This is a genomic window from Citrobacter sp. Cpo147 (genome assembly GCF_030332405.1).
Taxonomy (GTDB): Bacteria; Pseudomonadota; Gammaproteobacteria; order Enterobacterales; family Enterobacteriaceae; genus Citrobacter; species Citrobacter portucalensis.
In genome coordinates, this window is the sequence record NZ_JAOWHX010000030.1 from 978310 (window position 1) to 1035980 (window position 57671).

The following is a 57671-nucleotide window of genomic DNA, read 5'->3' on the forward strand; positions in this document are numbered from 1 at the left end:
TTCACTTATTGACCATCAGCCCTACAGAGGATTACCCATGAAGAAATCTACACTTGTTATTGGCGTCATCGGTGCTGACTGCCATGCAGTAGGTAATAAAGTTCTGGATCGCGTTTTTACTGCTCATGATTTTCACGTAATCAACCTCGGGGTGATGGTGAGCCAGGATGAATATATTGATGCTGCGATTGAAACAGGCGCCGATGCCATCGTGGTGTCCTCTATCTACGGTCATGGCGACATTGACTGCCTCGGGTTACGTGAGCGCTGCATCGAACGCGGCCTTGGCGACATTCTGCTGTACGTCGGCGGCAACCTGGTCGTCGGTAAACATGACTTCGCCGACGTGGAAGTGAAGTTTAAAGAGATGGGCTTTAACCGGGTCTTCGCCCCCAGCCACGATCTGGAAGATGTTTGCGCGCTTATCACTAATGATATTCACCAACACAATGGCCTCGAACAGCGTTGCCTGGAAGAGGCCATCTGATGCAAACAGTTTCTGTCGATATCGGCTCGACATGGACCAAGGCAGCCCTCTTCGCACATGAAGGCGAGGAATTAACCCTGGTAAACCATGTCCTGACCCCAACCACCACACATCATCTGGCAGACGGTTTTTTTGCCAGCCTGAATCAGGTGCTGAATGTTGCCGATGCTCGCCCGTTACTGAAAAGTGGTGAAGTGCAGTTGAAATACTCCTCCTCAGCGAAAGGTGGGCTCGCCGTTGCAGCAATGGGGCTGGTGCCTTCCATTACGCTGGAGTCGGCAAAAGTTACCGCCCATTCGGCAGGAGCGAAAATCGCGCAATATTATTCGTACAAGCTGAACCGTCATGACATCCAGGAGCTGGAATCATCACCACCAGACATTCTGTTGTTTACCGGCGGGACAGACGGTGGCGAAGAAAGTTACGGCCTGGCGAATGCACACGCGCTGGCAGGCTCAAAGCTTGATTGCGCCATTATCTACGCCGGAAACCGGGACATTCAGGACGAAATACAAACGATTCTGGGACATAAGGATCTGACCACGGTAGACAACATTCTGCCGGACCTCGATCACCCGAATCCGTTTGCCGCGCGCCAGGCGATTTGCGATGTGTTCTTGTCACGCATCGTCAAAGGCAAAGGTCTGGACGTTATCGTCGGCGAAACAGGCGAAGAGCCTATGCCGACGCCATGGACGGTATATGAGTTAGTCAAAGCCATTAGCGATTACGACAGCGCATGGAAGGAATTCATGCTGATTGATATGGGCGGAGCCACCACGGATGTCTATTCGGCCAGCGCGAATACCCTCTCCCCCGATACCGTCCTGCATGGTGTTCCTGAACCGTTCGTCAAACGTACCGTTGAAGGCGACCTTGGCATGCGCGTTTCCGCCGTTGTGGTGGGAGAAAGCACGCAGGATATGGTGAAAGTCATCTTCGCCCAGCAGCCACAGCGCGAGGAAGCGTTTTACCGCTATCTACGCCACTTGGTTGGGCAACCGGATTACCTGCCACTCAGCGAGGAAGAGAAATATTTCGACACCCTGCTGGCAGGTTTATGCGTGGGCTATGCCGCTGAGCGCCACGCGGGCACTAAAAAGCAGGTTTGCACCTGCGTGGGTAATGTGGATTTACAGATGGGTCGCGATCTCACCACCGTACGCAAAGTCGTCGGTTCAGGGGGATGGCTCTCTCGCGCCAGCCAGTTCGATATCCATAACTGGCTCAAATACAGGGAGCTGGACGACCAGGGCAAAAGAATTCTGTTACCGAATCAGTTTGAGTATTACCGCGATTCAAATGGCCTGCTCCCGCTACTGGCAAACGTCGCCAGGCTGTACCCGCAAGCCGCTGCTCGCACCAGCATTCAGTGTTTAACCCTATAAAACTTAAGGCAGCTACGAATGGAACTTCGAAATAAAAAATTGACCCATGACGAATTCATGACCGAAAGGCATCAGGTGTTACAAACCTGGGAAACCGGTAAAGACGTTGAGAACTTCGAAGATGGCGTGAAGTACCAGCAATCAATTCCAGAGAAAAAGCGTTTCTCCCTCGCCCTGCTGAAGGCCGATCAGGAGGGTAAAACTCTGAGCCAGCCGCGCGCAGGTGTGGCATTAATGGATGAGCATATTGCGCTGCTCAAAACATTGCAGGAAGAGTGCGACCTCCTGCCAAGTACTATCGATGCCTATACCCGTCTGAACCGCTATGAAGAAGCCGCTGTCGGGATCCAAAAATCCATCGAAGCAGGTACTTCCAAGCTGAATGGTTTACCGGTCGTCAATCACGGGGTTGCTGCCTGCCGTCGTATGACTGAATCGCTGGATAAACCGATCCAGGTTCGCCACGGTACACCGGATGCGCGTCTGCTGGCAGAAATCGCCATGGCCAGTGGCTTTACCAGCTACGAAGGCGGCGGTATCTCCTACAACATCCCTTACGCCAAACGCGTCACCCTGGAAAAATCTATCCGCGACTGGCAGTACTGCGACCGTCTGATGGGTCTGTACGAAGAGAACGGCATTCGCATTAACCGTGAGCCGTTTGGTCCGCTGACCGGCACGCTGATCCCGCCGTTCATGTCCCACTCAGTCGCGATTATCGAAGGTCTGCTGGCGCTGGAGCAGGGCGTGAAGTCTATTACCGTCGGTTACGGCCAGGTCGGTAGCCTGACACAGGATATCGCTGCTATTCAGGCACTGCGTGAACTGTCCCACGAATACTTCCATAACCATGGCTTCGACGATTACGAGCTGAGCACCGTTTTCCACCAGTGGATGGGCGGATTCCCGGAAGATGAAGCAAAAGCCTTCTCCGTTATCGCCTGGGGCGCAGCGGTTGCCGGTATGTCTGGTGCCACAAAAGTCATTACCAAAAGTCCGCACGAAGCATTCGGTATCCCAACCGCGGCAGCTAACGCCCAGGGTCTGAAAGCGTCACGCCAGATGCTCAACATGGTCAGCGATCAGAAATTCCCGCAGTGCGCTGCCGTGGAGCAGGAAGTTGACCTGATTAAGAGCGAAGTCCGCGCGGTATTGAAGAAAGTCTTCGAACTGGGCAATGGCGACATTGCGCGCGGTACGGTGCTGGCCTTTGAAGCTGGCGTGCTGGATGTGCCTTTCGCTCCTGCCGCCTGTAACGCCGGTAAGATCCTGCCTGTTCGCGATAACACAGGCGCAATCCGTATTCTTGAAGCTGGTGCAGTGCCGCTGCCGAAAGATATTCTCGCCCTGCACCACGACTACGTTGCAGAGCGCGCACATTTCGAAGGTCGCAAGCCTTCTTTCCAGATGGTCATTGATGACATCAACGCCGTATCCCACAGTAAATTAATAGGAAGACCATAATGAAAATTAAACAGGCCCTTTTCACAGCTGGCTACTCCTCATTTTATTTTGACGATCAGCAGGCCATCAAAAACGGCGCCGGTCATGACGGGTTTATCTATACCGGCGATCCGGTAACGCCTGGATTTACGTCTGTTCGTCAGGCGGGTGAATGTGTTTCCGTACAGCTGATTCTGGAAAACGGCGCGGTAGCTGTGGGCGATTGCGCAGCGGTGCAATATTCAGGTGCAGGCGGTCGTGACCCATTGTTCCTGGCTGAAAACTTCATTCCGTTCCTCAACGACCACATCAAGCCGTTACTGGAAGGTCGTGACGTTGATTCGTTCCTGCCGAACGCGCGTTTCTTTGACCAACTGCGTATTGACGGTCATCTGCTGCATACCGCCGTCCGCTATGGTTTGTCTCAGGCGCTGCTCGACGCTGCGGCGCTGGCTACCGGTCGTCTGAAAACTGAAGTGGTTTGCGATGAATGGCAACTGCCGTGCGTCCCGGAAGCCATTCCATTATTTGGTCAGAGCGGTGACGACCGTTATATCGCCGTTGATAAGATGATCCTCAAAGGTGTGGACGTCCTGCCGCATGCGCTGATCAACAACGTGGAAGAGAAGCTGGGCTTTAAAGGCGAAAAACTGCGTGAGTATGTACGTTGGTTATCCGACCGCATCTTAAGCCTGCGCACCAGCGAACGTTATCACCCGACGCTGCACATTGATGTGTACGGCACGATCGGTCTGATCTTCGATATGGATCCAGTGCGTTGCGCCGAATACATCGCCAGCCTGGAAGCCGAAGCCCAGGGTCTGCCGCTGTATATCGAAGGTCCGGTTGATGCCGGTAACAAGCCGGATCAGATCCGCATGTTGACCGCCATCACCAAAGAGCTGACTCGTCTGGGTTCCGGCGTGAAAATCGTTGCGGATGAATGGTGTAACACCTATCAGGATATCGTGGACTTTACCGATGCGGGCAGCTGCCACATGGTACAGATCAAGACTCCGGATCTGGGCGGTATTCACAACATCGTTGATGCGGTGCTGTATTGCAACAAACACGCGATGGAAGCCTATCAGGGCGGTACCTGTAACGAAACTGAGATCAGTGCCCGCACCTGCGTACACGTGGCACTTGCCGCGCGTCCAATGCGCATGCTGGTTAAACCGGGTATGGGTTTCGATGAAGGTCTCAACATCGTGTTTAACGAAATGAACCGCACCATCGCGTTGTTGCAAACTAAGGATTAAGAGATGGCACGCACATTTAAGATCTTATCGCCTACGGCTATCCTGGGTTATGGCTTCCCGGAAGAAAGTTTTCGTAAAGCCATGGAAGAGTCACCGGATCTTATTGCTGTTGACGCAGGTTCCTCCGATCCTGGCCCCCACTACCTGGGGGCAGGTAAACCCTTTACTGACAGGGCCGGTGTGAAACGCGATCTGCGCTATATGATTGTGGCAGGCGTTAAGAACAACATCCCGGTAGTAATCGGCACAGCTGGTGGTTCTGGCGCAGCTCCGCATCTGGAGTGGTGTCGCCAGATAATCCATGAGATCGCGCAGGAAGAAAAACTGTCTTTCTCAATGGCGCTAATTCCGTCTGATGTCGACAAAGAAATCGTTCATCAGGCGCTGGATAACGGCAAAATCACTGCGCTCGATTTTGTGCCGGAACTGACTCACGAGGCCATTGAAGAGAGCACCTACATTGTCGCACAAATGGGCATCGAGCCTTTCCAGCGTGCGCTGAAAGCCGGTGCGCAGGTGGTCCTGGGCGGACGTGCCTACGATCCGGCCTGCTTCGCCGCGCTGCCGATTATGCAGGGCTTTGATGAAGGTCTGGCGCTTCATTGCGGTAAGATCCTTGAGTGTGCAGCCATTGCCGCCACCCCTGGTTCCGGCTCAGATTGTGCGATGGGAATCATTGACGATAACGGCTTTACGCTGAAGGCGTTCAATCCCAAGCGTAAGTTCACCGAGACTTCCGCAGCAGCACACACCCTGTACGAAAAGTCAGATCCGTACTTCCTGCCAGGGCCAGGCGGTGTGCTGAACCTGAAGGCATGCACTTTCACCCAGGTTAACGAGGGCGAAGTGTATGTCAGCGGTTCACGCCATGAAGAAACACCGTATGCGTTGAAACTGGAAGGTGCACGCCAGGTTGGCTTCCGTTGCCTGACCATCGCCGGAACACGCGACCCGATTATGATTGCCGGGATTGACACGATTCTTGAAGAGGTACAGGCAAGCGTTGCACGTAACCTCTCACTGAATGACGACAGTATCCGCATGACGTTCCACCTGTACGGTAAGAACGGTGTGATGGGCAACCATGAGCCGATGAAAACTGCGGGCCATGAACTGGGAATTTTACTGGATGTCGTCGCGCCAACGCAGGATATCGCCAACAGCGTTTGCTCGCTTGTGCGCTCTACCCTGCTGCACTACGGCTATGAAAATCGCATTGCGACTGCGGGCAACCTCGCCTTCCCGTTCTCGCCATCTGATATTCAAAGTGGACCGGTGTATGAGTTCTCGATCTATCACCTGATTGAAGCGAGCGATGCGCTGCGTTTTGATTTCCACATTGAACAGGTGACGCCAGAAGGAGTTCAGGCATGAAACACTCAATTTGTTCACTGGCGCAAGTAATTCGTTCCAAAAACGCCGGACCGTACGAACTAGTTTTAGATATTTTATTTAAAACAAGGGAAGACTATCAGCGGGTAAAAGCCTGCGAGCAATTAACGCCGCAGCTTATTGCCGGTTTATATAATGTTGAGCCTGAGTTTATTCACAATATCGTCTGGTTCGATCCAGCGAATGCCGTAAAAATCGTCATGCCACGGGATATTATTTCCGGCAATGTCGGTGACAATGATGTTTATGGTGCGCAGCAACACGCTCCATTATTAAGTATTGAGTTTGACTTGTAACAAAAAAACACAATAACAACCATTGGAGCACAGAATTCAGCTGTATCACAGTGCTTCGAATTATTCATGCGGTTGGTCACAACAGGCGTGCGTCTGAGCTGCTGTCCAGGTTCAGGCGCACGCCACCCTACACAATTCCAATTACCAGCCTTTATCCGATGGAGTACACATGAAGAAAATTAGTTTAACGAAGATGATCATATTAGGCCTGATACTCGGCATGATTGCCGGGGTGGCCATAAATAATATGGCCGCGGCTGAAACAGCAAAATCTTATGCAGCAGATATTTCCATTTTTACCACTATATTCTTACGTATGGTGAAAATGATTATCGCTCCATTGGTTATTTCAACTCTGGTTGTGGGTATTGCCAAAATGGGCGATGCCAAAACGCTGGGACGTATATTTTCGAAAACCTTCTTCCTGTTTATTTGCGCCTCTCTGGTGTCAATTGCACTGGGTCTGGTTATCGTTAATATCTTCCAGCCAGGCGCAGGTATCAACTTTGTGCCACATGACGTCGGAGCCGTTGCCGCCGTTAAGTCAGAGCCATTCACGCTGAAAGTATTCATCTCACACGCGGTACCGACCAGTATTGTCGATGCGATGGCGCGTAACGAAATTCTGCAGATCGTCGTGTTCTCAATCTTCCTCGGTTGCAGCCTCGCTGCGATTGGTGAAAAAGCCGATCCTATCGTGAAAGTGCTGGATTCACTGGTACACGTCATGCTGAAGCTGACGGGTTACGTCATGCTGTTTGCACCACTGACCGTTTTTGCCGCTATTTCAGGTCTGATTGCCGAACGTGGTCTGGGTGTGATGGTTAGCGCCGGGATCTTCATGGGTGAGTTCTACCTGACATTGGGTATGCTGTGGGCAATCCTGATTGGCCTGTCTACTATGATCGTCGGGCCTTGCATCGCACGGTTAACTAAATCAATCCTCGAACCCGCTCTGCTGGCCTTTACCACTTCAAGCTCTGAAGCCGCCTTCCCGGGTACGCTGGACAAGCTGGAAAAATTCGGTGTTTCTTCAAAAATCGCCAGCTTCGTTCTGCCTATCGGTTATTCCTTTAACCTGGTCGGTTCCATGGCTTATTGCTCATTTGCCACCGTCTTTATTGCCCAGGCGTGCAACATCGAACTGAGCATGGGCGAGCAAATCACCATGCTGTTGATCCTGATGCTGACCTCAAAAGGAATGGCAGGCGTACCGCGCGCATCAATGGTGGTTATCGCTGCAACCCTGAACCAGTTCAACATTCCAGAAGCTGGCCTGATTCTGCTGATGGGTGTCGATCCGTTCCTCGATATGGGTCGTTCCGCCACCAACGTTATGAGTAACGCAATGGGTGCTGCCATCGTGGGCCGTTGGGAAGGCGAACACTACGGCCAGGGTTGCCGTGGAACTGCGCCGGTGAAGACCCCGGAACAAGAACGTCCGGTTACCGAAACGGAAGTCGCTTTGTCCTGACAGTAGAAGAACGACTAATCGTAGGCCGGATAAAACGCGTCAGCGTTGCCATCCGGCAATTATACCGTGTTAACGCCGGATGGCGGCGTGAACGCCTTATCCGGCCTACAGGATAGTTTTCCCAACAACACCAACAGGAATGCATAATGAATAAAACAATTCTCGGCGTGAGTCTCTTTTCTTTCAGCGTCTTGTTTAGCGCAACCACATTCGCGCAAACCACGCCCGACTACGCCAAGCTGATAGAACAGGCTCATCAGAAGTACAAAAGTAACAACGATGGAAAAGTCGCCGACTACATCCCTGCTCTGGCGACCTATAGCCCGAAAAATTTTGCCATCACCATTGCGACGGTGGACGGCAAGATCTACCAGGTTGGCGATGTTAACAAACCTTTCCCAATGGAATCCCTGAGTAAAGTGTTCACCATGGCGCTCGCCATGGAGCAGCACGGTCCTCAGGTAGTGCTGGATAAACTTGGCGCCAATGCCACCGGTATGCCATTCAACTCAGGTTTAGCCGTTGAACTGACCAAAGGCGCGCCTGAAAACCCGCTGGTAAACGCCGGGGCCATGAGCACCGTTAGCCTGATCGAAGCCAAAGACAAAACCGATCGTTGGAACAAAATTCTCGACAACCTGAACGTCTGGGCCGATGCCACTCTCACCGTGAACGAACCGGTTTTCAAATCTGAAATGGAAACCAACCAGCACAATCAGGCGCTGGCCAAGCTGATGGAATCCTATAACAGCTTCTATGGCAACACTGACGAAGCCGTCGAAATTTATACCCGCCAGTGCTCGGTGGATATCACCGTTGAGCAACTGGCCAAAATGGGTGCCGTACTCGCGAACAAAGGCAAATCTCCGTTCAACGGTAAACAGTTGCTGAACGAGAAATATGTTCCGCAGGTGCTGGCAGAAATGGCAATCGCCGGGCTTTACGACGGTAGCGGTAAATGGCTGTACACCGTTGGCATCCCGGCGAAAAGCGGCGTCGGCGGCGGCATGGTTGCCGTTGTCCCTGGCGAATATGCGATTGCGGTCTATTCTCCGCCGCTGGATGCAGCCGGTAACAGCGTTCGAGCCCAGCAAACTATCGAATATGTCGCCGAAGCGACAAAAGCCAATGTCTTTTTAGCCAAATAACTTTACGCCGGATGGCGCTTCGCTTATCCGGCCTACGATTAGCGCATTTATTTACGCCGTCATCCGGCAAAATGAAAAGGTGAGAAGTACTATGTCTAAACCATTTGTCTGGCAGGAACTCTTTGTTCAGAGTAAAGATAGTACCGAGTATGAATTACTGAGTAACCAGCACGTTACGGTAACGGAGTTAGACGGAGAGGAAGTGATCAAGGTTGCACCGGAAGCGTTAACCTTGTTAGCACAGCAGGCGTTTTATGAGGCTTCATTTTTCCTGCGCGCCGGACATTTAAAACAGATTGCCAGCATTTTGCACGACCCACAGGCCAGCAGTAACGATAAGTACGTCGCATTGCAGCTGCTGCGCAATGCAGAGGTTTCAGCTAAAGGCGTACTGCCCAACTGCCAGGATACCGGGACGGCAACCATTGTGGCCAGCAAAGGACAACATGTCTGGACCGGCGGCGATGACGCAGAAGCATTAAGCAAAGGCGTGTATTCCACCTTTACCGAAAACAACCTGCGTTACTCGCAAAATGCCCCGCTGGATATGTATACCGAGGTCAATACCCAGACCAACCTGCCCGCACAAATCGATATTAGCGCCACACCAGGTAACGAATACCGTTTCCTGTTCGTCAATAAAGGTGGCGGCTCAGCTAACAAAGCGGCACTGTACCAGGAAACCAAATCCATTCTACAGCCGGAAAAACTCACTGCGTTCCTGATCGAAAAAATGAAATCACTGGGTACAGCCGCTTGCCCGCCATATCACATCGCTTTTGTGGTTGGGGGCTTATCCGCCGACCAGGCGCTGAAAGTCGCCAAACTGGCTTCAACCAAATATTACGATAATCTACCCACCAGCGGGAACGAGCTGGGCCAGGCGTTCCGTGATACGGCGCTGGAAGCCGAGTTGCTCAATGCCAGCCGCGAGTTTGGCATCGGGGCGCAGTTTGGCGGCAAATACTTTGCCCACGATATCCGCGTAATTCGCTTACCGCGCCACGGCGGCTCCTGCCCAATCGCGATGGCCCTCTCCTGCTCTGCCGACCGCAACATTAAGGCCAAAATTAATAAACACGGTATCTGGCTGGAAAAACTCGAGCATAATCCGGGCAAATTTATCCCCGATTCTCACCGGGTAGAAAACGGCGCTCAGACCGTACAACTGGATCTGAACCGTCCGCTGCGTGACATCCTGCATGACCTTTCCGCTCTGCCCATTGGTACACGCCTGTCGTTAAGCGGCCCGATTGTTGTCGCTCGCGATATCGCCCACGCGAACATCAAAGCGCGACTGGATAACGGCGAACCTATGCCGGAATACATGAAAAAGCATATCGTTTACTACGCTGGTCCCGCCAAAACCCCGGAAAATCAGGCCTGTGGCTCGATGGGGCCCACCACCGGCGGGCGCATGGATGGGTATGTCGATGCTTTCCAGGCACAAGGCGGCAGCCTCATTATGCTCACCAAGGGTAACCGCAGCCAGCAGGTCACTGATGCCTGTCACAAACACGGTGGATTTAGCCTCGGCAGCATTGGCGGTGCCGCCGCCCTACTGGCGCAGCAGTACGTGAAGAGTCTGCAGTGCCTTGAGTATCCCGAACTGGGAATGGAAGCGGTGTGGATGATGGAAGTTAAAAATATGCCTGCCTTCGTATTGGTGGATGACAAAGGTAATAACTTCTTCAGCCAGTTCGAACAGCAGCATCGCTGTGCAACCTGTCCGGCAGGGCATTAAGGAGTTTCCATGGAAGCGCGCGCCAATAACGACAGACACCGCCAGCGTCAGCAGAAACTGAAAGAACAGGTTGATACCCGCGTAGCGGCTGCAACGGAGAAGAAAGGGATCCTGATTGTCTTCACCGGCAACGGAAAAGGAAAATCAACCGCAGCCTTTGGCACGGCAACGCGCGCAGTGGGTCACGGAAAAACCGTTGGCATCGCGCAGTTTATTAAAGGTCAGTGGGATAATGGCGAGTACAACACACTGCACCCCCTCGGCGTCGAGTTCCATATTATGGGCACCGGATTTACCTGGGAAACCCAAAATCGGCAAGCAGATATCGAGGCGGCAACGGTCGTATGGCTGGAAAGTAAGCGCATGCTGGCTGATGCGCATTACGATTTAGTGATACTTGATGAGCTTACTTACATGTTGGCTTACCACTACCTTGATACGCAGGAGGTTATCAACGCCATCGAAAATCGCCCTGCGGAGCAAAGCGTCATCGTTACCGGACGCGGATGCCATACGCTGCTACTGGAACTGGCCGATACGGTCAGTGAAATTCGCCCGGTCAAACACGCGTTTGACCGCGGTATTCAGGCACAGGTTGGGATAGATTGGTAGCCGTTCTTTTGCCGGATAACGATGCTAACGCGTCTTATCCGGCCTACCCATCGTTGTAGGCCTGATAAGGCGCAAGCCACCCTCAGGCAGCCGATACCACGGACTTACTGAGCAACCAGTTACGGAAAATCTGTAAATGCTCGGATTCCGATTTCTCTTCACGCCACGTCATAATAAATCGATTCCCGGTACGCATTGGAACATCGCAAGGAATGACCATATCACCACTGTCCAGATCGTGCTGAATGGCAAAACGCGGGAGCAGCGCAACGCCCAGATTAGAACGGACCGCCGCGATCAGCATCGATAACAAATCAAATCTCGGACCTTTATTCACCAGCGGACTGCTGACTTCTGACAGCGCAAACCACTCCTGCCACCCTTTGATGCGCGTACTTTGGTGCAAGAGCGGAAATTCGTTTAGTAATTCGTTCACCGCCAGTTTTCGTTCCGGTTCGGCCAGCAAACAGCGGCTGCATACCGGCAGAATTTCCTCTTCAAACAGGTACTCAACCCCTGACCATGGCGAATAAAAGTCTTCACGCATAATTGCCGCGTCATACTCTCGATTGAGAAAATCACCAATATTCGCCAGGGAATGAATGTTCACGATAATATCAGGATTAAGTTTGTTAAATTCACGCAGGTTTGGGATCAGCCAGTGCGTGCTGAACGTCGGATTCACCGCCAGCTCAATAACCTGTACCGTTGGCTGCCAGGTCATTATCGTCGTCGTATCTCGTTCAAGTTTATTTAACGTTTCTTTAACGATACTTAAATAGTATTTGCCAGCCGCATTTAAAAAAATGCGTTTTTTGGCATGATTAAATAGCGCGGTATTGAGAAAATCCTCCAGTGCATTTACCTGGCGGAAAACAGCACTTTGTGTTAAAGCCAGCTCTTCAGCTGCCCGGGTATAACTTTCGTGACGCGCAACAACTTCAAAAGTTACCAGCAACTCCGTCTTAGGTATTTTTCCTCTCATAACCTCTTCCATATGCAGCGTGCAAAAATAGTTTAATTTATAAAAAATAATTCAAGATACCCAGATAAGCACCGAGAGTTATATTTTATTTCATCCATTAATGTCATTGATCCAATCCATGATTTGCTCACACTGATGGCGGATAAATATTAACCGATAATACTCAAGGGCAACAATAAACACAATTTAAATAAGGTTAAACCCAAGCAAATAGTGCCAATAAGTTCTTAATAATTTTTCAAGTTATCTTGTTTATTGCAGAAAAAACTTTGCGAGATTAATCAATATTATCAGTGCGATAATTTTGGATAATTTCACGTTATAACTTACGGGCAAACGACTGCTTTTTATCATTCCTTGATGTAGTTTCTGCCTTTTTTTGAATGATGTGATAAAGGACACAATGTGAAAACTTTCGGAAAGGTCTGGCTCGTTGGGGCAGGTCCCGGTGATATTTCATTACTTACCCTCAAAGCAATGATGTGCATTAAACAGGCTGATGTCATTATTTACGATCGGCTGGTCAATCCTAAAATTTTGGAATGGGCATTACCTGATTGTCTGCTTATCAATGTCGGCAAAAACCCAGGCTTCCATTGTGTACCGCAGGATGAAATCAATGCACTGCTTGTCCAGTATGCCCAAACGCACAATAATATTGTGCGTCTGAAAGGCGGCGATCCGTATGTTTTTGGACGTGGGGCTGAAGAAGTTGAGGATCTTGTCGAGACGGGAATCCCGTTTGAAGTGGTGCCGGGTATCAGCTCAACTATTGGTGGCCTGACCTATGCCGGGATTCCGGTAACACACCGCGATTTCGCCTCGGGATTTCACGTGGTAACCGGTCATACGCGGGAGGGCAACCAACAGCAGGACTGGCGTCAGCTGGCCAAACTGAATGGTACGCTGGTTATCGTCATGGGTATCGCCAATCTGGCGTTTATCTGTGAGGAATTATTGATGGGTGGAAAATCGGCAGATACACCTGCAGCGCTAATTATGTCCGCCACCCGGGATAACCAACGCCGACTGACCTGTACGCTCGGTTCACTACTGAGCAAGGCGCAGGAAGCTAACATTCTCCCCCCTGCGCTGATAGTGATTGGTGATGTGGTAACCCTGAGCGATCGGCTCTCTTTTATCCCTGAAGCCATCACGCTGCCAGAAAACCTTTACTGCGACAGTCTGGCATGACGAAAAGACTGGGGCGACGTTTGATGCGCCGCCCGGAAAACGCGGCAAAAGTAACTGGTTTGTGCGTATTGGAGTTTCCGGGCAATGCTGTCTATTGAATGAATGGGATCGTGCAATAACTCCCCCGCTTTTTGCATTTTTTTCTGATTCACCCAGGTTTTAAAGTTAACGCCCTGCCGTTTCTTAAAAAAACGGCTGAAATAGTTTGCGCTTAAGCAGACATGAGCCGCTACGGATTCCAGAGATAATTCACTATATAAATTCTCATCAATATAACGCAACGCTGCCAGAAGTTTTTTTTCGTGTCGGGAAGGTTCTGTAAAATAATGACGCGTGTAACTGGTCGGCGGAATAACAAACTCATCCAATTGCTGCTGTTCTGTCTCGAAATTATCAACAATAAAACTTAATAAATTAGCTGATGCCACCAGCGCATTATTATCTACTACCGCTACCTGACTCCATTCAGCTTTTATTTTTGGTTCATCCATCCATGAGCATTCATTATCAATAACGATAGTTTTATATTCCTGATATTTTGCCCGCACCTGCCCACAGAGCATAAAACCGTACAGATGCCCCTCACGAATTAATGGCATAGAAAACAGACTTAGCCCTGCGTGACAGCTGAGTATTCTGGGTTTAAGGTGTTTTAATCCTTCAAAAGCACAATACTTGTCGCACTTTTGGCAACTCACACAATAGCGTTCATCCGCCCGCATTAATGTGCAGAACGAATTAAAGTTATGGCAATCCGAGAGAGTTTTTCCGCTAACATCAACCACAACAGTGGCTAATCCAGTCGCACTGGAGAATACTTTTGCTATCGAGAAAAAACGTTGTAGGTAATCATCCTGGATTTTCAACGACACGGTATCCTCCGGCATTAATGAAATTAAAGCCGGTAATATGCAGAATTTCATCAGGAGAAAGAATGATGCTCACCGCAAAAAATAATCTCATTTATGCAGATGATTATGATCAAATTGCAAGATAAATATTGAATGCCATGATGGTTATTACCTACAGAAGAAAAATCGTATAGCTTTAAGCAGGTTATAAAAATAACGCTCAGACAAAAGATGAATTGCAGACATAAAAAAGGCCATCATCAGATGGCCAACCATGTCGAAACGGGACCAGCCCTTGACTATGCAGAGAGTCAGGGCTGTTTTTTTATTTCTTACTTAATAACGGTTTTCAGCGCTTCGCCGATATCGGCCAGGCTACGAACAGTTTTCACGCCTGCAGCTTCCAGCGCAGCGAATTTCTCATCCGCTGTACCTTTACCACCCGCGATGATCGCACCCGCGTGACCCATACGCTTACCTTTCGGCGCAGTCACACCCGCGATGTAACCTACAACCGGCTTGGTTACATGATCTTTGATGTAAGCAGCCGCTTCTTCTTCCGCGCTACCGCCGATCTCACCGATCATGACGATCGCTTCAGTCTGCGGATCTTCCTGGAACAGCTTCAGGATGTCGATGAAGTTAGAGCCTGGGATCGGGTCACCACCGATGCCTACACAGGTAGACTGGCCGAAACCATAGTCGGTAGTCTGCTTAACCGCTTCATAGGTCAGGGTACCTGAACGGGAAACGATACCCACTTTACCCGGCTTGTGAATGTGGCCCGGCATGATACCGATTTTACATTCACCCGGAGTGATAACGCCTGGGCAGTTCGGGCCGATCATGCGTACGCCAGCTTCATCCAGCTTCACTTTCACGGTCAGCATATCCAGCGTTGGGATACCTTCGGTGATGGTGATAATCAGTTTGATGCCTGCATCGATTGCTTCCAGAATGGAGTCTTTGCAGAACGGGGCCGGAACGTAGATAACGGTGGCGGTTGCGCCGGTCGCTTCTACCGCTTCACGTACGGTGTTGAACACTGGCAGACCCAGATGCGTGGTGCCGCCTTTGCCCGGCGTAACGCCACCGACCATTTGCGTACCGTAAGCGATCGCTTGTTCAGAGTGGAATGTCCCCTGGCTACCGGTGAAGCCCTGGCAGATAACCTTGGTATCTTTATTAATTAAAACTGACATTATTTCCCCTCCACTGCGGCAACAACCTGCTGAGCTGCATCCGTCAGACTTTTCGCTGCAATAATATTCAGGCCGCTATCAGCCAGTTTTTTCGCGCCGAGTTCAGCGTTGTTACCTTCCAGACGTACCACGACCGGAACGTTTACGCCTACTTCTGCTACCGCGCCGATGATACCGTCAGCGATCAGGTCGCAACGTACGATACCGCCGAAGATGTTAACCAGTACGGCTTTAACATTGTCATCAGAGAGGATAATTTTGAACGCTTCGGTTACACGCTCTTTGGTCGCACCGCCGCCAACGTCGAGGAAGTTAGCCGGTTCGCCGCCGTGCAGCTTAACGATGTCCATGGTGCCCATTGCCAGGCCCGCACCGTTAACCATACAACCGATGTTGCCGTCCAGCGCAACGTAGTTCAGTTCCCACTGTGCAGCCTGCGCTTCACGCGGATCTTCCTGAGACTGGTCGCGCATTTCGCGCAGGTCAGCCTGGCGGAACAGTGCGTTGCCGTCAGCGCCCAGTTTGCCGTCGAGGCAGATCAGGTCACCCTGCTTGGTCACAACTAGCGGGTTGATTTCGATCAGCGCCAGATCGCGCTCCAGGAAGATAGTCGCCAGACCCATGAAGATCTTGGTGAACTGCTGAACCTGTTTACCTTCCAGACCCAGTTTGAACGCCAGCTCACGACCCTGGTAAGGCATTGGGCCTGCCAGCGGATCGAGCGCCACTTTGTGGATCAGGTGCGGAGTTTCTTCCGCTACTTTTTCGATTTCCACGCCGCCTTCGGTAGAGGCCATGAAGACCACGCGACGGGAGCTACGGTCAACAACTGCGCCGAGGTAAAGTTCTTTACCAATGTCGGTCGCGGCTTCAACCAGAATCTGATTTACCGGTTGGCCATGGGCGTCTGTCTGGTAAGTAACCAGACGTTTACCCAGCCAGTGTTCAGCAAAAGCGCGAATGTCTTCTTTGCTGTTTACCACCTTCACACCGCCCGCTTTACCACGGCCACCAGCGTGAACCTGACATTTCACTACCCACGGGCCAGCACCGATTTTAGATGCAGCTTCTTCGGCTTCACGCGGAGTAGTACAGGCATAACCCACCGGTGCCGGTAAGCCATAGCGGGCAAAAAGTTGTTTTGCCTGATATTCATGTAAGTTCATGTGTTCTGTCCATCCTTCAGGTAATCGTTATCTTTTACCCGTAGGTCTGATAAGCGTCCAGACCTACGGGGCAGGTGATACTCTTATTAACTACACGTCCAGCAGCAGACGCGTTGGATCTTCCAGCAACTCTTTAATGGTTACCAGGAAGCCTACTGACTCACGACCATCGATCAGACGGTGGTCATAAGACAGCGCCAGATACATCATCGGCAGGATTTCAACCTTGCCGTCTACCGCCATCGGACGATCTTTGATGGCATGCATACCCAGGATGGCGCTCTGCGGTGGGTTGATGATCGGCGTAGACATCAGGGAACCGAACACACCACCGTTAGTGATGGTGAAGTTACCACCCGTCAGATCTTCGACCGTCAACTTGCCGTCGCGACCTTTAACTGCCAGTTCTTTAATATTCTTCTCAATGTCAGCCATACCCAGCAGATCCACATCACGCAGGACCGGCGTGACCAGGCCACGCGGCGTGGAGACCGCCATGCTGACATCAAAGTAGTTGTGGTAAACCACGTCATCACCATCAATGGACGCGTTCACTTCCGGATAGCGTTTCAGCGCTTCAACAACCGCTTTCACATAGAAAGACATAAAGCCCAGACGGATACCGTGGCGTTTCTCGAACGCATCACCGTATTGCTTACGCAGGTCCATGATTGGCTTCATGTTGACTTCGTTGAACGTGGTCAGCATGGCGGTGGAATTTTTCGCTTCCAGCAGACGCTCGGCTACGCGTTTGCGCAGACGGGTCATCGGAACACGTTTTTCGCCACGCGCGCCCAGTTGAGCCTGTGGTGCAGGTGCTGCTGCCGGCGCTTTTGCTTCGGCTTTCGCAGCCGGAGCTTTCGCCAGATGTTTTTCAACATCTTCACGGGTGATACGACCGCCGACACCGGTGCCGTTGATAGCGCTGGCTTCGAGGTTATGCTCACCCAGCAGGCGACGGATCGCCGGGCTCAGGGCATCGTTGTTCTGCTCAGCAAGAGACGCCTGCTGGCGCTGTGCCGGAGTAGAATCTTTCTCTTCAGACTTAGCACTGGTTTCTTTACCGGTGCTGTTGCCTTCACGCAGGCGACCGAGGATCTGGCGAGAAGTGACGGTTGTCCCTTCATCTTCCAGAACCGCATCAAGAATACCGTCCGCTGATGCCGGTACTTCCAGTACCACTTTGTCAGTTTCGATTTCTACCAGTACTTCATCACGACGTACTGCATCGCCCGGTTTTTTGTGCCAGGTTGCAACCGTTGCATCCGCTACGGATTCAGGCAGGTCGGGAACAAGAATATCTACGCTACTCATTATTTATCCTTTATTTAATCGACGTTCAGCGCGTCATTTACCAGATCTTGTTGCTGCTTCTGGTGAACGGACATATACCCTACTGCCGGAGAGGCAGAGGCCGGGCGACCTGCATAACGCAGAGCTGACCCAAATGGAATTACTTCACGGAAATGATGCTGGCTGCAGTACCATGCGCCCTGGTTGAGCGGCTCTTCCTGGCACCAGACAAAATCATGTACGTGAGCAAATGGTTTCAGCGCTTCCTGCACCGCTTTATGCGGGAACGGATAGAGCTGTTCGATGCGCACAATGGCGACATCTTTTTGGTCGTTCTTGCGGCGTTGCTCCAGCAGGTCGTAATAAACCTTACCAGAACACATCACGACACGCTTCACGCCTTTAGGATCAAGTTCATCTACTTCGCCAATGGCTGGCAGGAAAGTACCATTTGCCAGTTCGTCCAGCGTAGACACCGCCAGCGGATGACGCAGCAGCGACTTCGGTGACATCACCACCAGCGGACGACGCATACCTCGCAGCGCCTGACGACGCAGCATGTGGTAAACCTGCGCCGGGGTAGACGGGACGCAAACCTGCATGTTTTGCTCAGCGCAAAGTTGCAGATAACGTTCCAGACGCGCGGAGGAGTGCTCCGGACCCTGACCTTCATAGCCGTGCGGCAGCAGCATAACCAGACCGCACATACGGCCCCATTTCTGCTCACCGGAAGAGATGAACTGGTCGATAACGACCTGCGCACCGTTGGCGAAGTCGCCGAACTGTGCTTCCCAGATGGTTAGCGTGCGCGGTTCTGCTGTGGCATAACCGTACTCGAACGCCAGCACGGCTTCTTCAGACAGTACGGAGTCCCATACGCGGAAGGTGCCTTGTCCGTTATGCACATGCTGCAGCGGAGTGTAGGTTGAACCGTTGGCCTGGTTATGAATTACCGCGTGACGGTGGAAGAAGGTTCCGCGACCGGAGTCTTCACCAGACAGACGGACCGGAATGCCTTCGTCAACCAGCGTGGCGTAAGCCAGATTCTCTGCACCACCCCAGTCAAACAGCTTCTCGCCTGCGGCCATGGCCTGACGGTCGCCGTAAATCTTGGCAACACGCGACTGCATTTCAACCGCTTCAGGTACAGTGCTGATGCGTTTTGCCAGCTCCTGCAGACGCTTCATCTCAACTTTGTTCGGGTAGTTTTCATCCCACTCGTGGTTGAGGTACGGCGACCAGGTGAAGGAGTGCATGTTCATTGGACGCCACTCTTTCACTACGCATTCGCCAGCATCCAGCGCGTCACGGTACAGATTGACCATTTCAGTCGCATCTTCCAGCGTGGCGACCTTGTCCGCTTCCAGCTTATCAGCGTAGATTTTGCGCGGGGTCGGATGCTTTTTGATTTTCTGATACATCAGCGGCTGGGTTGCGCTCGGCTCGTCGGCTTCGTTGTGGCCGTGACGGCGGTAGCACACCAGATCGATGAAGACATCGCGTTTAAAGGTATTACGGAAATCCAGCGCCAGGCGGGTCACGAAAGCGACCGCTTCCGGGTCATCCGCGTTCACGTGGAAAATCGGCGCCTGAACCATCTTACCGATGTCGGTACAGTACGGTGTAGAACGCGCATCCAGCGGGTTAGACGTAGTGAAGCCCACCTGGTTGTTGATAACGATGCGAACGGTACCGCCCACTTCGTAACCACGCGCTTTCGACATGTTCAGGGTTTCCTGAACCACGCCCTGCCCGGTAACTGCCGCATCACCGTGAATGGTGATTGGCAGGACTTTATTGCTGCTCGGCTCGTCCAGACGATCCAGACGTGCACGTACGGAACCGATAACTACCGGGCTAACGATTTCCAGGTGCGACGGGTTAAACGCCAGCGCCAGGTGTACCAAGCCGCCTTCGGTTTCGATATCAGACGAGAAGCCCATATGGTACTTCACGTCACCGGTGCCGAGGTGTTCTTTATGTTTGCCCGCAAATTCGTCGAACAGTTCCTGCGGGCGTTTGCCCAGTACGTTAACCAGAACGTTCAGACGACCACGGTGCGCCATGCCCAGTACCACTTCACGGGTACCGCTGTTACCGGCGTGGCGGATCATCTCTTTGAGCATTGGGATTAACGCATCACCGCCTTCCAGCGAGAAGCGTTTTGCACCCGGGAACTTAGCGCCCAGGTAGCGTTCCAGACCTTCCGCTGCGGTCAGTTCGCTGAGGAAGCGTTTCTTCTCTTCGCTACTGAATGCGGCACGGCCAGACTCGATACGCTGCTGAAGCCAGCGTTTTTCTTCGGTGCTGGTGATGTGCATATACTCGGCGCCAATTGGGCCGCAGTAGGTTTGTTTCAGCGCGACAACCAGGTCGCTCAGCTTCATGGTGTCTTTGCCGCCGGCAAAAGAACCTACGTTAAAGCTTTCCTGGAAATCCGCATCGGTCAGATCGTGGAAAGACGGGTCCAGATCGGCCACATTTTCTTGTTGCCACAGTCCCAGCGGATCGAGATTCGCATGCTGATGACCGCGGAAACGATAGGCGTTAATGAGCTGCAGGACTTTAACCTGCTTCACATTGGCATCAGGGTCGGAAATAGAAGAAGAGTAACGTGGGGTAATCAACGCCTGTCGACGGAAATAATCACGTGTTTTTGAGTGGAGTTGATCCGGTTTGACTCCGGTACCAGGTAACTGCTGGAACGTCGAACGCCAGTTAGCATCTACCGAGTCAGGGTCGGTTAAGAAGTCTTCATAGAGCTGTTCTATCCAGCTCTGGTTTGAACCAGAGAGGTAAGAAGAGTCCAACCAGGCTTTCAAAGCGCTGTTCTGCATCGTGATCCCTTAAGCATTTGTATGCTTACTTCGCCGTGGATACTACCACGCACACCGATGTGCGTGCCGGGGTTCACTTGTTGCGGACTGTCGTGTCATCTGCGTCCGCTAAGGAACCTTTAAAAACTGTCTAATAATGTGGCAGTTTTTAGAGGTTTCCTGCACTTAAATTGCCTGATGGCGCTTCGCTAATCAGGCCTACAAGGTACGTAACCCGTAGGCCGGATAAGACGCTACGTCGCCATCCGGCAACCACTACAACTACTTACGCACTACGTTTGAGCAGCATCGACTTAATATGGCCGATGGCGCGCGTCGGGTTCAGTCCTTTCGGACATACGCTGACGCAGTTCATGATGCTATGGCAGCGGAATACGCTGAAAGCGTCACTTAAACCTTCCAGGCGGCTGTCGGTCTCGGTATCGCGGCTATCAATTAAGAAGCGATACGCTGCCAGCAGACCTGCCGGGCCAATAAACTTGTCCGGGTTCCACCAGAATGATGGGCAGGACGTTGAGCAGCATGCACACAAAATACATTCATACAGCCCATCGAGCTTCTCACGCTGCTCTGGCATTTGTAAATGCTCACGAGCTGGCGGATTTTTCCCATTATTCAACAAGTAAGGCTTAATCTTCTCATACTGTGCGTAGAATTGCCCCATGTCTACCACCAAATCGCGCACAACCGGTAAACCCGGCAGCGGGCGAATGACAATTTTTTTGCCCGGCTGATTCAGCGCAGAAATAGGAGTGATACAGGCCAGTCCATTTTTGCCGTTCATGTTCAGACCGTCGGAGCCACAAACCCCTTCACGGCAGGAGCGGCGGAACGACAGTGACGGATCTTTTTCTTTCAGCTGCATCAAGGCATCCAGCAGCATCATGTCGCGCCCTTCTTCCGCCTCCAGGGTGTAATCCTGCATGCGCGGAGCGTCGTCAACATCCGGGTTATAGCGATAAACTGAAAACTCGAGTTTCATTGTCCTGTCTCCGCATTAATAAGTACGAATCTTCGGCGGGAATGCCGGGCGCAGCTTCGGTTCCATATTGACTTGACGTCGCGTCATGGATTCCGATTCTGGCAGGTACAGGGAATGGCACAGCCAGTTTTCATCATCACGTTCCGGGAAGTCGAAGCGGCTATGCGCGCCACGGCTTTCGGTACGGAAGTTTGCAGATACTGCAGTGGCGTACGCGGTCTCCATCAGGTTATCCAACTCCAGACACTCAACGCGCTGGGTGTTGAACTCGCTGGAGGTATCGTCCAGACGGGCATTTTTCAGGCGTTCGCGGATCGCTTTCAGCTCTTCCAGACCTTTCGCCATCGCATCGCCTTCGCGGAATACCGAGAAGTTATGCTGCATACATTCTTGCAGCGCTTTGCGAATCGCCACCGGGTCTTCACCGTTACGGTTACCGTTCCAGCGGTTCAGACGCGCCAGAGAAGCGTCGATTTCGTCTTCGGTCGCATCCAGCAGGTCACCCTGCTCAGCGATAGATTCCTGCAGGTGCAGACCAACCGCACGACCAAATACGACCAGGTCCAGCAGCGAGTTGCCGCCAAGACGGTTGGCGCCGTGAACCGATACGCAGGCGATTTCGCCGACGGCAAACAGCCCAGGGATCACCACATCTTCACCCTGCTCATTCACGGTCAGCGCCTGGCCAGTGACTTTGGTCGGAATACCGCCCATCATATAGTGGCAGGTTGGGATAACCGGAATCGGCTCTTTGACCGGGTCAACGTGAGCAAAGGTACGAGACAGTTCGAGAATGCCCGGCAGACGGGATTCCAGCACTTCTTTACCCAGGTGGTCGAGTTTCAATTTGGCATGCGGACCCCACGGGCCGTCGCAGCCGCGACCTTCACGGATTTCGATCATGATGGAACGCGCCACCACGTCACGACCCGCCAGGTCTTTCGCATTCGGGGCATAACGCTCCATGAAGCGTTCGCCATGTTTGTTCAGCAGGTAGCCACCTTCACCACGGCAGCCTTCTGTTACCAGAACGCCTGCACCGGCGATACCTGTTGGGTGGAACTGCCACATCTCCATATCCTGCACCGGCACGCCAGCGCGGATAGCCATACCAACACCGTCACCGGTATTGATGTGGGCATTAGTAGTGGACTGATAAATACGGCCAGCACCGCCGGTGGCCAGCACGGTCGCACGGGCTTTGAAGTAAACCACTTCACCGGTTTCGATACACAGCGCGGTACAACCGACAACTGCGCCATCGGCGTTTTTCACCAGGTCCAGCGCATACCACTCGGAGAAGATGGTGGTATGGTTTTTCAGGTTCTGCTGATACAGCGTGTGCAATAGTGCATGACCGGTACGGTCGGCCGCTGCCGCTGTACGAGCCGCCTGCTCGCCGCCGAAGTTCTTCGACTGGCCGCCAAACGGACGTTGATAAATTGTGCCATTGTCGAGGCGAGAGAACGGCAGCCCCATGTGGTCCAGCTCCAGAATCGCTTCCGGACCGGTTTTACACATATATTCAATAGCGTCCTGGTCACCAATGTAGTCCGACCCTTTAACGGTGTCGTACATGTGCCATTCCCAGTTATCTTCATGGGTATTACCGAGCGCAACGGTGATGCCACCCTGCGCGGATACGGTATGGGAACGGGTTGGGAACACTTTGGAGAGCAGCGCACAGGTCTGACCGCTCTGGGAAATTTGCAGCGCCGCGCGCATACCTGCGCCGCCGGCACCAATCACAACAGCATCAAATTCTCTGACTGGCAGTTTCATTACACACCCCACACCACAACAAATCCATAAATGACGTAAACCACCAGCGCAACGACGATAGCCAGTTGCAGAATCAGGCGCACAGCCAGAGGTTTAACGTAGTCGGTCAACACCTGCCACATGCCGATCCAGGCATGAATCAAGATGGAGAAAAGTGCCAGCAGGGTGAAGACTTTGGTGAATGCCGATGAGAAGAAACCGGTCCAGACTTCATACGTCAGCTCGCCGCTGGTGGCGAAGAAACCGACCATATAGATGATGTATAACGTCAGAACGATAGCGGTAGCACGGACCAGAATGAAGTCATGTACGCCGTTGCGTCCTAATGCGGAGGCGTTGCTTACCATACGAGGACTCCTGCGAGAAGTGAAAGCACGACAATGATAACGAAACAAATTTTGGCAGAGCGTGTCCCTGCTTCGAGGGTTTCTTCGATATAGCCAAAATCCATCAACAGATGGCGAATGCCCATTACGGCGTGATATGCCAGCGCAATCAGGATCCCCCACAGAATTAACTCTACAAAGAAGTTATTCATAATGGATGACGCGGTGAGGAAACCTTCAGGGGAGGAAAGGCTGGTACCCAATAACCACAACAGAATCCCGACCGCCACGAAGGTGATCACTCCGGATACGCGATGGAGAATGGACGCTATCGCCGTGATTGGGAACCGGATCGTTTGCAGATCCAGATTGACAGGTCTTTGTTTTTTCACATTTCTTATCATGAATAACGCCCACATGCTGTTCTTATTATTCCCTTTAGACTTCGGGTACAGAAGATGAAGACACCTGTAGCCTGAAAGACGACGGGATTTCCTTCCTCCGGTCTGCGTGCGGGTCAGACAGCGTCCTTACTATAACTACGCGTCATATAAAACACTGCTTCCAGATGCTAAAACGACACGTTACAACGCTGGTTGGCTCGGGATTGCAGGGTATTCCGGAGACCTGGCGGCAGTATAGGACGTTCACAAAATCATTACAATTAACCTACATATAGTTTGTCGGGTTTTATCCCGAACAGTGACATAGGTCACGATAACAACATTATTTTAATTTTTAATCATCTGATTTGACAATCATTAAACAAAGTTGTTACAAACGACACCAGAAAAAGCATATAATGCGTAAAAGTTATGGGGTCACTCTTTCACCGGAGATTTAGTTATGTAACAGTGTGGAAGTATTGACCAATACCTTCAGGACAGTTATTAGTGATAGACAGGTTAAATAATTCGGATTGCTAAGTTCTTGATTTGCAGTTTATTCGCCATGAAAAGACCGTTTTACCTGCAAGCGCCCATAGCTCTGTACCCAGGTCATCCCCTCTTTCGCAGAGCGGCGAGCCAAATAACAAACTGGTAACGGTTTATTGATGCACGAAGGCAAATTTAAGTTCCGGCAGTCTTAAGCAATAAGGCGCTAAGGAGACCGTAAATGGCTGATACTAAAGCAAAACTCACTCTAAATGGTGACGCTGCTATTGAACTGGATGTGCTGAAAGGTACGCTCGGTCAAGATGTTATTGATATTCGTAGCCTTGGCTCAAAAGGGATGTTTACTTTTGACCCAGGTTTCACCTCTACCGCATCCTGCGAATCCAAAATTACTTTCATCGACGGTGACGAAGGTGTTTTGCTCCATCGCGGCTTCCCGATTGACCAGTTGGCGACCGAGTCCAACTATCTGGAAGTGTGTTATATCCTGCTGTACGGCGAAAAACCGACGCAGGAAGAGTACGACGAGTTCAAAACCACAGTCACTCGCCATACCATGATCCACGAGCAGATCACCCGTCTGTTCCACGGTTTCCGCCGCGACTCTCACCCGATGGCCGTTATGTGCGGTGTAACCGGAGCGCTGGCAGCGTTCTATCATGACTCGCTGGATGTAAACAACGCGCGTCACCGTGAAATCGCCGCCTTCCGCCTGCTGTCCAAAATGCCAACCATGGCAGCGATGTGCTACAAATATTCCATCGGGCAGCCGTTCGTGTACCCACGTAACGATCTCTCCTACGCCGGTAACTTCCTGAACATGATGTTCTCTACGCCGTGCGAAAAATACGAAGTGAATCCTATCCTGGAACGCGCAATGGACCGTATCTTAATCCTGCACGCTGACCACGAACAGAACGCCTCAACCTCTACCGTACGTACCGCGGGCTCTTCTGGCGCTAACCCGTTTGCCTGCATCGCAGCCGGTATTGCTTCCCTGTGGGGACCGGCTCACGGTGGCGCAAACGAAGCTGCGCTGAAAATGCTGGAAGAAATCAGCTCTGTTAAACACATTCCGGAATTTGTTCGCCGCGCGAAAGACAAGAATGATTCCTTCCGCCTGATGGGCTTTGGTCACCGTGTTTATAAAAACTATGACCCGCGCGCTACCGTCATGCGTGAAACCTGCCACGAAGTGCTGAAAGAACTGGGTACCAAAGATGATCTGCTGGAAGTGGCGATGGAACTTGAGCACATTGCGCTCAATGACCCGTACTTCATCGAGAAGAAACTCTACCCGAACGTAGACTTCTACTCCGGCATCATCCTGAAAGCGATGGGTATTCCGTCCTCCATGTTCACCGTGATCTTCGCCATGGCACGTACCGTTGGCTGGATTGCACACTGGAACGAAATGCACACCGACGGCATGAAAATCGCGCGTCCGCGTCAGCTGTACACCGGCTACGACAAGCGCGATTTTAAGTCTGATATTAAGCGTTAATTGTCTGCCGGATGGCGCTAGCGCTTGTCCGGCTTAAAGTTATAAACGCTCCCAGGCCGGATAAAGCAGTGATGCCTATGTCCGGCCTGTTTTTATTTGATCCACATTATTTTATTCTTATCGTGCTTTCTCTATGATTTACTGAGATTTCTCACATTTTACTCAGGAGCATGGGATGCCTGTTTTGCAGTGGAGCCTGTTGTTTGTGCTATCGCTCCTTCTTTCCCTGCTCTTTCTGTTTATCCATCTTCCAGGCCCCTTGCTGCTCGGTTCGATGATCGTCGGCATCATTTTCAGTATGCGCGGCATCTCGCTGCATCCTCCTCGCTGCACATTTCTTGGCGCACAGGCGATTCTCGGCTGCATGATTGCCCAAAATCTGACCGGTTCAATCTTTACAACCCTTGCAGCCCACTGGCCGATGGTGATTGTTATCCTGCTGGCAACCCTTATCAGCAGCGCGATAATCGGCTGGCTGCTGGTTCGCTACAGTAATCTACCGGGGAATACCGGTGCGTGGGGCTCGTCGCCAGGCGGTGCAGCGGCAATGGTCGCAATGGCCCAGGATTATGGAGCCGACATCCGGCTGGTGGCGTTTATGCAGTATCTGCGCGTACTGTTGGTGGTCGGCGCGGCAGCGCTGGTCACCCGGTTGGTGATGGGCGACCAGGTGCAAACGGTCAGTGAACAAATCATCTGGTTTCCACCGCTAAGCGGCAATCTTTTCAGCACTCTGATGCTGGCCGCCGTTGCCGGTACGGCTGGACGCCTACTGCGTATTCCCTCTGGCGTCATGCTATTGCCAATGCTGGTGGGTGCCTTGCTGAATGCAAGCGGAGTGATGGTGATTGAACTGCCGGAGTGGCTGCTGGCGATAGCCTACATGTCAATTGGCTGGCAAATAGGTCTTGGCTTTGATAAGCAGATCTTTTTAATGGCATTATGACCACTGCCGCAGATCCTGTTGTCCATTTTTTCACTGATGGCGATCTGCGCCGCCATGGCCTGGGGACTGGCGCATTACATGCAGATCGACTTTCTCACTGCCTATCTGGCAACCAGTCCTGGAGGAGTGGATTCTGTTGCGGTAATCGCCGCAGGAAGCCACGCAGATATGGCGCTCATCATGGCGATGCAAACCCTGCGACTGTTCAGCATTTTGTTAACTGGCCCCGCAGTCGCAAGGTTTATTTCGGTGCACGCGCCAAAACAGCCCGCTTAGTGCTGACATCCCGGACACCAGTAAAAGGGGCGCGAAGAGAGCATCGTTTTTTCGATGATTCCACCACAGCGCTCACAGGTTTCGCCGTCCCGATGAAAGACCTTAAAGCGAAACAACGCACCGTGATGTTTATTCTCATCGACCAGGCCACGGGTATTATAAGACAGGCGCGGAATATCAAGCAGCGCATGTGCCAGTTGATCCAGTTGCTCATCACTAAGCTGCGACGCTTTATGCTGCCCGGTCAACCCAACCTGCCAAAGGATCTCTACCCGCAGGTAGTTACCTAATCCCGCCAGAAACGCCTGGTCCAGTAGCAGACCAGAAAACTGGCGATTACGAAAACGCGGAGATAACAGACGCGCTTTAACCTCATCGGGCGTTAAACGTAAATCCAGTACATCCGGCCCTACCCGTTGCAGGAACGGGTGGGTGGCGAGCTGTTCTGGCGTCAGCATTTCGATGTCAGACGCGCTATAGAGCAGAATTGTCTTGTCATGTGTTTGCAGACTGACGCGCAGTACCCGCGAAGTTTGCGGGATTGTGCCGGTATCCACCACTCGCCACACACCATAGAGCTGATTGTGACTGTACAGCGTCAGGCCATTAGAAAAATGGGTCAGTAATGCTTTCCCCCGCGTTTCAAGCTGGGTAACACGTTGCCCAATTAGTTGAGATTGATACGGTTTTAACTGCTCAAAGGCAAACCAGACATCCGTCAGGGGTTTGCCTTTGACTGCCGCCTCCAGGTTATCCGCCGCACGGCGAATCTCCGGGCCTTCAGGCATAATGCTGTCCTTTGTTAATGTGTTGCGCCGCCCGTCACTGCGATATCGCTTTCCACCTGCAAGGCGGTGGCAATCGCAATCTCCAGCGCACGGCGCACCGTTTCTGTCGCCATACTTGGCGCCCCGGGATGCTGTGCAGCCTGTTGCGGCAAATAAGGGATATGAATAAAGCCGCCCTTCACCGCAGGTACGTCGCGTAGTTTATGCAGCAGGCCATACATCACGTGGTTACACACGAAAGTACCCGCAGTCTGGGAAACCGAGGCCGGAATTCCCGCGTTGCGCATGGCGACAACCATCGCTTTAATCGGCAACGTACTAAACCATGCCGCCGGGCCATCGACCACAATCGGCACATCTACCGGCTGTTGTCCCTGGTTATCCGCAATACGCGCATCGTCAACGTTAATCGCCACGCGTTCCACGGTGATATCCGTGCGACCACCCGCCTGCCCCACCGCCAGCACCAGTGATGGCGACAACGCGTCAATCGCGGCATTGAGTACGGCGAGAGACTCGCCAAATACACACGGTAGTTGGCGGGCAATAACGCGGCATCCGCCGATAATAGCATTGTCGAGGCTCGAGACCACTTCCCAGGAAGGGTTAACTGACTCGCCGCCAAAGGGTTCAAATCCCGTGATGAGTACTGTTTTCATCCTTCCTCCTTACAGGAACATCAGGAAATACATCAGGAACACGTTGACCAGTAGCAGCAGTACGCCGGTTGGCACCTGCGCTTTAATCACCGCGTTTTTGTCCGGTAGCTCCAGCAGCGCTGCTGGAACAATATTAAAGTTCGCCGCCATCGGCGTCATCAGCGTCCCGCAATAGCCGGAGAACATACCAATCGCCGCCATTACCGCTGGATTGCCGCCGTGTTGCAGTACGAGGATCGGAATACCAATCCCAGCAGTCACGATTGGGAAAGCAGCAAACGCATTACCCATGACCATGGTCAGCAATGCCATGCCGATGGTGTACACCGCCACCGCGATAAAGCGACTATCCACCGCCAGATATTCCTGCGTCAGATATGAAATGCCGCTACCCACACCGGCCGCTGTAAACAGCAGCCCGAGCGTAGCCAGAATCTGCGGCAGAATGAACGCCCAGCCAATGGAATCCAGCAGACGGCGCGCCTCCTGAATCGGTTGATGCACCCGCTCATGGGTCATTTTTATCGCCATCGCCAGACCAATCAACGAGCCCGCTGTCATTGAAAAGAGCGTCACCAGCGTGGCGTGATTACCCGGCCCAAACAGCGCATCCTGTAAGCCTGGAATATGGTTGAACATCAGTACGCCAATAACCGTTACCACCGGGATCGCCAGCGCCGGGAAAAACAGGCGGTTGCCCAGGCGGCTGGCGCTTTCTTCGCGCTGTTGCTGCGTCCGTTGATGGTAGCTTCCAAGCTTCACACCGCCAAAACCTGCGATCAGGGCCAGCACGACCACCGCAATGCCGACGGCAATATGCACCGCGCGTTTATCGCCAAACAGCGAGTATGTCCAGTCACCAAGCAGAAACAGTACGCCGTATATGCCCCAAAACAGGCCTGTGGTAAAGCGGCGTGGGTTTGCTTTATCCTGCCAGGACATCAGCGCCACAATCAGTAATACCGCACCTGCCAGCCAGTAGAGATAGCTTTGTTGAAAATTCATTTCGCTTCCCCTTTCGCTGCGGCATTCGCTTTCGCCACCTCACGTTGCAAATAGCTATCCAGACGCCACAAACGCGTGCCGTGGATCAGGAAAGCACAAATTGCCGTCGGGATCCCCCACAAGGCGATATGCAGCGGTTCGGTCTGGATCCCACCAGACTCCAACATAAAGTTATGCATGAATATGATCGCGCCGAAGGCAACGAAGATATCTTCACCGAAAAACAGCCCGACGTTATCGGTCGCCGCTGACATTGCGCGCAGTCGATAGCGAACCGCGCCGGGTATCTCGCCGTGATTTTTCTCGGCGGCCCCTTCCGCCATTGGCGCCAGCAGCGGGCGCACCATCTGCGGATGCCCCCCCAGACTGGTCAACCCTAACGCAGCAGTCGCTTCACGAATGAACAGATAGACAATAAGCAGACGGCCACTGGTGGCACTGCGGATTTTAGCAATCCACGCCTGAGCACGCTCTTTGAGTCCGTGGCGTTCCAGCAGGCCAATAACCGCCAGCGGGATCAGCAGGATAAACGGCAGGTTGCGGGTGTTAAGAAAACCTTCACCCAGCTTCTCGAGGATGGTGGCGATCGGCATATGCGCCGCCAGTCCCGTGACGATCCCGGCAATAATAACCACCAATACCGGATTAAAACGTAAAAGAAATCCGACCACGATGACGGCGATCCCCGTCAATGGCCAGAGAGATATCACCTCTCCCATAATTCATTCCCGTATATGTTGTTGTGTAATATATTGTTGTTTTGTATGGTAAATCTTATGCACCAATTTCAATATTGCATGCATTAAAGGCGCTACGCAAGCGACGGGCAAAAGCGAGTGCGTGCTCGCCATCCCCATGAATGCATACCGTCTGGGCGGTCACGCTTGCCCATGTTCCACTTTGGCTTTTTACTCTGCCGGATTGCACCATTTCTAACGTTTGCGCCAGCGCCTGCTCTTCATCCTCAATCAGTGCGCCCGGCTGGCTGCGGGGTACCAGGCTGCCATCGGCCTGATAACCGCGATCGGCAAAAACCTCCTGACGCGTTATCAAGCCATAGTGTTCTCCGGCGCGAATCAGTTCGCTTCCCGCCAGCCCGACCAGAACCAGCGACGGATCGCAGGCATGAACCGCTTTAGCAATCGCATCGGCCAATTGAGGATCTTTCGCCGCCTGGTTATAGAGCATGCCATGCGGTTTGACATGACGCATCACGCCGCCTTCTGCCCGCGTGATGGCAGCCAGCGCGCCAATTTGATACAGCGTCTGTGCATACACCGTTTGTGCAGGCAGTGTCATGGCGCTACGGCCAAAATTTTCCCGATCCGGAAAGCTCGGATGCGCGCCTATCGCCACGCCATTTTTTAACGCTTCGCGCACGCTTGAGAGCATGGTTTGCGCATCACCGGCATGAAACCCACAGGCAATATTGGCTGAAGACACGAGTTGCAGCAGCGCTGCATCGTTCGCACATCCCTCACCGAGGTCCGCGTTGAGATCAATTTTCATTGTTAAGTCGCCATGTTAACTGTTCCAGGTAACGCTGCTGGTCGTACCGCGCCTTCAGCGCTTCCTCCAGCGAACACTGCACAAAGTGAATCGGCTGACCGAGCGGGATCTGCGCCAGATGATGCATATCTGCCTCGATGATACAGGCGATGCGCGGATAGCCACCCGTCGTCTGAGCATCGTTCATCAGCACGATTGGCTGGCCATTATGCGGAACCTGCAACACGCCGGGGAGCAAACCATGCGACAGCAACTCGCGATCGGTCGTGCGCGTCAGCGGCTGCCCCTGAAGACGATACCCCATACGGTTACTTTGTGGGCTAAGCTGCCACGGCGAGCGCCAGAAAGAGGCCTGCGATACCTCATCAAACTCCTGATACTCAGGGCCGGGCAGTGCGCGAATGAGATTACCCCACATCAGTTGTTTTACACCTTGTGGCCCGCTGAATTGCCGGGTCGATACGCCAATCGCCAGTCGATCGCCATCACGCAGCAGACGCCCTTCAAACCCACCAATGCCCACTTTCAGATCGGTACTACGCGAGCCCATCACTTCGGGAACATCAATACCGCCCGCTACCGCCAGATAACTGCGCATGCCATGAAGCGGGCGTTTTAGCGTCAGGCGCTGCCCGGCTTTTACCGGTAACCGCCATCCGCTCCATACGGGAGTTCGATCCAGATGCGCTTCGCATCCGGCACCGGTCAGGGCAAACCAGCCATCGGCTTCAAACTCCACCACCAGTTGCCCCAGCGTGATTTCCAGCGCTGCGGCATTCGCATCATTACCCACCAGCAGGTTAGCCACGTTCAGCGCCGGTTTATCCAGCGCGCCGCAGTGACTAATTCCGGATTGACGAAAACTATGGCGTCCCCCGTCCTGTACTGAGGTGTACATGCCAGCGCGGATGATGTTTAACATATCCCCTCCTTCTGCGGGACAAAACGCACGGTATCGCCAGCCCGTAACAGAATCGGCTCCTCCCGTTTTGGATCAAATAACGAAACGGAGGTACGCCCAATCAATTGCCACCCACCGGGTGTTGCAAGCGGGTAGATCCCCGTTTGAGATCCACCGATACCGACAGAACCTGCCGGAACAAGCAAACGCGGTTCCGCACGTCTGGGGGTATGCAGCTGTTCAGGTAAGCTCCCGAGATAGGGAAATCCCGGCTGAAAACCGATAAACCACACCACATAGTCAACTGACGCATGAAGTTCGACGACCTGCTTGTCGCTTAATCCACTGTGTCGGGCGACCTCTGCCAGATCAGGGCCAAACTCACCACCATAGGTCACAGGTATTTCAATAAAGCGTGAATCCGGCTCCAGTGCTTCACTCTCTTCCCACCAGCGCTGCAGGCGTTCAATCGCATCCAGCGCCAGTGTTTGCGGGTCGCGCAGGGTAACCGTGATATTGTTCATTCCCGGAATAGCTTCAAGCACATTCGGGGCGTCAACTAAACGCTGAGCCAGACGCCAGATGCGTTTCTGAGTCGCCAGCGTGATGGGGGGCTCCAGTTCAAGAACCACCGCCGTTTCACCTAACAGATAACAACGCGCTCGCTGCACTTTCATCCCTCTTTTATTACGCTGGATTAGGAATATCGATAAAGGTTACGTCCAGATCGGTATTTTCATTCAGCCATTCGCTTAATGCGCGAATGCCGCCGCGTTCGGTCGCATGGTGACCGGCAGCATAAAAATGCAGCCCCTGCTCGCGGGCTGAGTGAATGGTTTGCTCAGAGACTTCACCGGTAATAAAGGCGTCGACACCAAATCGGGCTGCGCTATCAATAAAACTTTGCCCCCCCCCGGTACACCAGGCAACGCGCTGAACTTTCTCCGGCCCGGTATCACCGCACCATAACGGTTTACGACCTAAACGCGCTTCAATCCACGATGCCAGCTCCAGCCCCGGAACCGGCATGGAGAGTTCGCCCCATGGCACCAGCGGTTCAATTTCACCCATCACGGTGATTCCTAGCAGCGCGGCCAACTGCGCGTTATTCCCCAATTCCGGGTGTGCATCCAGCGGCAAGTGCCAGCCATACAGGTTGATATCATTTTCTAACAGCGTTTTCAGACGATTGCGCTTCATGCCGCGAATAACCGGAGATTCGCCTTTCCAGAAATAACCGTGGTGAACGATAACCGCATCCGCTTGCTGGCGTACCGCCTCGTCCAGCAATGCCTGGCTTGCAGTCACACCGGTCACGATTTTATGCACCGTCTCTTTGCCCTCAACCTGCAAACCATTCGGCGCATAATCGCTAATGGCGGCGCTGTTTAGTTTGTCGTTGATCAGTTGTTCCAGTTCGGTGTTTTTCATCATCGTCCTCGTAGTCATCATTTCTGCCTGCCCAATCAGCAACACAGCTTAGGTTAAAATAGCGTCCCCGCCTGCGTTCGTCGATAGCCATTTCACTGACACATAAAGAAACAATCACACCCGCTTTGAACGTGATTTGCTTACCACTACGCGATCTAATTCATGTATATTTATGCAATCAGACAGCATATTGCAAAAATAATCAGATCTGTATCAAAGTTACAACTTTAAGGAAACACACTCGCGCAGCACGTTCAGCCAGTCGCGAGGCATTTACTTCGAGAAAATAATGAATAAACAAGCATCTCAACCACGGGCGATATACTACGTTGTCGCGCTACAAATCTGGGAATACTTCAGTTTTTACGGCATGCGTGCGCTGCTGATCCTGTATCTCACTAACCAGCTTAAGTACGACGATAATCACGCATATGAACTGTTCAGCGCCTACTGCTCGCTGGTCTATGTCACCCCTATTCTCGGGGGATACCTGGCCGATAAAGTGCTCGGCAATCGAATGGCGGTGATGATCGGCGCATTTTTAATGGCGGTGGGGCATCTGGTTTTGGGTGCCAGTGAAATGGCCCCGGCGTTCCTCTATTTGTCGCTGGCGATAATTGTCTGCGGTTACGGTCTGTTTAAATCAAATATCAGTTGCCTGCTTGGCGAGTTATATCAACCTGAAGACCCACGTCGCGATGGTGGATTCTCTCTGCTCTACGCCGCCGGTAACATCGGTTCGATCATCGCACCAATTGCCTGCGGATACGTGCAGGAAGAGTACAGTTGGGCGATGGGCTTTGCGCTGGCTGCCATCGGCATGCTGGCAGGGCTGGTGATATTCTTATGTGGTAATCGCCATTTCGCCCACACCACCGGCGTCAACAAGGCCGTTCTGTGTGCTAAAACCTTTATTCTGCCAAACTGGGCCTGGCTGTTAGTTTTGTTGGTTGCCGCACCGCTGCTGATTACCGTGCTGTTCTGGAAAGAGTGGTCCGTTTACGCACTGATTGTTGCCACCATTATTGGTCTGGCAGTTCTGGCGAAGATTTATCGCCAGGCACAGACGCAGAAACAACGCAAAGAGCTGGGGCTTATCGTCACGCTGACCTTCTTCAGCCTGTTGTTTTGGGCCTTTGCTCAACAGGGCGGCAGCTCGATCAGCCTGTATATCGACCGCTTCGTTAACCGCGATATTCTGGGGTATTCCGTCCCTACCGCGATGTTCCAGTCGGTTAACGCTTTTGCCGTTATGCTGTGCGGTATCGTACTGGCGTGGGTAGTCAAAGAAAGCGTGAGTGGCAATCGTACCGTACGTATCTGGGGTAAATTTGCCCTTGGCCTCGGCTTAATGAGCGCTGGGTTCTGTATTCTAACCTTGAGCGCTCGCTGGTCCGCTGCTTACGGCCACTCTTCGATGCCGCTGATGGTACTTGGGTTGGCGGTCATGGGCTTTGCCGAACTGTTTATCGATCCGGTGGCAATGTCACAAATTACGCGTATTGAGATCCCTGGTGTTACCGGCGTATTAACCGGCATTTATATGCTGCTTTCCGGTGCTATCGCCAACTACCTGGCAGGCGTTATCGCCGATCAGACCTCACAAGGCTCGTTTGATGCTGCGGGCGCTATCAACTACTCCATCAATGCCTATATTGATGTCTTTAGTGAAATTACCTGGGGCGCGCTGGCCTGTGTGGTGCTGGTGCTGATGATTTGGCTGTACCAGTCGCTTAAGTTCAGAAACCGTTCACTGGCGGTAGAATCCTGAGTGTAGGGGCCCGATGATGTAATCTGATTCGGGCTTTTTTTCAGGAATTACGCATGGCTGGCAGTCAACTCCTCTTCAGAAAGACCTGTAACCAGAAGCACCATGTTGCGATCTATTCCCTGCTCCAACATAGTTTGCGCTATACGTAATGCGGCTTCTCGTTTGCCTCGCTGCAACCCTTCCTGTAATCCATCTAAGCGTAACCGCTCGGCAATCGTCATCAGCTTCTCCTTATGTTGGGGGATCCGTTGCGCCATCTCTTGTATAAATTCATTAAAGCGAGATTCATCGCCGGATTGCAGGATGTAATTAAACATCGCCTGTAGTTGCGTGTCATTAGCGCACCCTGTAAGTAACAGCGTGGCCAGTTGATCTACCAGCCCCATCAAATCCCGCTGACGGATATGTTTTTGCAGATCTGCTGGAAGGTATTACGCAGAAATCCGCTGCGCGCTTATCCCTTACGCGCCGCCTCATATGCCGCCAGCGTCGCCAGCCTCGCCTGTTTATGATCCACAATCGGGCGAGGATAACTTAGTGTCACCTGCGCTTTTTCAGCCCACGACCACGGTTCATGAATGGCTTTACCCGGCACGTCGCGCAGTTCCGGCACCCACTGGCGGATAAACTCACCGTCACGGTCGAATTTTTCGCCCTGCGTCGTGGGGTTAAAGATACGGAAATACGGTGCGGCGTCGGTTCCGGTTGAGGCTGCCCATTGCCAGCCGCCGTTATTGGCCGCCAGGTCGCCATCGATCAGTTGCGACATAAAATACTGTTCGCCTTTACGCCAGTCGATCAGCAGGTCTTTCACTAAAAAACTGGCGGTAATCATGCGTAAACGATTATGCATCCAGCCCGTTGCGTTAAGCTGACGCATGGCCGCATCCACAATGGGGTAGCCCGTATTCCCTGTTTTCCAGGCCTGCAAATGCGTCGGATTATTCTGCCATTGCACGCGATCGGTCCAGCGAATAAAAGGTTGATACCGACACAGCGACGGATGGTAAGTCATTAGATGACGATAAAATTCACGCCAGATAAGCTCATTCAACCAAACGCTACCTGCCCCATCCTCAAGCGCCTGCGGCTGCTCCACGAGCAGTCGATTCAGGCACTGGCGCGGTGATAGTCCTCCTGTCGCCAGGCTTGCGGATAATCGACTGGTTCCGTCAATCGCCGGAAAGTCACGCAGTTGTTCATATTCTCCGGCGGCCTGCTGGCAAAAATGGCGTAACTGCACGATGGCCAATTTTTCTTCTGCCGGAAATTGCTGCGTATCAAAATCCTGCTGCGGGTAGCTCAGCGAGATGGATGTTAATGGAGAGTCAAGAGCACCGCTTTCTCTCACCTTCGGCGCACTGACACATTCTGGGATCCCGTCTTTTATCCGCTTCAGCCAGGCATTTTTAAACGGCGTAAAGACTTTATACATCTCGTGATTACCGGTCATGACCGCCCCCGGAGGCAGAATCACGCTGTCGTCAAACCCTTCGCACACCACCTGAGGTAATAACTTTTCGACGGCAACATCACGCTGGCGTTCGTTTATTTCATATTGATAGTTATAAAATATTCGACTGACGCCATGCTGTACGCAGACGTTTTTGACGGTTTCCACACTGGTCGCAAAATCAGCAACTTCATGAAACAGAAGCGGGATGCCCTTTTCTGCCAGCGCCGTTTGCAACGCGTTCAGCTGCGCGTTAACCAATGCCGCCTGACGTGGGGCCATATCATGCGCCTTCCACTGTTCAGGCGTGGAAATATAGAGCGCGAGTACATGTGCAGAACGATCCCGACAAGCCGCCGCCAGCGCGAGATTGTCGTGCAGACGCAAATCACGCCGAAACCAGACCAGATGCGTGGTCATAACACTCCCTGATAAAAATTAATCATTGCCCTGTAAACGCCAAATCGCAGGCCAGAGTTCAAAATAACGTTGCCCGGACAACCAGGTGTTCGGGTGCTCAGCCATATAGTGTTTGAGGAGCATTAAGGGTGCAAGTAGCGGCTGCGCCTCGCGTCGATAGTTATCGATTATCGAGGTCAATTCCTGACGTTGACGCAGATCGAGCTGATTACGGAAATAGCCCTGCACGTGCATCAATACATTGGTATGGTTACGCCGGGTAGCAGGATTTAATAACAGATGGGTCAATCGTAGGCGATACTCGGTAAAAAAAGCATCGAGATCTTGCCATTCATGGATTGCGGCAACGAAGGGGCCAAGCTCCCGATACTCTGGCTGGGAATGCGCCAGTAGTACCAGTTTGTAGCGAGTATGATAGTCAATTAATGCGCCCCGCGTTAATTTTCGCTGACGCAGGCGGTGCAATTCATGCAAAGCGTAAACACGTATTAATGTATTTTCGTCGAACTGAGGTGCCTCACTCGCTTCTGTGGTCAGACAGGTGCGGATACCAACAGGAATTCTCGTGCTCATCGCCACTCCTTATCCGTTACTCAGATAAGTGTAGACGTCGGCGTATAAAAAAACCGCCACATTGCTGTTAGCGGTTTTCTTGAACAATAACGACAACTTAATAGAAGTCGCAGGTGGCTTTTTCAGCCTGCTCCATCCACACCGGTTTATCACTGGTTTTGGACCAGACGCGGTGCAGATAGCTGTAAAAACGGGCGCGGTCTTTCCAGAACAACATGACCGGCAGCGCCAGCACGCCCGCCACAACGGCAAAGGTACGGCGCAAGAAAACAATGTGTGCTGGATATTCTTTATAAAAGTCCATAATCCTCTCCCATATATCTGTTCGGTGAATCGCACCGGAAAAATAAACTTGGTTAACTGATGAAAATAATACCGCCTTGTGTGTAATTTTGCTACTCATCCGACCACTTATTTTTATCTATTGATGCTCCGTTTAGCTAAAAACCGTAATTAAGTTACATAAAAGTTAAATTAATACTAATCATTAGTTAAATAATGGTCTTTGCCATTTTTATACTTTTTTTACACCCCTCCCACTGATTTTTGCGAAATCTTTGCAAGCAAAAATCTACGCTCTGGTTATCACATTTATGCCACTGGAGGTGCACCGTGAGTGCAGGCGTGATAACCGGCATTGTGCTGGTCTTTTTATTATTAGGTTATCTGGTGTATGCCCTGATTAATGCGGAGGCGTTCTGATGGCGGCCCAAGGATTTTTACTCATTGCCAGTTTCTTGCTGGTACTGTTTATCATCGCCAGACCGCTGGGTTTTGGCTTGGCTCGGCTGATCAATAATACGTCCCTGCCGGGCCTGTCTGGCGTGGAACATCTGCTCTGGCGCGGTCTGGGCATCTCGCAGCAGGAGATGAACTGGCGGCAGTATCTGTTGGCGATCCTCGCGCTCAATGTGCTGGGGTTGCTGGTCCTGTTTTCAATGCTGATGGCGCAAAACCTGCTGCCGCTAAATCCGCAACAGCTACCTGGGCTTTCGTGGGATTTGGCGCTCAACACGGCGGTAAGTTTTGTCACCAACACCAACTGGCAATCCTATGCTGGCGAAACCACCTTAAGCTACTTCAGCCAGATGGTCGGGCTGACCGTGCAGAACTTCCTGTCAGCGGCAACCGGGATTGCGGTGATTTTTGCCCTGGCCCGTGCCTTTACTCGCCAGAGTATGAACACGCTGGGCAACGCCTGGGTCGATCTGGTTCGCATTACGCTGTGGATCCTGCTCCCCATTGCATTGCTCATTGCGTTGTTCTTCATTCAGCAAGGTGTGCTGCAAAACGTGTTGCCCTATCAGCCCATTACTACCCTTGAAGGGGTGAAACAGGTGCTGCCGATGGGGCCCGTCGCCTCACAGGAAGCGATTAAGATGCTTGGCACTAACGGGGGCGGGTTCTTTAACGCTAACTCATCACATCCGTTTGAAAACCCTACCGCGTTGACCAATCTGGTACAGATGTTGGCCATTTTCTTAATTCCTACCGCGCTGTGTTTTGCCTTTGGTGATGTGGTTGGCGATCGTCGCCAGGGGCGGACCCTGCTGTGGGCCATGTCGCTGATATTTGTGGTCTGCGTAGCCGTGGTGATGTGGGCCGAAGTTCAAGGTAACCCGCACCTGATGGCATTCGGTGCAGACAGTAATATCAACATGGAAGGCAAAGAAAGCCGCTTTGGCGTGCTGGCTACGAGTCTTTTTTCCGTCGTGACGACAGCGGCATCTTGCGGCGCTGTCGATGCGATGCATGACTCCTTCACCGCGCTGGGTGGGATGGTGCCGATGTGGCTAATGCAGATTGGCGAAGTGGTCTTCGGTGGTGTCGGTTCGGGCCTGTACGGCATGCTGCTGTTCGTGTTGTTGGCGGTGTTTATCGCGGGCCTGATGATTGGTCGCACGCCGGAATATCTGGGTAAGAAAATAGACGTGCGTGAAATGAAAATGACCGCACTGGCGATTCTGGTCACCCCTGCGCTGGTGCTGCTCGGTACGGCGATAGCGATGATGAGCGATGCCGGACGCAGCGCCATGCTCAACCCTGGTCCACATGGCTTTAGTGAAGTGTTGTACGCCGTATCGTCTGCCGCGAACAACAACGGTAGCGCCTTCGCCGGATTAAGCGCCAACAGCCCGTTCTGGAACTGTCTGTTGGCCCTGTGCATGTTCTTCGGCCGTTTCGGCGTGATCATTCCCGTGATGGCAATTGCCGGATCGCTGGTCAGTAAAAAGATCCAGCCAGCAAGCCCTGGCACGCTGCCTACTCACGGTGCACTGTTTGTCGGGTTGTTAATCGGTACGGTGTTACTGGTTGGCGCCCTCACCTTTGTTCCTGCCCTGGCACTTGGCCCGGTCGCAGAATACCTGTCATTACACTGAGTGATGCGGAGCACATGACTATGAGTCGCAAGCAACTGGCGCTGTTCGAACCCTCTCTGGTCGCACAGGCGCTGATGGACGCCGTGAAAAAATTAAGCCCACATACCCAGTGGCGCAATCCGGTGATGTTTATCGTCTGGCTGGGCAGTCTGCTGACAACCCTGTTAACGCTGGCAATGGCCACAGGCCATATGCAAGGCAATCCGTGGTTTACCGGCGCGATAAGTCTGTGGCTGTGGATTACCGTTCTGTTCGCCAACTTTGCCGAAGCGCTGGCGGAAGGACGCAGTAAGGCTCAGGCTAACAGTCTGAAAGGAGTTAAAAAAACCGCTTTTGCTCGCAAACTCCGCGAACCGAAATACGGTGCCGCCATGGATCACGTTCCGGCGGAGGATTTGCGCAAAGGAGATATCGTGTTAGTAGAAGCGGGCGATATTATCCCGTGTGACGGCGAGGTCATCGAAGGTGGCGCATCGGTGGATGAAAGCGCCATTACCGGTGAATCCGCGCCGGTCATTCGTGAATCCGGTGGTGATTTCGCCTCCGTCACCGGCGGGACCCGCATCCTCTCCGACTGGCTGGTGATCGAATGTAGCGTAAACCCTGGTGAAACGTTCCTCGACCGGATGATCGCCATGGTTGAAGGCGCGCAGCGGCGTAAAACGCCGAATGAAATCGCCCTGACGATCCTGTTGATAGCCCTGACCATCGTTTTTCTGCTGGCGACCGCCACGCTGTGGCCGTTTTCCGCCTGGGGTGGTAGCGCGGTTAGCGTCACGGTACTGGTTGCCCTGCTGGTCTGTCTGATCCCCACCACCATCGGTGGGTTGCTCTCTGCTATTGGCGTCGCCGGGATGAGCCGCATGTTGGGCGCGAACGTCATCGCCACCAGCGGACGTGCAGTGGAAGCGGCGGGTGACGTGGACGTACTGCTGCTGGACAAAACCGGCACCATTACGCTGGGCAACCGCCAGGCTTCAGATTTTCTGCCCGCCCAGGGGGTGGATGAAAAGACGCTGGCCGACGCCGCGCAGCTTTCATCACTGGCCGATGAAACCCCTGAAGGCCGCAGTATCGTGATTCTGGCAAAACAGCGCTTTAATCTGCGTATTCGCGACGTGCAATCGCTGCACGCCACCTTTGTACCGTTTACCGCCCAAAGCCGAATGAGCGGGATCAACATCGACAACCGCATGATCCGCAAAGGGTCGGTCGATGCTATTCGTCGTCACGTCGAAGCCAACGGCGGCCACTTCCCTGCCGACGTGGAGCAGAAGGTCGAAAACGTCGCACGCCTTGGCGCTACGCCGCTGGTGGTTGCCGAAGGCTCCCACGTGCTGGGCGTGATTGCCCTGAAAGATATCGTAAAAGGCGGAATCAAAGAACGTTTTGCCCAACTACGCAAAATGGGCATCAAAACGGTGATGATCACCGGCGATAACCGCCTGACCGCCGCCGCGATTGCGGCAGAAGCCGGGGTAGATGACTTCTTAGCTGAAGCCACGCCGGAAGCCAAGCTGGCGCTGATTCGTCAGTATCAGGCGGAAGGTCGCCTGGTGGCGATGACCGGCGACGGAACCAATGACGCCCCGGCGCTGGCGCAAGCCGACGTGGCGGTCGCCATGAACTCCGGGACCCAGGCGGCGAAAGAAGCAGGCAACATGGTGGATCTCGACTCTAACCCCACCAAGCTGATTGAAGTGGTGCACATTGGTAAACAGATGCTGATGACGCGTGGTTCGCTGACCACCTTCAGTATCGCCAACGACGTGGCGAAGTATTTCGCCATTATCCCGGCCGCGTTCGCCGCCACCTACCCGCAGCTCAATGCGCTTAACGTGATGGGCTTGCATTCGCCGGACTCGGCGATCCTCAGCGCGGTTATCTTTAATGCGCTGGTTATCGTCTTACTGATCCCGCTGGCGCTTAAAGGCGTGGGCTACAAACCGTTATCCGCATCCGCAATGCTGCGCCGTAATTTGTGGATCTATGGTCTGGGTGGTCTGGTTGTGCCGTTTATCGGTATCAAAGCAATTGATTTACTGCTGACCCTACTGGGTCTGGTGTGAGGTTTCAGATGAGTGGATTACGTCCTGCATTATCAACATTGATTTTCCTGATGCTTATCACCGGCGGAGCTTACCCGTTGTTGACCACCGCGTTGGGGCAGTGGTGGTTTCCCCACCAGGCTAACGGCTCGCTTCTACGCGAAGATCAAGTCGTTCGCGGCTCTGCGCTCATTGGGCAACATTTTACCGCGGCCGGTTATTTTCAGGGACGTCCGTCAGCTACAGCAGAAATGCCCTATAATCCAATGGCTTCAGGCGGCAGTAACCTGGCAGCCAGCAATCCGGAACTGGATAAACAGCTGCAAAGCCGGATAGCCGCACTGCGTGCTGCTAACCCGCAGGCAAATCCTGTCGTTCCGGTAGAGCTGGTAACGGCTTCTGCCAGCGGGTTGGATAACAATCTGACGCCAGCCGCGGTGGCCTGGCAAATCCCCCGCGTGGCGCAGGCTCGCAACCTCAGCGTTGAAGAGGTCACGCGCCTGGTTGCACAATACACGCAAAAGCCGTTGGTCAGTTTTATCGGCCAGCCGGTGGTGAACCTGGTAGAACTTAATTTAGCGCTGGATAAGCACTGAGAAAAAGGACATGCATAACGAACCCTTACGCCCCGACCCCGATCGCCTGCTGGAGCAGACCGCTGCCCCGCACCGCGGAAAACTGAAAATTTTCTTCGGCGCGTGTGCAGGCGTCGGTAAAACCTGGGCCATGCTGGCAGAGGCCCAACGGTTGCGGGCGCAGGGGTTAGATGTGCTGATTGGGGTGGTGGAAACCCACGGACGCAAAGAGACCGCCGCGTTGCTGGACGGTCTCAGCATCCTGCCGCTAAAGAGACAGGCGCGCCATGGTCGTCATATTAGCGAGTTCGATCTCGACGCGGCGCTGGCCCGCCGTCCGGCGCTCATTTTGATGGATGAACTGGCGCACAGTAATGCGCCTGGCTCACGCCACCCTAAGCGTTGGCAAGACATTGAAGAGCTGCTCGAAGCCGGTATTGACGTTTTTACTACCGTCAACGTGCAGCATCTGGAAAGCCTCAATGATGTGGTCAGCGGCGTCACCGGCATTCAGGTTCGCGAAACCGTCCCCGATCCTTTTTTCGATGCCGCCGACGATGTGGTTCTGGTCGATCTTCCCCCCGACGATTTGCGCCAACGCCTGAACGAAGGCAAGGTCTATATCGCCGGTCAGGCGGAAAGAGCCATCGAGCATTTCTTTCGCAAAGGGAACTTGATCGCGCTACGTGAGCTGGCCCTGCGCCGCACGGCCGATCGGGTTGACGATCAGATGCGTGCCTGGCGAGGGCGTCCGGGGGAAGAAAAAGTCTGGCATACCCGTGACGCCATTTTACTGTGCATTGGACACAATACCGGCAGCGAAAAGCTGGTGCGTGCTGCCGCGCGTCTGGCAGCGCGCCTCGGCAGCGTCTGGCATGCAGTGTATGTCGAAACGCCAGCGCTGCACCGGCTGCCCGAAAAACAGCGCCGCGCAATTTTAAGCGCTCTGCGGTTAGCCCAGGAGCTGGGTGCAGAAACCGCCACCCTTTCCGATCCCGCTGAAGACAAGGCTGTAATCCGCTACGCCCGTGAGCATAATCTGGGAAAAATTGTCCTCGGACGTCCGGCTACACGACGCTGGTGGCGCAGTGATTCTTTTGCTGACAGACTGGCCCATCGCGCACCGGATCTCGACCTGATGATCGTTGCGCTCGATGAGCCACCTTCGCGCCCTGTGCTACAAACTGCAGATAACCGCACCTTTAAGGATAAATGGCGGGTACAAATTCAGGGTTGTGTGGTTGCCGTCGCGCTGTGCGCCATCATTACGTTGATTGCCATGCAGTGGTTGATGGCCTTTGACGCCGCCAACCTGGTGATGATCTATTTATTAGGCGTGGTGGTTATCGCCCTCTTTTACGGACGCTGGCCGTCGGTGCTGGCAACTTTTATTAACGTCGCCAGCTTCGATCTCTTCTTTATTGCTCCACGCGGCACGCTGGCCGTTTCCGACGTCCAGTACCTGCTCACCTTCGCCGTGATGCTAACGGTAGGGCTGGTAATCGGTAATCTTACCGCCGGAGTGCGTTATCAGGCGCGGGTAGCCCGTTATCGCGAACAACGTACGCGCCATTTGTATGAGATGTCGAAAGCGCTGGCCGTCGGACGGAGTCAGCAAGATATCGCTGCCACCAGCGAACAGTTTATTGCCTCAACGTTCCAGGCCCGCAGCCAGGTTTTACTGCCCGGTGAGAACGGTAAGCTGGCCCCTCTCACCCATCAACAAGGCATGACACCGTGGGATGATGCCATTGCCCAATGGAGCTTTGATAAAGGGCAACCGGCTGGCGCAGGTACTGACACGTTGCCAGGAGTGCCGTATCAAATTTTACCGTTAAAAAGTGCCGACAAAACGCATGGGCTGCTGGTTGTGGAACCGGGAAATTTACGCCAGCTGATGATCCCCGAACAGCAACGCCTGCTGGAAACTTTCACTTTACTGGTCGCCAGTGCGCTGGAGCGTCTGACGCTAACCGCCAGCGAAGAGCAGGCCCGGTTTGCCAGCGAGCGCGAAAGCATTCGCAACGCGCTGCTCGCCGCCCTTTCCCACGATTTACGTACGCCGCTAACGGTGCTGTTTGGTCAGGCAGAGATCTTAACGTTGGATCTGGCAAGCGAAGGATCGCCGCACGCGCGCCAGGCCAGTGAGATTCGCCAGCACGTCCTTAATACGACCCGACTGGTTAATAACCTGCTGGATATGGCGCGAATTCAGTCCGGCGGCTTTAATCTTAAGAAGGAGTGGTTAACACTGGAAGAGGTGGTCGGCAGCGCCCTGCAGATGCTGGAGCCAGGACTCTCTGCTCCTATTAATTTGTCGCTACCAGCACCGTTGACGCTGATCCACGTCGATGGCCCACTCTTTGAACGGGTGCTGATTAATCTGCTAGAAAATGCCGTTAAATACGCAGGTCCAGCGGCGCAAATCGGTATTGATGCCAGCGTCAATGGCGAGCACCTGCAACTGGACGTCTGGGATAATGGCCCCGGCATTCCATCGGGTATGGAGCAGCGAGTTTTTGACAAGTTTTCCCGGGGAAACAAAGAGTCATCGGTACCGGGCGTTGGGCTGGGGCTGGCAATCTGTCAGGCCATTGTGGACGTGCACGGCGGTACGATTTCCGTCCACAATCGCGCACAGGGAGGAGCATGTTTCCGTGTTACACTGCCCCAGGAAATCCCCCCTGAACTTGAAGATTTTCATGAGGATATGTGACGAACGTACTGATTGTTGAAGATGAACAGGCTATCCGTCGCTTTCTGCGTACCGCGCTGGAAGCCGATGGTCTGCGTGTATATGAAGCAGAAACGCTGCAACGTGGTCTGCTGGAAGCCGCCACGCGAAAACCCGATCTCATCATTCTCGATCTCGGTCTGCCGGACGGTGACGGCATTGATTTTATTCGTGACCTGCGACAATGGAGCGCGATACCGGTAATTGTGCTCTCAGCCCGCAGCGAAGAAAGCGATAAAATCGCCGCTCTGGATGCCGGCGCCGATGACTATCTCAGTAAACCCTTTGGTATTGGCGAGCTACAGGCGCGATTACGTGTGGCATTGCGCCGCCACAACAGCGGCGCGTCTCCCGAGCCAGTGGTGCATTTTTCCAACGTAAAAGTAGATATCGCCGCCCGGCTCGTACATCGTGGTGATGAAGAGATTCATCTGACGCCGATTGAGTTTCGCCTGTTAGCGGTACTGCTGAATAATGCCGGAAAGGTACTAACGCAACGCCAGCTGTTAAATCAGGTTTGGGGACCGAACGCCGTCGAACACAGTCACTATCTGCGAATTTACATGGGACACCTACGCCAGAAGCTGGAACTGGACCCGGCGCGTCCGCGTCATTTTCTGACCGAAACCGGGATTGGTTATCGGTTTATGCCGTGAATCTAAGCCGAATAAAAAAAGCCGGATCAGCACAAAGCTATCCGGCTTTTTAATTCATGCCGGATAGCGACGCTAGCGTCTTATCCGGCCTACGGTTTACGCGTTTTTCAGCACTTCGCTGACGATTTCAACCGCTTCTTTTTCGATCTGCTTGCGGTGTTCTTCACCGAGGAAGCTCTCGCAATAGATTTTATAAGCGTCTTCGGTGCCGGACGGACGAGCGGCAAACCAGCCGTTGTCAGTCATCACTTTCAGACCGCCGATAGAAGCACCGTTGCCCGGTGCCGCCGTCAGACGTGCGGTGATCGGGTCGCCCGCCAGCGTGCTGGCACTCACCATTTCCGGAGACAGTTTAGACAGCGCCGCTTTCTGTGCGGAGGTCGCACTTGCCTGCAGGCGGTTGTAGCTCGGCGCACCAAAGCGGGCAGCCAGTTCGTTGTAGTGCTCCTGCGGATTCTTACCGGTCACTGCGGTAATTTCTGCCGCCAACAGGCACATGATGATGCCGTCTTTGTCGGTCGACCACGGTGTACCGTCGAAACGCAGGAAAGATGCCCCCGCGCTCTCTTCACCACCAAAGCCAAAGCTGCCGTCGAACAGACCGTCAACAAACCATTTAAAGCCAACCGGCACTTCGACCAGTTTACGCCCTAAATCATTCACCACGCGGTCAATCATCGCCGAGGACACCAGCGTCTTACCAACGGCAACATCTTTGCCCCACTGCGGGCGATGCTGGAACAGGTAGTTGATCGCCACCGCCAGATAGTGGTTCGGATTCATCAGCCCTGCCGGGGTGACAATACCGTGACGGTCGTAGTCTGGGTCGTTGGCAAAGGCCAGATCGAACTTGTCGCGCAGCGCCAGCAGGCCTGCCATCGCGCACTCGGAGGAGCAGTCCATGCGGATTGCGCCATCTTTGTCGAGATGCATGAAACGGAAAGTCTGATCAACGTGATCGTTAACGATAGTCAGGTTCAGGTTGTAGTGCTTAGCAATACGCTTCCAGTATTCGATACCGGAACCGCCCAGCGGATCGACACCCAGCGTCAGACCCGCTTTTTGGATCGCCGCCATGTCGACGATGTCAGCCAGTCCTTCAACAAACGGCTGAACCAGATCCTGCTCTGTTACATGGCCAGATGCCAGCGCAGCGTCCAGCGACATGCGCTTCACACCTTGCAAACCGTCAGCCAGCAGCGCGTTGGCTCTGTCTTCCACCACTTTGGTGACGTTGGTATCTGCCGGACCACCGTTTGGCGGGTTATATTTAATGCCGCCATCTTCCGGCGGATTGTGGGACGGCGTGATCACAATGCCGTCAGCCAGCGGGCCGCCTTTTTTGTTGTGGACCAGGATAGCATTCGACACAGCAGGGGTCGGCGTAAAACCGTTACTTTCCTGCACGATGACGTCAACGCCGTTCGCCGCCAGCACTTCCAGTACAGAGATAAAAGCCGGTTCAGACAGCGCGTGGGTATCCTTGCCCACATAGCACGGGCCAGTAATCCCGTTTTTCGCACGTTCTTCAGCAATCGCCTGAGCGATAGCCAGAATATGCGGCTCGTTAAAACTATGACGACCTGCACTGCCGCGATGTCCGGACGTACCGAACTTAACGGCGTGCTCAGCGTTCCCTGCTGTTGGTTTCAGTACATAATACTGTGCCGTCAGTTGGGCGACGTTAATCAAATCACTCTGTTGCGCAGGTTGACCTGCACGGTTGTGGATTGCCATTGCCTGGTCCTTCTAATGCAAGGATTAAATTGTTCCGCAAACCTTTTCAATCAATTCCGCGGGGAATTGCATTGACTGCATGATGTGTTCAACCATGCTGCATTTACGGCCGGTATTGGTGTTGGTGATCACCCAGTACGGCGTGCCTGGCACGTGTTTCGGTTTGGTTTGATTACCATTTTTCAGCAGCGTCTGTTCATCTGCTGCAAAATAAACGCGCGTACGGCCATGCAACGATTCCGTTGCTTCGGCGAACGCGTTTTGATCCAGTGAATAGAGTGTAGACAGCACTAGCATAAAGCGATTTACTGCTTTCTTCTGTTCCGCGTATTCGTCGGACAGCAGCAGTTCACGCATCGCGCGCACTTTATCTTTTACGGGGTTAACCGGCTTAGCTTCCACGACAGGTTGCACAGCGCGGACTTCTTTGACTATCGGAGTGACAGGCTGTGATGCGGCGGAAAATTTCAACATACGCCGTAAAATGTCGGATGCGCTCTCGCCAATATGCTTGGTGTGGCTGGCAATATAGCTATAGAGTTCATCATCAACTTCAATCGTTTTCATCTTAATCCAGTGCAGTGTTTAGCTGAATACAAGTTGTCGGGGTAAACACACGTAGTGTAAAGGCAAATCCCAACAGCGGATAGCGTCAAGCCTGGTGGCCAGCAAAACTCAGAGTAACCGTAGTTGTTGCAGCCATGTGGCAGAATGGTCAACATGATACCCTAACCCGTGAGTGTGAAAAAAAGAACTTTGCCATGAAATTGAATATCCGAGCGCAATCTGCGCAAAACCTGCACAATAATTCTCCCATCGTCCTGGTTCACGGCCTGTTTGGCAGTCTGGATAACCTGGGGATCCTGGCGCGCGATCTGGTGGTCGATCACGATATCATCCAGGTCGATATGCGAAATCATGGCCTCTCCCCTCGTTCCCCTGAGATGAATTATCCGGCCATGGCGCAAGATTTGCTGGATACGCTGGACGCTCAGCAAATAGAAAAGGCGACCTTTATTGGTCACTCGATGGGGGGAAAAGCCGTCATGGCATTAACCGCGCTGGCTCCTGATCGTATCGATCGACTGGTGGCCATTGATATTGCACCGGTCGACTATCAAGTTCGCCGTCACGATGCGATCTTTACCGCTATTAATGCCGTAACCGATGCCCAGGTCACTTCGCGTCAGCAGGCGGCCAGCGTCATGCGTCAGCATCTGCATGAGGAAGGCGTAATCCAGTTTCTGCTGAAATCTTTCGTCGACGGCGAATGGCGTTTTAACGTTCCCGTGCTGTGGGATCAGTATCCTCATATCGTCGGTTGGGAAACCATTCCTGCGTGGGAGCACCCGGCGCTGTTTATCCCTGGCGGCAACTCACCGTATGTTACCGAAGCGTATCGCGAACAGCTGCTGGCGCAATTTCCGCAGGCTCGGGCGCATGTTATTGCTGGAGCCGGTCATTGGGTGCATGCGGAAAAACCGGAGGCGGTGCTGCGCGCCATCCGTCGTTATCTGAACGAACACGCTAACTGATTAAAAACTCAGCGTCTGCGCGCGATTACGCGCGTGGGCGTTGGCGTGTCACCCCTGCTGATGTATTATGGCGCGCTATCCATCCGGGCAGACGCCTGGCTGATTGTTTCCCCGAAGTCACCAAGATCATGGCCAAAGAACAAACGGACCGTACGACATTAGATCTGTTCGCGCAGGAGCGTCGCCCGGGACGACCCAAAACTAATCCGCTCTCGCGTGATGAACAGTTACGTATTAATAAACGTAATCAGCTTAAACGCGATAAAGTTCGCGGGCTTAAGCGTGTCGAACTGAAACTGAACGCTGATGCCGTTGACGCTCTGAACGAGCTGGCTGAGGCGCGCAACATGAGTCGCAGTGAACTCATCGAAGAGATGCTGATGACCCAACTCAGCACATTGCGCGGTCAGGCATAGTCTGAATTTCTGCTCTAAATCATAAATCGTGTAGCACAGAGTGCAGTCCTGCGTGTTTGCTGTTTCCGCATGCCTGACTGTTCTGCTATGATTGCCCTTATCCGTGGGCAATGCGCCACCACCATTTCAATAAGTTTCAAGAGGTTATTTAACTCATGGCAATCACTGGCATCTTTTTCGGCAGCGACACCGGTAATACCGAAAACATCGCAAAAATGATTCAAAAACAGCTTGGTAAAGACGTTGCCGATGTTCATGACATTGCAAAAAGTAGCAAAGAAGACCTCGAAGGTTATGACATTCTGCTGCTCGGCATCCCAACCTGGTACTACGGTGAAGCGCAGTGTGACTGGGATGACTTCTTCCCTACCCTCGAAGACATTGATTTTAACGGCAAACTGGTTGCATTGTTCGGCTGTGGCGACCAGGAAGATTACGCAGAGTATTTCTGCGATGCGTTAGGCACAATTCGCGACATCATCGAACCGCGCGGTGCAACCATCGTTGGTCACTGGCCGACTGCGGGTTATCACTTTGAAGCGTCTAAAGGCCTGGCTGACGACGACCACTTTGTCGGTCTGGCTATCGATGAAGATCGCCAGCCAGAACTGACAGCAGAACGCGTAGAAAAATGGGTTAAGCAGATCTCTGAAGAGCTGCACCTCGACGAAATCATTAATGCCTGATTTCGTGCGGCGTAGATTTCCATCTGCGCCGCATCAATAGATAAAACCAATCAAAATAATTGCTACAAATTTGTAACTTTTTCGTCTGACCCTGTACAATGGCTGGATGCCAATCGGGTGTTGCACAGTGTGTTTGTCGGCGATACCACGTTTTGATTAACAATATATGCCAGAGACTTGCAGTTTTCATTTAGCCATGGCAGTTCTATAATGATACGCATTATCTCAAGTGCAATTTCTGTCACTTCTGTTAATGAAGTGAATCGTTTAGCTACAGGACAGATTCCGCATGACTGACAACAATACCGCATTAAAGAAGGCTGGCCTGAAAGTAACGCTTCCTCGTTTAAAAATTCTGGAAGTTCTTCAGGAACCGGATAACCATCACGTCAGTGCGGAAGACTTATACAAACGCCTGATCGATATGGGTGAAGAAATTGGTCTGGCGACCGTGTATCGCGTGCTGAACCAGTTTGATGATGCCGGTATCGTGACCCGCCATAATTTTGAAGGTGGTAAATCCGTCTTCGAACTGACTCAACAGCATCATCACGATCACCTCATCTGCCTTGACTGCGGCAAAGTGGTCGAGTTCAGCGATGATTCCATCGAAGCGCGCCAGCGTGAGATTGCGGCTAAACATGGCATTCGCTTAACTAACCATAGCCTCTATCTTTACGGTCACTGCGCCGAAGGCGATTGCCGCGAAGATGAGCACGCCCACGACGGCAAATAATGTAATGCTTTCTGAAAAGCCAACCCTCCGGTTGGCTTTTTTTATGGGCGTTACCTGCCCTTTTCCCCTTCCCTCCGCTCCTGTGTTGCTTTAATGTAAAAATCAATTGCCCCTTCCGGAGAGTCGAAATGGAACTTCGCCAGCTACGCTATTTTGTGCGCATTGTAGAAACCGGCAGCATGGGTAGCGCGGCGCTCGATCTCAATATCGGGGTTTCGGCACTCAGCCAGCAAATGTCGCGTCTGGAAAACGAACTCGCTATTCGCCTGCTGCAACGCACCTCACGAGGCGTGACACCCACCAGCGCCGGGCTGGCTTTTTACTCCCAGGCGCAGCTGGCGCTTCGTCACGCAGACGACGCGATCCTAGCCGCACGCGAGTCCCGACTTTCCGGGCACGTCAGCGTCGGCATGGCTCCCAGTACCGCTTCCGTTCTCGGAATGCCGTTTATCAACGCCATGCAGGAAAGCTACAGTGATGTCCGTCTGCATGTGGTGGAAAGCCTCTCTGGCAATCTGGAGCGGATGATTAATACCCGCCAGATTGATCTGGCTGTCGTGTTTCAGAAAGAAAAGATCCTGCGCTGGAGCGCCATACCGATTCTCGAAGAGCGGCTGTTTTTGATTGGGACTCATGCCTTACTGGCTGATATTGCCGATGACAATATTGCTCCAGCCCAGCTGGCAAGTATCCCATTGATAATGCCAAGCCCGGGCCACGGTCTGCGCGGCAGGCTGGAAGCGATTTGTCAGGAACACGCGCTGAACATTGAGATCGCCACGGAAATTGATGGTCTGGCGCTACTCATGCGTGCCGTGCGCAGTGGCATTGGTGCCACTCTCCAGCCCGGCGCGGCAATTTCCCATCTCGATAAAGAGACGCTAAGAGTGATCGGCGTCCACAATCCAATACTTAGCCGCCCCAACTTTCTGGTGAGTCTCTCAGACGATGAACTCACCCCGGCAGGCCTCGCGGCCCGTGTGGTGCTGACGAAAGTGATGCATCAACTGGTGGAAGCAGGAAGCTGGCCTGGCGCCATCCTTTACAATAACTAAAGTACCGTTTAGCACTACGTCATAGCGCCCGCACAAGCTGCGCGTATACATTTCAATTACAAATTTAACAAATGGTTAAATGGTAATGGAGTATACGATGGTTGATGTTCTGGTGATTGGTGGTGGCAATGCCGCGTTATGCGCTGCCTTGTCCGCCCGGGAGCAAGGAGCTTCGGTACTTCTGCTCGAAGCGGCTCCCCGGGAATGGCGCGGGGGAAATTCCCAACACACGCGTAATCTGCGCTGTATGCATGATGCGCCGCAGGATGTGCTGGTAGAAAGCTATCCGGAAGAGGAGTTCTGGCAAGACCTGCAGCGCGTAACTGAAGGAAATACCAACGAAGCCCTGGCACGTCTGGTGATCCGTACCTCTTCCCAATGCCGCGACTGGATGCGCCAGCACGGCGTTAACTTTCAGCCTCCTCTCTCTGGCGCTTTGCACGTGGCGCGAACCAACGCTTTTTTTATGGGGGGCGGTAAAGCTCTCGTGAATGCCTATTATCGCAGCGCAGAAAAGCTGGGCGTGCAAATCCGCTATAACACACCGGTGCAGGCGCTTGAACTGCACAACGGCGAGTTCGTGGCGGCGCTGGCAGGCAAAGAGCGTATCACAGCGAAATCCTGCGTGCTTGCAGCTGGCGGATTCGAATCTAACCGGGAGTGGTTGCGCGAAGCCTGGGGGGAAAATGCCCGCGGCGAGTGGCCTGCGGATAACTTTCTAATTCGCGGCACGCGTTTTAATCAGGGCGTACTGCTCAAATTTATGATGGATGCTGGCGCAGACATTATCGGCGATCCCTCCCAGTCACACTGTGTGGCAATTGATGCCAGAGCGCCATTATATGACGGCGGGATTTGCACCCGCGTGGACTGCGTTTCGCTCGGTATTGTGGTGAACCGGGACGCTGAGCGTTTTTATGATGAAGGTGAAGATTTCTGGCCCAAACGCTACGCCATCTGGGGACGTCTGGTCGCTCAACAGCCAAGACAGATTGGCTACTCCATCATCGACAGTAAAGCTATCGGACACTTCATGCCTCCGGTCTTTCCTGGCACACAGGCCAATACGCTGGCTGAACTGGCCTTTCAGTTAGGACTGGATGCCGAACGCTTTACCCACACCGTGACAGAGTACAACAACGCCTGCCAGCCAGGTCAGTTCGACCATACCGTTCTGGATAACTGCGCCACTAAAGATTTGCTACCCGCGAAAACGCATTGGGCGCGACCGCTGGATCAACCGCCTTACTACGGCTACGCCCTGCGGCCAGGAATCACCTTCACTTATCTTGGGTTAAAAGTGAACGAACGCGCCGCTGTGCATTTTGCAGGGCTTCCAAGCCGTAATCTGTTCGTTGCCGGAGAGATGATGGCGGGCAACGTGCTGGGCAAGGGTTACACCGCAGGCGTGGGGATGTCGATCGGCACGACCTTTGGCCGCATTGCCGGAAAAGAAGCCGCGCTGGCCGCACGTAAGGAGACACATCATGAAGCAGCTTGAGAAACTGATCATCGAAGCACAAATTATCACCGAACCGGAAGCGGAAGTTGAACGCGTGATGCAGGTGTGTAACGCCTGCCGCTATTGCGAAGGCTTTTGCGCCGTGTTCCCGGCCATGACTCAGCGTCTGGAATTCGGTAAAGCGGATATCAATTATCTGGCAAACTTGTGCCATAACTGCGGCGCTTGCCTGCACGCGTGTCAGTATGCCCCGCCTCATGAATTTGCCATCAACGTGCCGAAGGCGATGGCGGAAGTCCGGCTCGAAACCTATCAGCATTACGCGCAGCCCGCCGCTTTTGGCGCGCTATATCGTCGCGCAGGCGTAACCGTGACGCTGGCGCTGGTATTCGATCTGATCCTGTTTTTACTCCTCGCTATAGGTTTGAAAGGTTCACTATTCCATCCTCCGCTGGCCGGGGATTTCTATCAAATTTTCCCGCATAACCTGCTGGCCTGGATGTTTGGTTCGGTCTTTGTTCTGGCGATCGGTTTGCTGATGGCAGGCGTGATCCGCTTCTGGCGCGAGATTTCTCCGGGCATGCCGCGTTCCGCCGAGATTGCTGAAGCCTCACATAATGCGCTGACGCTGAAGTATCTCGATGGAGGCCATGGCAAAGGTTGTAACGAAGCGGATGATGCTTTCACCCTGATGCGCCGCCGTTTCCATCACTTCACCTTCTACGGTTTTCTGCTCTGCTTTGCCGCCACCGTGGTGGCAACAGGCTATCACTACTTTGCCGGCATAGAAGCACCCTACCCGTTCTTCAGCGTTCCGGTCATGCTGGGCACGTTGGGAGGCATTGGCCTGGTTGTCGGCCCGGCTGGCTTGCTATGGCTTAATCTCAGGCGCTCACCGCTACACGGCGACGCCCGGCAAAAACCGATGGATCGCGGTTTTATTTTGCTGCTGCTGCTGACCAGTCTGACCGGTCTGGCGCTGCTGGCAGGAAGAGATACCTCATGGATGGCTATTTTACTGGCCATTCATCTCGGCGTGGTCATGGCGCTTTTTCTGACCATTCCTTACGGAAAATTTGCCCACGGATTTTACCGCTGCGCAGCCTTACTCAAGTGGGCAATTGAGAAACGGCGCGGCAAACAGGCGGGAGTCTCAGGCGACTAACCCGCAAACTCTTACCTCTATAAATATTATGATAAGACAGTGGAGCAAACCCAATGACACAACAACCATCGCGCACCGGAACTTTCGGCGCAATACTGCGGGTAACCAGCGGTAATTTTCTCGAACAGTTCGACTTTTTTCTGTTCGGTTTTTACGCCACCTATATCGCCAGGACTTTCTTTCCTGCGGAGAGTGAATTTGCCGGGCTCATGTTGACCTTTGCGGTTTTCGGTTCGGGTTTTTTAATGCGGCCCGTTGGCGCAATCGTGCTGGGTGCTTATATCGACAGAATTGGTCGCCGCAAAGGACTGATGGTGACGCTGGCGATCATGGGCTGTGGGACCCTGCTGATTGCCCTGGTTCCCGGTTATCAAAGTATTGGCCTGCTGGCTCCTGTGCTGGTATTAGTCGGTCGATTATTGCAGGGCTTCTCTGCGGGCGTAGAGTTGGGCGGCGTTTCGGTTTATCTTTCTGAAATCGCCACGCCTGGCAATAAAGGTTTCTACACCAGCTGGCAGTCCGCCAGCCAACAGGTTGCCATTGTGGTGGCAGCGCTGATTGGCTACGGCCTGAATGCCACGCTGGGGCACGATGAAATCTCTGAATGGGGCTGGCGCATTCCGTTCTTTATTGGTTGTATGATTATTCCGTTGATCTTCGTCCTGCGCCGCTCGCTTCAGGAAACGGACGCATTTTTACAACGTACACACCGTCCCGACACCAGGGAAATTTTCACCACTATCATCAAAAACTGGCGTCTGATCTCAGCGGGTACGCTGCTGGTGGCGATGACCACAACGACGTTTTACTTTATTACCGTCTATACCCCGACCTATGGCAGGGCTGTACTCCATCTGAGCGCTCGCGACAGCCTGGTCGTCACCATGCTGGTCGGTATTTCTAACTTTATCTGGCTGCCGATTGGCGGAGCGATTTCTGACCGAATTGGTCGCCGCCCGGTGTTGATGGGAATTACCGTACTCGCTCTGATCACCACCTGGCCGGTCATGCACTGGCTCACCGCCGCGCCAGATTTTATGCGCATGACGTTGGTCCTGCTTTGGTTCTCGTTCTTTTTTGGTATGTACAATGGGGCAATGGTCGCGGCACTCACCGAGGTGATGCCTGTCTATGTCCGTACGGTGGGTTTTTCACTGGCCTTCAGTCTGGCTACGGCGATTTTTGGCGGTCTGACACCCGTCATATCCACGGCACTGGTTCAGCTAACCGGAGATAAAAGCTCACCGGGATGGTGGCTGATGTGCGCGGCACTTTGCGGACTCGCCGCCACGGCAATGCTGTTTGTCCGGCTGAGTCGGGGTTATCAACCAGTGGAAAATAAGCTCTGAAATGCAAACGGGCGGAAAATTCTCCGCCCGTTGTCTTTTTCATTTTTTGAATTACTGTGCGGCATTCTTGCTGCGAATTTCCTGCCAGACCTTGTCACAATCAGCATTAACGGACTGACCGTTACCCGTGCGCGTGGCCTGGATACACTGCTGATAATCCAGCACACGTACGCTTTCTTCATTGGCAAACTGCTGGTGCTGTTTTTCTTTCTTCAGTACATTCAACACGCTTTGGCAGGCTTCTATTTTTTCCGGCGATCCTTGAGCGGTATTAATACACGCGCTGTAGGCTTCTTTCAGACGGCTGTCCTCTTTCGGCGCAGGAGATTGCGCACACGCCACCAGCCCTGATGCCATAACGGCAATGAGTATCAGTTTTTTCATAGCACTTTCCTCAACGAAGCGGCAGGCCCCTGGCCTGCCGCTGTTGGCATTAGAAGATGGTGAACGGAGCAATAACGATGAACTTCACGTCGCGCTCATCCTGGAACATGTTGCCGTAGCCACCGCCCCAGCTCGGAATGTCTGAATGGTTGTCGTACTGAGTGAAGTGCAGCTTAAACATGGTGCCCTTCGCACGACCATCCTGCAGGGTGTAGACCGCATCCAGGCTGTAAGAAGACTCTTCGATAGTCCGGTTTTTGTCGTAGTACGCATCCGGGTTAAGCTGCCAGGTTGATGGCTTAGCATCCCATGCGTAAACGTAGGACGCGCCTACCGCCCAACCCGGCAGATTCCAGTTTTTCAGGTCATACATTGCGCCGAAGAAGACTGCCTTTTCACCGTTGGCGTTGAAGTCAGAACGGTTATCCCACCAGACATCCAGACGACCGTTTGAAGAGGCATAGGTTGGGGTCATACGCTGCAGGAAGTAACCCTGCTGGCCGTCCGCTTTAACCCAGGTCCCTTCCAGACGAAGGTCAACGACTTCTGCCACTTTGTAGCCAAAGGTCAACGCCTGCAACCAGGCAGTGCCATCATAAATATCGTTCACGGTACGATCATCAACCTTGTCGCGTGCACCGTAGAACTGGTAGCTGGTGGTAAATGGGTTACCGCCTAAATCGAATTTGTAGCTGGCTTTTGCGAAGTACTGATCGACGTAACCTTCAGACTGACCAAATGCCGCTTCCAGCAAGA

Annotated in this window: 52 protein-coding genes and 4 pseudogenes (1 of these 56 running past the window's edge); 30 read left to right on the top strand and 26 right to left on the bottom strand. The window is 53.0% G+C overall.

Going from position 1 to position 57671, the window contains the following annotated elements:
- The first annotated feature begins 37 nt into the window (after nt 1–37).
- The 10 genes and pseudogenes from glmS to cobO all read left to right on the top strand — a co-directional run bounded on the left by glmS (nt 38) and on the right by cobO (nt 11246).
- Nucleotides 38–487, top strand: coding sequence for a methylaspartate mutase subunit S (gene glmS / locus OGY06_RS07340; protein WP_003022963.1), 450 nt, complete (start codon nt 38–40; stop codon nt 485–487).
- Nucleotides 487–1875, top strand: a complete 1389-nt coding sequence (gene glmL / locus OGY06_RS07345; RefSeq protein WP_003831429.1) for a methylaspartate mutase accessory protein GlmL — start codon at nt 487–489, stop codon at nt 1873–1875. The genes glmS and glmL overlap by 1 nt, the downstream gene beginning before the upstream one ends.
- A gap of 18 nt (nt 1876–1893) precedes the next feature.
- Nucleotides 1894–3339 carry a methylaspartate mutase subunit E gene (locus OGY06_RS07350; RefSeq protein ID WP_003831428.1) on the top strand — a complete coding sequence of 482 codons (1446 nt, stop codon included), beginning with the start codon at nt 1894–1896 and terminating at the stop codon, nt 3337–3339.
- The gene (locus tag OGY06_RS07355; protein WP_003831427.1) at nt 3339–4580 is read left to right on the top strand and encodes a methylaspartate ammonia-lyase; all 1242 of its coding nucleotides are present in this window, start codon (nt 3339–3341) and stop codon (nt 4578–4580) included. The genes OGY06_RS07350 and OGY06_RS07355 overlap by 1 nt, the downstream gene beginning before the upstream one ends.
- A 3-nt stretch (nt 4581–4583) precedes the next feature.
- Entirely contained in the window at nt 4584–5954 is a 1371-nt protein-coding gene (locus tag OGY06_RS07360; protein ID WP_003831426.1) for an acyclic terpene utilization AtuA family protein, read from the top strand.
- Nucleotides 5951–6268: a DUF4387 domain-containing protein gene (locus OGY06_RS07365; RefSeq protein ID WP_003831425.1), complete on the top strand. Its 318-nt coding sequence runs from the start codon at nt 5951–5953 to the stop codon at nt 6266–6268. The genes OGY06_RS07360 and OGY06_RS07365 overlap by 4 nt, the downstream gene beginning before the upstream one ends.
- A 169-nt stretch (nt 6269–6437) precedes the next feature.
- Nucleotides 6438–7719 (top strand): annotated as a pseudogene (locus OGY06_RS07370) (dicarboxylate/amino acid:cation symporter); the annotation flags it as partial.
- Nucleotides 7720–7888: 169 nt separating this feature from the next.
- Nucleotides 7889–8890, top strand: a complete 1002-nt coding sequence (gene glsA, locus OGY06_RS07375) for a glutaminase A (protein ID WP_063940684.1) — start codon at nt 7889–7891, stop codon at nt 8888–8890.
- Nucleotides 8891–8981: 91 nt separating this feature from the next.
- Complete coding sequence (locus OGY06_RS07380; RefSeq protein ID WP_003831421.1) at nt 8982–10634, top strand: class I fumarate hydratase; 1653 nt, start codon at nt 8982–8984, stop codon at nt 10632–10634.
- Nucleotides 10635–10643: 9 nt separating this feature from the next.
- Nucleotides 10644–11246 carry a cob(I)yrinic acid a,c-diamide adenosyltransferase gene (cobO, locus tag OGY06_RS07385; protein ID WP_003831419.1) on the top strand — a complete coding sequence of 201 codons (603 nt, stop codon included), beginning with the start codon at nt 10644–10646 and terminating at the stop codon, nt 11244–11246.
- Nucleotides 11247–11328: 82 nt separating this feature from the next.
- On the opposite strand, the gene OGY06_RS07390 is transcribed toward cobO, so the two are convergent.
- Complete coding sequence (locus tag OGY06_RS07390; protein WP_003831418.1) at nt 11329–12231, bottom strand: LysR substrate-binding domain-containing protein; 903 nt, start codon at nt 12229–12231, stop codon at nt 11329–11331.
- Nucleotides 12232–12636: 405 nt separating this feature from the next.
- On the opposite strand from OGY06_RS07390, the gene cobA reads away from it, so the two are divergent.
- The gene (cobA, locus tag OGY06_RS07395) at nt 12637–13425 is read left to right on the top strand and encodes a uroporphyrinogen-III C-methyltransferase (RefSeq protein ID WP_003831416.1); all 789 of its coding nucleotides are present in this window, start codon (nt 12637–12639) and stop codon (nt 13423–13425) included.
- Here the strand turns inward: cobA and OGY06_RS07400 are convergent.
- The 9 genes from OGY06_RS07400 to sdhC form a co-directional block, all read right to left on the bottom strand.
- Nucleotides 13404–14297, bottom strand: a complete 894-nt coding sequence (locus OGY06_RS07400) for a PocR ligand-binding domain-containing protein (protein ID WP_003831414.1) — start codon at nt 14295–14297, stop codon at nt 13404–13406. The genes cobA and OGY06_RS07400 overlap by 22 nt on opposite strands.
- Nucleotides 14298–14608: 311 nt before the next feature.
- Nucleotides 14609–15478 carry a succinate--CoA ligase subunit alpha gene (sucD, locus tag OGY06_RS07405; protein WP_003022929.1) on the bottom strand — a complete coding sequence of 290 codons (870 nt, stop codon included), beginning with the start codon at nt 15476–15478 and terminating at the stop codon, nt 14609–14611.
- On the bottom strand, nt 15478–16644 hold the full coding sequence (sucC, locus tag OGY06_RS07410) for an ADP-forming succinate--CoA ligase subunit beta (protein ID WP_003022927.1): 1167 nt from the start codon (nt 16642–16644) through the stop codon (nt 15478–15480). The genes sucD and sucC overlap by 1 nt, the downstream gene beginning before the upstream one ends.
- Before the next feature lie 90 nt (nt 16645–16734).
- A complete protein-coding gene (odhB, locus tag OGY06_RS07415; protein ID WP_003022925.1) occupies nt 16735–17958 on the bottom strand; it encodes a 2-oxoglutarate dehydrogenase complex dihydrolipoyllysine-residue succinyltransferase in 1224 nt (407 codons plus the stop codon).
- 14 nt (nt 17959–17972) lie between these two features.
- The gene (gene sucA, locus OGY06_RS07420) at nt 17973–20774 is read right to left on the bottom strand and encodes a 2-oxoglutarate dehydrogenase E1 component (RefSeq protein WP_003831411.1); all 2802 of its coding nucleotides are present in this window, start codon (nt 20772–20774) and stop codon (nt 17973–17975) included.
- Between the two features lie 265 nt (nt 20775–21039).
- A complete protein-coding gene (gene sdhB / locus OGY06_RS07425; RefSeq protein ID WP_003022921.1) occupies nt 21040–21756 on the bottom strand; it encodes a succinate dehydrogenase iron-sulfur subunit SdhB in 717 nt (238 codons plus the stop codon).
- Nucleotides 21757–21771: 15 nt separating this feature from the next.
- A complete protein-coding gene (gene sdhA, locus OGY06_RS07430; protein WP_003831409.1) occupies nt 21772–23538 on the bottom strand; it encodes a succinate dehydrogenase flavoprotein subunit in 1767 nt (588 codons plus the stop codon).
- Nucleotides 23538–23885 (bottom strand): succinate dehydrogenase membrane anchor subunit, encoded by a 348-nt coding sequence (sdhD, locus tag OGY06_RS07435; RefSeq protein WP_003831408.1) that lies wholly within the window; start codon nt 23883–23885, stop codon nt 23538–23540. Before sdhD ends, sdhA begins: the two co-directional genes overlap by 1 nt.
- Entirely contained in the window at nt 23879–24283 is a 405-nt protein-coding gene (sdhC, locus tag OGY06_RS07440) for a succinate dehydrogenase cytochrome b556 subunit (RefSeq protein ID WP_003831406.1), read from the bottom strand. Before sdhC ends, sdhD begins: the two co-directional genes overlap by 7 nt.
- Before the next feature lie 383 nt (nt 24284–24666).
- Here sdhC and OGY06_RS07445 point away from each other — a divergent pair.
- The 3 genes and pseudogenes from OGY06_RS07445 (at nt 24667) to OGY06_RS07455 (ending at nt 27486) form a co-directional block, all read left to right on the top strand.
- A pseudogene (locus OGY06_RS07445) lies at nt 24667–24777 on the top strand (hypothetical protein).
- 203 nt (nt 24778–24980) lie between these two features.
- The gene (locus tag OGY06_RS07450) at nt 24981–26264 is read left to right on the top strand and encodes a citrate synthase (protein ID WP_003831404.1); all 1284 of its coding nucleotides are present in this window, start codon (nt 24981–24983) and stop codon (nt 26262–26264) included.
- Between the two features lie 175 nt (nt 26265–26439).
- A pseudogene (locus OGY06_RS07455) lies at nt 26440–27486 on the top strand (AbrB family transcriptional regulator).
- On the opposite strand, the gene nei reads toward OGY06_RS07455, so the two are convergent.
- The 8 genes from nei to ybgI are packed head-to-tail and all read right to left on the bottom strand — an operon-like array spanning nt 27483 to nt 33779.
- Complete coding sequence (gene nei / locus OGY06_RS07460) at nt 27483–28274, bottom strand: endonuclease VIII (protein WP_003831400.1); 792 nt, start codon at nt 28272–28274, stop codon at nt 27483–27485. The pseudogene OGY06_RS07455 and the gene nei overlap by 4 nt on opposite strands.
- A 14-nt stretch (nt 28275–28288) precedes the next feature.
- Nucleotides 28289–28933, bottom strand: coding sequence for a pyroglutamyl-peptidase I (gene pcp / locus OGY06_RS07465; RefSeq protein WP_003831398.1), 645 nt, complete (start codon nt 28931–28933; stop codon nt 28289–28291).
- A gap of 9 nt (nt 28934–28942) precedes the next feature.
- Nucleotides 28943–29938, bottom strand: a complete 996-nt coding sequence (locus tag OGY06_RS07470) for a DUF979 domain-containing protein (protein WP_003831397.1) — start codon at nt 29936–29938, stop codon at nt 28943–28945.
- Entirely contained in the window at nt 29935–30657 is a 723-nt protein-coding gene (locus OGY06_RS07475; protein WP_003831395.1) for a DUF969 domain-containing protein, read from the bottom strand. Before OGY06_RS07475 ends, OGY06_RS07470 begins: the two co-directional genes overlap by 4 nt.
- A 55-nt stretch (nt 30658–30712) precedes the next feature.
- Nucleotides 30713–31447 carry a 5-oxoprolinase subunit PxpA gene (gene pxpA / locus OGY06_RS07480; RefSeq protein WP_003831393.1) on the bottom strand — a complete coding sequence of 245 codons (735 nt, stop codon included), beginning with the start codon at nt 31445–31447 and terminating at the stop codon, nt 30713–30715.
- Nucleotides 31437–32369, bottom strand: a complete 933-nt coding sequence (pxpC, locus tag OGY06_RS07485; protein WP_003831392.1) for a 5-oxoprolinase subunit PxpC — start codon at nt 32367–32369, stop codon at nt 31437–31439. The genes pxpA and pxpC overlap by 11 nt, the downstream gene beginning before the upstream one ends.
- Nucleotides 32363–33019: a 5-oxoprolinase subunit PxpB gene (pxpB, locus tag OGY06_RS07490; protein WP_003831391.1), complete on the bottom strand. Its 657-nt coding sequence runs from the start codon at nt 33017–33019 to the stop codon at nt 32363–32365. The genes pxpC and pxpB overlap by 7 nt, the downstream gene beginning before the upstream one ends.
- A 16-nt stretch (nt 33020–33035) precedes the next feature.
- A complete protein-coding gene (gene ybgI, locus OGY06_RS07495; protein ID WP_003831390.1) occupies nt 33036–33779 on the bottom strand; it encodes a radiation resistance protein YbgI in 744 nt (247 codons plus the stop codon).
- A gap of 289 nt (nt 33780–34068) precedes the next feature.
- Here ybgI and dtpD point away from each other — a divergent pair, with 289 nt between their 5' ends.
- Nucleotides 34069–35550: a dipeptide permease DtpD gene (gene dtpD, locus OGY06_RS07500; protein ID WP_003831389.1), complete on the top strand. Its 1482-nt coding sequence runs from the start codon at nt 34069–34071 to the stop codon at nt 35548–35550.
- A 47-nt stretch (nt 35551–35597) separates the two neighbouring features.
- Here dtpD and OGY06_RS07505 read toward each other — a convergent pair.
- From OGY06_RS07505 to OGY06_RS07520, 4 genes and pseudogenes are all read right to left on the bottom strand, one after another.
- A pseudogene (locus tag OGY06_RS07505) lies at nt 35598–35966 on the bottom strand (Rpn family recombination-promoting nuclease/putative transposase); the annotation flags it as partial.
- Between the two features lie 38 nt (nt 35967–36004).
- Nucleotides 36005–37423, bottom strand: coding sequence for a deoxyribodipyrimidine photo-lyase (gene phrB / locus OGY06_RS07510; RefSeq protein ID WP_003831379.1), 1419 nt, complete (start codon nt 37421–37423; stop codon nt 36005–36007).
- A gap of 18 nt (nt 37424–37441) precedes the next feature.
- Nucleotides 37442–37996, bottom strand: a complete 555-nt coding sequence (locus OGY06_RS07515; protein WP_003831377.1) for a DUF1722 domain-containing protein — start codon at nt 37994–37996, stop codon at nt 37442–37444.
- Nucleotides 37997–38093: 97 nt separating this feature from the next.
- Nucleotides 38094–38300, bottom strand: a complete 207-nt coding sequence (locus tag OGY06_RS07520) for a YbfA family protein (protein WP_003022870.1) — start codon at nt 38298–38300, stop codon at nt 38094–38096.
- A 308-nt stretch (nt 38301–38608) separates the two neighbouring features.
- Here OGY06_RS07520 and kdpF point away from each other — a divergent pair, with 308 nt between their 5' ends.
- Genes kdpF through kdpE form a run of 6 tightly spaced genes read left to right on the top strand, consistent with a single transcriptional unit; the run spans nt 38609 to nt 46390 of the window.
- Nucleotides 38609–38698, top strand: coding sequence for a K(+)-transporting ATPase subunit F (kdpF, locus tag OGY06_RS07525; RefSeq protein ID WP_001670793.1), 90 nt, complete (start codon nt 38609–38611; stop codon nt 38696–38698).
- Nucleotides 38698–40377, top strand: a complete 1680-nt coding sequence (gene kdpA / locus OGY06_RS07530) for a potassium-transporting ATPase subunit KdpA (protein WP_240389147.1) — start codon at nt 38698–38700, stop codon at nt 40375–40377. Before kdpF ends, kdpA begins: the two co-directional genes overlap by 1 nt.
- 20 nt (nt 40378–40397) lie before the next feature.
- The gene (gene kdpB / locus OGY06_RS07535; protein WP_003831372.1) at nt 40398–42446 is read left to right on the top strand and encodes a potassium-transporting ATPase subunit KdpB; all 2049 of its coding nucleotides are present in this window, start codon (nt 40398–40400) and stop codon (nt 42444–42446) included.
- Between the two features lie 8 nt (nt 42447–42454).
- A complete protein-coding gene (kdpC, locus tag OGY06_RS07540; RefSeq protein WP_003831371.1) occupies nt 42455–43021 on the top strand; it encodes a potassium-transporting ATPase subunit KdpC in 567 nt (188 codons plus the stop codon).
- A gap of 10 nt (nt 43022–43031) precedes the next feature.
- Nucleotides 43032–45716: a two-component system sensor histidine kinase KdpD gene (kdpD, locus tag OGY06_RS07545; protein WP_003831370.1), complete on the top strand. Its 2685-nt coding sequence runs from the start codon at nt 43032–43034 to the stop codon at nt 45714–45716.
- Nucleotides 45713–46390 (top strand): two-component system response regulator KdpE, encoded by a 678-nt coding sequence (kdpE, locus tag OGY06_RS07550; RefSeq protein ID WP_003831369.1) that lies wholly within the window; start codon nt 45713–45715, stop codon nt 46388–46390. Before kdpD ends, kdpE begins: the two co-directional genes overlap by 4 nt.
- Nucleotides 46391–46486: 96 nt before the next feature.
- On the opposite strand, the gene pgm is transcribed toward kdpE, so the two are convergent.
- Together pgm and seqA are read right to left on the bottom strand one after the other, a co-directional pair.
- Nucleotides 46487–48127: a phosphoglucomutase (alpha-D-glucose-1,6-bisphosphate-dependent) gene (gene pgm, locus OGY06_RS07555; protein ID WP_126955847.1), complete on the bottom strand. Its 1641-nt coding sequence runs from the start codon at nt 48125–48127 to the stop codon at nt 46487–46489.
- Between the two features lie 24 nt (nt 48128–48151).
- Nucleotides 48152–48694, bottom strand: coding sequence for a replication initiation negative regulator SeqA (gene seqA / locus OGY06_RS07560; RefSeq protein ID WP_003022848.1), 543 nt, complete (start codon nt 48692–48694; stop codon nt 48152–48154).
- Nucleotides 48695–48888: 194 nt separating this feature from the next.
- Here seqA and ybfF point away from each other — a divergent pair, with 194 nt between their 5' ends.
- The 9 genes from ybfF to OGY06_RS07605 all read left to right on the top strand — a co-directional run bounded on the left by ybfF (nt 48889) and on the right by OGY06_RS07605 (nt 56531).
- The gene (ybfF, locus tag OGY06_RS07565) at nt 48889–49662 is read left to right on the top strand and encodes an esterase (protein ID WP_032934546.1); all 774 of its coding nucleotides are present in this window, start codon (nt 48889–48891) and stop codon (nt 49660–49662) included.
- Nucleotides 49663–49790: 128 nt separating this feature from the next.
- Nucleotides 49791–50078: a LexA regulated protein gene (gene ybfE / locus OGY06_RS07570; RefSeq protein ID WP_003831362.1), complete on the top strand. Its 288-nt coding sequence runs from the start codon at nt 49791–49793 to the stop codon at nt 50076–50078.
- A 155-nt stretch (nt 50079–50233) separates the two neighbouring features.
- Nucleotides 50234–50764 (top strand): flavodoxin FldA, encoded by a 531-nt coding sequence (gene fldA, locus OGY06_RS07575; protein ID WP_003022839.1) that lies wholly within the window; start codon nt 50234–50236, stop codon nt 50762–50764.
- A gap of 210 nt (nt 50765–50974) precedes the next feature.
- Nucleotides 50975–51061: a ryhB-regulated fur leader peptide gene (locus OGY06_RS07580; protein WP_100247215.1), complete on the top strand. Its 87-nt coding sequence runs from the start codon at nt 50975–50977 to the stop codon at nt 51059–51061.
- Complete coding sequence (gene fur / locus OGY06_RS07585) at nt 51054–51500, top strand: ferric iron uptake transcriptional regulator (protein WP_003022836.1); 447 nt, start codon at nt 51054–51056, stop codon at nt 51498–51500. The genes OGY06_RS07580 and fur overlap by 8 nt, the downstream gene beginning before the upstream one ends.
- Nucleotides 51501–51628: 128 nt before the next feature.
- Nucleotides 51629–52555 (top strand): tricarballylate utilization LysR family transcriptional regulator TcuR, encoded by a 927-nt coding sequence (gene tcuR / locus OGY06_RS07590; RefSeq protein WP_003831357.1) that lies wholly within the window; start codon nt 51629–51631, stop codon nt 52553–52555.
- A 97-nt stretch (nt 52556–52652) separates the two neighbouring features.
- On the top strand, nt 52653–54056 hold the full coding sequence (gene tcuA, locus OGY06_RS07595; protein WP_286605016.1) for an FAD-dependent tricarballylate dehydrogenase TcuA: 1404 nt from the start codon (nt 52653–52655) through the stop codon (nt 54054–54056).
- Nucleotides 54043–55182 carry a tricarballylate utilization 4Fe-4S protein TcuB gene (tcuB, locus tag OGY06_RS07600; RefSeq protein WP_286605018.1) on the top strand — a complete coding sequence of 380 codons (1140 nt, stop codon included), beginning with the start codon at nt 54043–54045 and terminating at the stop codon, nt 55180–55182. The genes tcuA and tcuB overlap by 14 nt, the downstream gene beginning before the upstream one ends.
- A gap of 53 nt (nt 55183–55235) precedes the next feature.
- A complete protein-coding gene (locus OGY06_RS07605; RefSeq protein WP_218667556.1) occupies nt 55236–56531 on the top strand; it encodes an MFS transporter in 1296 nt (431 codons plus the stop codon).
- 51 nt (nt 56532–56582) lie between these two features.
- Here OGY06_RS07605 and OGY06_RS07610 read toward each other — a convergent pair whose 3' ends face one another.
- Both OGY06_RS07610 and chiP read right to left on the bottom strand, forming a co-directional pair.
- Complete coding sequence (locus OGY06_RS07610; RefSeq protein ID WP_063940703.1) at nt 56583–56915, bottom strand: ChiQ/YbfN family lipoprotein; 333 nt, start codon at nt 56913–56915, stop codon at nt 56583–56585.
- Nucleotides 56916–56964: 49 nt separating this feature from the next.
- A protein-coding gene (gene chiP, locus OGY06_RS07615) for a chitoporin ChiP (protein WP_003831346.1) crosses the window boundary here: on the bottom strand, nt 56965–57671 show its 3' portion. The gene runs 700 nt beyond the window's last position; 707 of the gene's 1407 nt are visible here — the last part of the coding sequence; the start codon falls outside the window, past its right edge; it ends in the stop codon at nt 56965–56967.

What these genes read in the sequence shown, in the direction of transcription:
- OGY06_RS07380 (WP_003831421.1), top strand. Translation starts at nt 8,982, where the DNA reads ATGTCTAAACCATTTGTCTGGCAGGAACTCTTTGTTCAGAGTAAAGAT.
- OGY06_RS07515 (WP_003831377.1), bottom strand. Translation starts at nt 37,996, where the DNA reads ATGAGCACGAGAATTCCTGTTGGTATCCGCACCTGTCTGACCACAGAA.
- glmL (WP_003831429.1), top strand. Translation starts at nt 487, where the DNA reads ATGCAAACAGTTTCTGTCGATATCGGCTCGACATGGACCAAGGCAGCC.
- fldA (WP_003022839.1), top strand. Translation starts at nt 50,234, where the DNA reads ATGGCAATCACTGGCATCTTTTTCGGCAGCGACACCGGTAATACCGAA.
- OGY06_RS07580 (WP_100247215.1), top strand. Translation starts at nt 50,975, where the DNA reads ATGATACGCATTATCTCAAGTGCAATTTCTGTCACTTCTGTTAATGAA.
- kdpD (WP_003831370.1), top strand. Translation starts at nt 43,032, where the DNA reads ATGCATAACGAACCCTTACGCCCCGACCCCGATCGCCTGCTGGAGCAG.
- OGY06_RS07350 (WP_003831428.1), top strand. Translation starts at nt 1,894, where the DNA reads ATGGAACTTCGAAATAAAAAATTGACCCATGACGAATTCATGACCGAA.
- glsA (WP_063940684.1), top strand. Translation starts at nt 7,889, where the DNA reads ATGAATAAAACAATTCTCGGCGTGAGTCTCTTTTCTTTCAGCGTCTTG.
- pxpA (WP_003831393.1), bottom strand. Translation starts at nt 31,447, where the DNA reads ATGAAAATTGATCTCAACGCGGACCTCGGTGAGGGATGTGCGAACGAT.
- phrB (WP_003831379.1), bottom strand. Translation starts at nt 37,423, where the DNA reads ATGACCACGCATCTGGTCTGGTTTCGGCGTGATTTGCGTCTGCACGAC.
- OGY06_RS07475 (WP_003831395.1), bottom strand. Translation starts at nt 30,657, where the DNA reads ATGGGAGAGGTGATATCTCTCTGGCCATTGACGGGGATCGCCGTCATC.
- dtpD (WP_003831389.1), top strand. Translation starts at nt 34,069, where the DNA reads ATGAATAAACAAGCATCTCAACCACGGGCGATATACTACGTTGTCGCG.
- sdhA (WP_003831409.1), bottom strand. Translation starts at nt 23,538, where the DNA reads ATGAAACTGCCAGTCAGAGAATTTGATGCTGTTGTGATTGGTGCCGGC.
- OGY06_RS07520 (WP_003022870.1), bottom strand. Translation starts at nt 38,300, where the DNA reads ATGGACTTTTATAAAGAATATCCAGCACACATTGTTTTCTTGCGCCGT.
- kdpC (WP_003831371.1), top strand. Translation starts at nt 42,455, where the DNA reads ATGAGTGGATTACGTCCTGCATTATCAACATTGATTTTCCTGATGCTT.
- ybfF (WP_032934546.1), top strand. Translation starts at nt 48,889, where the DNA reads ATGAAATTGAATATCCGAGCGCAATCTGCGCAAAACCTGCACAATAAT.
- sucC (WP_003022927.1), bottom strand. Translation starts at nt 16,644, where the DNA reads ATGAACTTACATGAATATCAGGCAAAACAACTTTTTGCCCGCTATGGC.
- odhB (WP_003022925.1), bottom strand. Translation starts at nt 17,958, where the DNA reads ATGAGTAGCGTAGATATTCTTGTTCCCGACCTGCCTGAATCCGTAGCG.
- sdhC (WP_003831406.1), bottom strand. Translation starts at nt 24,283, where the DNA reads ATGTGGGCGTTATTCATGATAAGAAATGTGAAAAAACAAAGACCTGTC.
- glmS (WP_003022963.1), top strand. Translation starts at nt 38, where the DNA reads ATGAAGAAATCTACACTTGTTATTGGCGTCATCGGTGCTGACTGCCAT.
- tcuB (WP_286605018.1), top strand. Translation starts at nt 54,043, where the DNA reads ATGAAGCAGCTTGAGAAACTGATCATCGAAGCACAAATTATCACCGAA.
- sdhD (WP_003831408.1), bottom strand. Translation starts at nt 23,885, where the DNA reads ATGGTAAGCAACGCCTCCGCATTAGGACGCAACGGCGTACATGACTTC.
- OGY06_RS07470 (WP_003831397.1), bottom strand. Translation starts at nt 29,938, where the DNA reads ATGAATTTTCAACAAAGCTATCTCTACTGGCTGGCAGGTGCGGTATTA.
- sdhB (WP_003022921.1), bottom strand. Translation starts at nt 21,756, where the DNA reads ATGAAACTCGAGTTTTCAGTTTATCGCTATAACCCGGATGTTGACGAC.
- pxpC (WP_003831392.1), bottom strand. Translation starts at nt 32,369, where the DNA reads ATGTTAAACATCATCCGCGCTGGCATGTACACCTCAGTACAGGACGGG.
- nei (WP_003831400.1), bottom strand. Translation starts at nt 28,274, where the DNA reads ATGCCTGAAGGCCCGGAGATTCGCCGTGCGGCGGATAACCTGGAGGCG.
- fur (WP_003022836.1), top strand. Translation starts at nt 51,054, where the DNA reads ATGACTGACAACAATACCGCATTAAAGAAGGCTGGCCTGAAAGTAACG.
- seqA (WP_003022848.1), bottom strand. Translation starts at nt 48,694, where the DNA reads ATGAAAACGATTGAAGTTGATGATGAACTCTATAGCTATATTGCCAGC.
- cobO (WP_003831419.1), top strand. Translation starts at nt 10,644, where the DNA reads ATGGAAGCGCGCGCCAATAACGACAGACACCGCCAGCGTCAGCAGAAA.
- OGY06_RS07365 (WP_003831425.1), top strand. Translation starts at nt 5,951, where the DNA reads ATGAAACACTCAATTTGTTCACTGGCGCAAGTAATTCGTTCCAAAAAC.
- pcp (WP_003831398.1), bottom strand. Translation starts at nt 28,933, where the DNA reads ATGAAAACAGTACTCATCACGGGATTTGAACCCTTTGGCGGCGAGTCA.
- sucD (WP_003022929.1), bottom strand. Translation starts at nt 15,478, where the DNA reads ATGTCAGTTTTAATTAATAAAGATACCAAGGTTATCTGCCAGGGCTTC.
- OGY06_RS07360 (WP_003831426.1), top strand. Translation starts at nt 4,584, where the DNA reads ATGGCACGCACATTTAAGATCTTATCGCCTACGGCTATCCTGGGTTAT.
- tcuA (WP_286605016.1), top strand. Translation starts at nt 52,653, where the DNA reads ATGGTTGATGTTCTGGTGATTGGTGGTGGCAATGCCGCGTTATGCGCT.
- OGY06_RS07355 (WP_003831427.1), top strand. Translation starts at nt 3,339, where the DNA reads ATGAAAATTAAACAGGCCCTTTTCACAGCTGGCTACTCCTCATTTTAT.
- ybfE (WP_003831362.1), top strand. Translation starts at nt 49,791, where the DNA reads ATGGCCAAAGAACAAACGGACCGTACGACATTAGATCTGTTCGCGCAG.
- OGY06_RS07390 (WP_003831418.1), bottom strand. Translation starts at nt 12,231, where the DNA reads ATGAGAGGAAAAATACCTAAGACGGAGTTGCTGGTAACTTTTGAAGTT.
- ybgI (WP_003831390.1), bottom strand. Translation starts at nt 33,779, where the DNA reads ATGAAAAACACCGAACTGGAACAACTGATCAACGACAAACTAAACAGC.
- tcuR (WP_003831357.1), top strand. Translation starts at nt 51,629, where the DNA reads ATGGAACTTCGCCAGCTACGCTATTTTGTGCGCATTGTAGAAACCGGC.
- OGY06_RS07450 (WP_003831404.1), top strand. Translation starts at nt 24,981, where the DNA reads ATGGCTGATACTAAAGCAAAACTCACTCTAAATGGTGACGCTGCTATT.
- kdpB (WP_003831372.1), top strand. Translation starts at nt 40,398, where the DNA reads ATGAGTCGCAAGCAACTGGCGCTGTTCGAACCCTCTCTGGTCGCACAG.
- OGY06_RS07605 (WP_218667556.1), top strand. Translation starts at nt 55,236, where the DNA reads ATGACACAACAACCATCGCGCACCGGAACTTTCGGCGCAATACTGCGG.
- kdpA (WP_240389147.1), top strand. Translation starts at nt 38,698, where the DNA reads ATGGCGGCCCAAGGATTTTTACTCATTGCCAGTTTCTTGCTGGTACTG.
- sucA (WP_003831411.1), bottom strand. Translation starts at nt 20,774, where the DNA reads ATGCAGAACAGCGCTTTGAAAGCCTGGTTGGACTCTTCTTACCTCTCT.
- pgm (WP_126955847.1), bottom strand. Translation starts at nt 48,127, where the DNA reads ATGGCAATCCACAACCGTGCAGGTCAACCTGCGCAACAGAGTGATTTG.
- OGY06_RS07610 (WP_063940703.1), bottom strand. Translation starts at nt 56,915, where the DNA reads ATGAAAAAACTGATACTCATTGCCGTTATGGCATCAGGGCTGGTGGCG.